Source organism: Mycobacterium sp. E3339 (genome assembly GCF_001666915.1).
Lineage (GTDB): Bacteria > Actinomycetota > Actinomycetes > Mycobacteriales > Mycobacteriaceae > Mycobacterium.
This window is the reverse complement of the sequence record NZ_LZIZ01000060.1, coordinates 1-57671: the sequence shown is the minus strand read 5'-3', so window position 1 is coordinate 57671 and position 57671 is coordinate 1. Positions and strand designations below refer to the sequence as shown.

The 57671-nt window shown below is 69.3% G+C and carries 48 protein-coding genes, 4 tRNA genes and 1 pseudogene (1 of these 53 running past the window's edge); 33 read left to right on the top strand and 20 right to left on the bottom strand.

Annotated features, from left to right (window positions below; all coding sequences use genetic code 11):
• The 3 genes from galT to A5702_RS05365 all read left to right on the top strand — a co-directional run.
• Positions 1-31, top strand: the 3' end of a protein-coding gene (gene galT, locus A5702_RS05380) for a galactose-1-phosphate uridylyltransferase (protein WP_197506504.1). Its footprint begins 1049 nt before the window's first position; the window shows 31 of its 1080 coding nt (coding positions 1050-1080); its start codon lies beyond the left edge, outside the window; its stop codon occupies positions 29-31.
• Entirely contained in the window at positions 28-1116 is a 1089-nt protein-coding gene (locus A5702_RS05375; protein ID WP_055401179.1) for a galactokinase, read from the top strand. The genes galT and A5702_RS05375 overlap by 4 nt, the downstream gene beginning before the upstream one ends.
• 407 nt (positions 1117-1523) lie before the next feature.
• Positions 1524-2198 (top strand): PAS and ANTAR domain-containing protein, encoded by a 675-nt coding sequence (locus A5702_RS05365; RefSeq protein ID WP_055401184.1) that lies wholly within the window; start codon positions 1524-1526, stop codon positions 2196-2198.
• On the opposite strand, the gene A5702_RS05360 is transcribed toward A5702_RS05365, so the two are convergent.
• Together A5702_RS05360 and A5702_RS05355 are read right to left on the bottom strand one after the other, a co-directional pair.
• The gene (locus A5702_RS05360) at positions 2199-2684 is read right to left on the bottom strand and encodes a hypothetical protein (protein WP_055401186.1); all 486 of its coding nucleotides are present in this window, start codon (positions 2682-2684) and stop codon (positions 2199-2201) included.
• A gap of 78 nt (positions 2685-2762) precedes the next feature.
• Positions 2763-3437: an LpqN/LpqT family lipoprotein gene (locus A5702_RS05355; RefSeq protein ID WP_055401188.1), complete on the bottom strand. Its 675-nt coding sequence runs from the start codon at positions 3435-3437 to the stop codon at positions 2763-2765.
• A 184-nt stretch (positions 3438-3621) separates the two neighbouring features.
• Between A5702_RS05355 and A5702_RS05350 the strand changes: the two genes are divergently transcribed.
• Positions 3622-6252: a GH92 family glycosyl hydrolase gene (locus A5702_RS05350; RefSeq protein WP_068218821.1), complete on the top strand. Its 2631-nt coding sequence runs from the start codon at positions 3622-3624 to the stop codon at positions 6250-6252.
• 12 nt (positions 6253-6264) lie between these two features.
• Here A5702_RS05350 and A5702_RS05345 read toward each other — a convergent pair whose 3' ends face one another.
• Positions 6265-8640 (bottom strand): lysylphosphatidylglycerol synthase transmembrane domain-containing protein, encoded by a 2376-nt coding sequence (locus A5702_RS05345; protein ID WP_068218819.1) that lies wholly within the window; start codon positions 8638-8640, stop codon positions 6265-6267.
• 160 nt (positions 8641-8800) lie between these two features.
• Between A5702_RS05345 and A5702_RS05340 the strand changes: the two genes are divergently transcribed.
• Positions 8801-9748: a class I SAM-dependent methyltransferase gene (locus tag A5702_RS05340; protein ID WP_055401261.1), complete on the top strand. Its 948-nt coding sequence runs from the start codon at positions 8801-8803 to the stop codon at positions 9746-9748.
• Here A5702_RS05340 and A5702_RS05335 read toward each other — a convergent pair.
• On the bottom strand, positions 9745-10458 hold the full coding sequence (locus A5702_RS05335) for a TVP38/TMEM64 family protein (protein ID WP_055401194.1): 714 nt from the start codon (positions 10456-10458) through the stop codon (positions 9745-9747). The genes A5702_RS05340 and A5702_RS05335 overlap by 4 nt on opposite strands.
• A 98-nt stretch (positions 10459-10556) precedes the next feature.
• On the opposite strand from A5702_RS05335, the gene A5702_RS05330 reads away from it, so the two are divergent.
• Positions 10557-11102 (top strand): phospholipase D-like domain-containing protein, encoded by a 546-nt coding sequence (locus A5702_RS05330; RefSeq protein ID WP_055401196.1) that lies wholly within the window; start codon positions 10557-10559, stop codon positions 11100-11102.
• A 13-nt stretch (positions 11103-11115) separates the two neighbouring features.
• Here A5702_RS05330 and recD read toward each other — a convergent pair whose 3' ends face one another.
• From recD to A5702_RS05310, 4 genes are read right to left on the bottom strand one after another with little or no spacing between them, the layout of a single operon-like run.
• Complete coding sequence (gene recD, locus A5702_RS05325) at positions 11116-12828, bottom strand: exodeoxyribonuclease V subunit alpha (protein WP_068218816.1); 1713 nt, start codon at positions 12826-12828, stop codon at positions 11116-11118.
• Positions 12825-16130, bottom strand: a complete 3306-nt coding sequence (recB, locus tag A5702_RS05320; RefSeq protein ID WP_068218938.1) for an exodeoxyribonuclease V subunit beta — start codon at positions 16128-16130, stop codon at positions 12825-12827. The genes recD and recB overlap by 4 nt, the downstream gene beginning before the upstream one ends.
• Before the next feature lie 8 nt (positions 16131-16138).
• Complete coding sequence (gene recC / locus A5702_RS05315) at positions 16139-19408, bottom strand: exodeoxyribonuclease V subunit gamma (protein ID WP_068218814.1); 3270 nt, start codon at positions 19406-19408, stop codon at positions 16139-16141.
• 48 nt (positions 19409-19456) lie between these two features.
• Positions 19457-20323 (bottom strand): cyclopropane mycolic acid synthase family methyltransferase, encoded by an 867-nt coding sequence (locus A5702_RS05310; RefSeq protein WP_055401264.1) that lies wholly within the window; start codon positions 20321-20323, stop codon positions 19457-19459.
• Between the two features lie 185 nt (positions 20324-20508).
• Between A5702_RS05310 and A5702_RS05305 the strand changes: the two genes are divergently transcribed.
• From A5702_RS05305 to cynS, 3 genes are read left to right on the top strand one after another with little or no spacing between them, the layout of a single operon-like run.
• A complete protein-coding gene (locus A5702_RS05305; RefSeq protein ID WP_055401202.1) occupies positions 20509-21024 on the top strand; it encodes a nitroreductase family protein in 516 nt (171 codons plus the stop codon).
• 25 nt (positions 21025-21049) lie between these two features.
• The gene (locus A5702_RS05300; protein WP_068218811.1) at positions 21050-21799 is read left to right on the top strand and encodes a class I SAM-dependent methyltransferase; all 750 of its coding nucleotides are present in this window, start codon (positions 21050-21052) and stop codon (positions 21797-21799) included.
• 12 nt (positions 21800-21811) lie between these two features.
• Positions 21812-22276, top strand: coding sequence for a cyanase (cynS, locus tag A5702_RS05295; protein ID WP_055401206.1), 465 nt, complete (start codon positions 21812-21814; stop codon positions 22274-22276).
• Positions 22277-22451: 175 nt separating this feature from the next.
• On the opposite strand, the gene A5702_RS05290 is transcribed toward cynS, so the two are convergent.
• The 4 genes from A5702_RS05290 to A5702_RS05280 form a co-directional block, all read right to left on the bottom strand.
• Positions 22452-23147 (bottom strand): crotonase/enoyl-CoA hydratase family protein, encoded by a 696-nt coding sequence (locus tag A5702_RS05290; protein ID WP_055401208.1) that lies wholly within the window; start codon positions 23145-23147, stop codon positions 22452-22454.
• A gap of 20 nt (positions 23148-23167) precedes the next feature.
• On the bottom strand, positions 23168-23470 hold the full coding sequence (locus A5702_RS26190) for a hypothetical protein (RefSeq protein ID WP_156349472.1): 303 nt from the start codon (positions 23468-23470) through the stop codon (positions 23168-23170).
• A gap of 77 nt (positions 23471-23547) precedes the next feature.
• Positions 23548-23648: transfer RNA gene (locus A5702_RS26185), tRNA-Glu, on the bottom strand.
• A 411-nt stretch (positions 23649-24059) separates the two neighbouring features.
• Complete coding sequence (locus A5702_RS05280; protein WP_068218808.1) at positions 24060-24773, bottom strand: MBL fold metallo-hydrolase; 714 nt, start codon at positions 24771-24773, stop codon at positions 24060-24062.
• A 110-nt stretch (positions 24774-24883) separates the two neighbouring features.
• Here A5702_RS05280 and A5702_RS05275 point away from each other — a divergent pair, with 110 nt between their 5' ends.
• From A5702_RS05275 to rplA, 12 genes are all read left to right on the top strand, one after another.
• Positions 24884-25096 (top strand): type II toxin-antitoxin system VapB family antitoxin, encoded by a 213-nt coding sequence (locus A5702_RS05275; RefSeq protein ID WP_055401212.1) that lies wholly within the window; start codon positions 24884-24886, stop codon positions 25094-25096.
• 73 nt (positions 25097-25169) lie between these two features.
• Positions 25170-25242, top strand: a tRNA-Thr gene (locus tag A5702_RS05270).
• 49 nt (positions 25243-25291) lie between these two features.
• Positions 25292-25365, top strand: a tRNA-Met gene (locus A5702_RS05265).
• 55 nt (positions 25366-25420) lie between these two features.
• Positions 25421-25588, top strand: coding sequence for a 50S ribosomal protein L33 (rpmG, locus tag A5702_RS05260; protein ID WP_007167776.1), 168 nt, complete (start codon positions 25421-25423; stop codon positions 25586-25588).
• A gap of 50 nt (positions 25589-25638) precedes the next feature.
• Positions 25639-26118: a (3R)-hydroxyacyl-ACP dehydratase subunit HadA gene (gene hadA / locus A5702_RS05255; protein ID WP_055401214.1), complete on the top strand. Its 480-nt coding sequence runs from the start codon at positions 25639-25641 to the stop codon at positions 26116-26118.
• On the top strand, positions 26105-26533 hold the full coding sequence (gene hadB / locus A5702_RS05250) for a (3R)-hydroxyacyl-ACP dehydratase subunit HadB (protein ID WP_055401216.1): 429 nt from the start codon (positions 26105-26107) through the stop codon (positions 26531-26533). Before hadA ends, hadB begins: the two co-directional genes overlap by 14 nt.
• A 3-nt stretch (positions 26534-26536) precedes the next feature.
• Entirely contained in the window at positions 26537-27037 is a 501-nt protein-coding gene (hadC, locus tag A5702_RS05245; RefSeq protein ID WP_055401218.1) for a (3R)-hydroxyacyl-ACP dehydratase subunit HadC, read from the top strand.
• Positions 27038-27179: 142 nt separating this feature from the next.
• A tRNA-Trp gene (locus tag A5702_RS05240) sits at positions 27180-27252 on the top strand.
• 93 nt (positions 27253-27345) lie between these two features.
• The gene (secE, locus tag A5702_RS05235) at positions 27346-27801 is read left to right on the top strand and encodes a preprotein translocase subunit SecE (protein WP_055401220.1); all 456 of its coding nucleotides are present in this window, start codon (positions 27346-27348) and stop codon (positions 27799-27801) included.
• A 25-nt stretch (positions 27802-27826) separates the two neighbouring features.
• Positions 27827-28582 (top strand): transcription termination/antitermination protein NusG, encoded by a 756-nt coding sequence (gene nusG, locus A5702_RS05230; protein WP_055401222.1) that lies wholly within the window; start codon positions 27827-27829, stop codon positions 28580-28582.
• Between the two features lie 42 nt (positions 28583-28624).
• Positions 28625-29053, top strand: coding sequence for a 50S ribosomal protein L11 (gene rplK, locus A5702_RS05225; protein WP_055401224.1), 429 nt, complete (start codon positions 28625-28627; stop codon positions 29051-29053).
• Positions 29054-29129: 76 nt separating this feature from the next.
• Positions 29130-29837 carry a 50S ribosomal protein L1 gene (gene rplA, locus A5702_RS05220; RefSeq protein ID WP_007167783.1) on the top strand — a complete coding sequence of 236 codons (708 nt, stop codon included), beginning with the start codon at positions 29130-29132 and terminating at the stop codon, positions 29835-29837.
• 3 nt (positions 29838-29840) lie between these two features.
• Here the strand turns inward: rplA and A5702_RS05215 are convergent, their stop codons facing one another.
• The 7 genes from A5702_RS05215 to A5702_RS05185 form a co-directional block, all read right to left on the bottom strand.
• On the bottom strand, positions 29841-31058 hold the full coding sequence (locus tag A5702_RS05215) for an RNA polymerase sigma factor (protein ID WP_068218805.1): 1218 nt from the start codon (positions 31056-31058) through the stop codon (positions 29841-29843).
• A gap of 9 nt (positions 31059-31067) precedes the next feature.
• Positions 31068-31766: a YciI family protein gene (locus A5702_RS05210; RefSeq protein ID WP_067821839.1), complete on the bottom strand. Its 699-nt coding sequence runs from the start codon at positions 31764-31766 to the stop codon at positions 31068-31070.
• A gap of 94 nt (positions 31767-31860) precedes the next feature.
• The gene (gene mmaA4 / locus A5702_RS05205; RefSeq protein WP_055401268.1) at positions 31861-32757 is read right to left on the bottom strand and encodes a hydroxymycolate synthase MmaA4; all 897 of its coding nucleotides are present in this window, start codon (positions 32755-32757) and stop codon (positions 31861-31863) included.
• Positions 32758-32905: 148 nt separating this feature from the next.
• On the bottom strand, positions 32906-33766 hold the full coding sequence (locus A5702_RS05200; protein WP_067821841.1) for a cyclopropane mycolic acid synthase family methyltransferase: 861 nt from the start codon (positions 33764-33766) through the stop codon (positions 32906-32908).
• Between the two features lie 88 nt (positions 33767-33854).
• Positions 33855-34763 carry an alpha/beta fold hydrolase gene (locus A5702_RS05195; RefSeq protein WP_068218802.1) on the bottom strand — a complete coding sequence of 303 codons (909 nt, stop codon included), beginning with the start codon at positions 34761-34763 and terminating at the stop codon, positions 33855-33857.
• Positions 34763-36109, bottom strand: coding sequence for an AarF/ABC1/UbiB kinase family protein (locus A5702_RS05190; RefSeq protein ID WP_068218801.1), 1347 nt, complete (start codon positions 36107-36109; stop codon positions 34763-34765). Before A5702_RS05190 ends, A5702_RS05195 begins: the two co-directional genes overlap by 1 nt.
• 144 nt (positions 36110-36253) lie before the next feature.
• Positions 36254-36826, bottom strand: coding sequence for a DinB family protein (locus A5702_RS05185; protein ID WP_068218935.1), 573 nt, complete (start codon positions 36824-36826; stop codon positions 36254-36256).
• Between the two features lie 61 nt (positions 36827-36887).
• On the opposite strand from A5702_RS05185, the gene A5702_RS05180 reads away from it, so the two are divergent.
• From A5702_RS05180 to rplL, 5 genes are all read left to right on the top strand, one after another.
• Positions 36888-41042: an NEW3 domain-containing protein gene (locus tag A5702_RS05180; RefSeq protein WP_068218798.1), complete on the top strand. Its 4155-nt coding sequence runs from the start codon at positions 36888-36890 to the stop codon at positions 41040-41042.
• Complete coding sequence (locus A5702_RS05175; RefSeq protein WP_068218795.1) at positions 41039-41650, top strand: malonyl CoA-ACP transacylase; 612 nt, start codon at positions 41039-41041, stop codon at positions 41648-41650. The genes A5702_RS05180 and A5702_RS05175 overlap by 4 nt, the downstream gene beginning before the upstream one ends.
• Before the next feature lie 5 nt (positions 41651-41655).
• Positions 41656-42564, top strand: coding sequence for an ROK family protein (locus A5702_RS05170; protein ID WP_068218792.1), 909 nt, complete (start codon positions 41656-41658; stop codon positions 42562-42564).
• A 259-nt stretch (positions 42565-42823) separates the two neighbouring features.
• Positions 42824-43459 (top strand): 50S ribosomal protein L10, encoded by a 636-nt coding sequence (rplJ, locus tag A5702_RS05165; RefSeq protein ID WP_068218789.1) that lies wholly within the window; start codon positions 42824-42826, stop codon positions 43457-43459.
• 33 nt (positions 43460-43492) lie between these two features.
• Complete coding sequence (gene rplL / locus A5702_RS05160) at positions 43493-43885, top strand: 50S ribosomal protein L7/L12 (RefSeq protein WP_055401244.1); 393 nt, start codon at positions 43493-43495, stop codon at positions 43883-43885.
• A gap of 49 nt (positions 43886-43934) precedes the next feature.
• On the opposite strand, the gene A5702_RS05155 is transcribed toward rplL, so the two are convergent.
• Positions 43935-44609, bottom strand: a complete 675-nt coding sequence (locus tag A5702_RS05155; protein WP_068218932.1) for a TetR/AcrR family transcriptional regulator — start codon at positions 44607-44609, stop codon at positions 43935-43937.
• 71 nt (positions 44610-44680) lie between these two features.
• Here A5702_RS05155 and A5702_RS05150 point away from each other — a divergent pair, with 71 nt between their 5' ends.
• The 7 genes and pseudogenes from A5702_RS05150 to A5702_RS05120 form a co-directional block, all read left to right on the top strand.
• On the top strand, positions 44681-46174 hold the full coding sequence (locus A5702_RS05150; RefSeq protein ID WP_068218787.1) for a carotenoid oxygenase family protein: 1494 nt from the start codon (positions 44681-44683) through the stop codon (positions 46172-46174).
• 169 nt (positions 46175-46343) lie between these two features.
• Entirely contained in the window at positions 46344-47354 is a 1011-nt protein-coding gene (locus A5702_RS05145) for an ABC transporter ATP-binding protein (RefSeq protein WP_055401248.1), read from the top strand.
• Positions 47355-47750: 396 nt separating this feature from the next.
• Positions 47751-51272: a DNA-directed RNA polymerase subunit beta gene (locus A5702_RS05140; RefSeq protein WP_156669496.1), complete on the top strand. Its 3522-nt coding sequence runs from the start codon at positions 47751-47753 to the stop codon at positions 51270-51272.
• Positions 51273-51314: 42 nt separating this feature from the next.
• Entirely contained in the window at positions 51315-55265 is a 3951-nt protein-coding gene (locus tag A5702_RS05135) for a DNA-directed RNA polymerase subunit beta' (RefSeq protein ID WP_055401252.1), read from the top strand.
• Positions 55266-55401: 136 nt separating this feature from the next.
• Positions 55402-56157 carry a deoxyribonuclease IV gene (locus A5702_RS05130; RefSeq protein WP_068218781.1) on the top strand — a complete coding sequence of 252 codons (756 nt, stop codon included), beginning with the start codon at positions 55402-55404 and terminating at the stop codon, positions 56155-56157.
• Between the two features lie 10 nt (positions 56158-56167).
• A complete protein-coding gene (locus A5702_RS05125; protein WP_068218780.1) occupies positions 56168-56998 on the top strand; it encodes a PHB depolymerase family esterase in 831 nt (276 codons plus the stop codon).
• Between the two features lie 51 nt (positions 56999-57049).
• Positions 57050-57671: pseudogene (locus tag A5702_RS05120) on the top strand (DNA alkylation response protein); the annotation flags it as partial.

Genomic DNA, 57671 nt, shown 5'->3' with positions numbered 1-57671 from the left:
CGTGGCCGGGCGACTGCGGGAACTGGGTTGACCGTCTCCTACGCCGCGCCAGGGCGGATCAACCTGATCGGCGAGCACACCGACTACAACCTGGGCTTCGCGCTGCCGATCGCCCTGCCGCAGCGCACGGTGGTGTCGTTCACCCCCGGCGGCGGCGACGCGATCAGCGTGGCCAGCGACCGCGCCGAGGGCCCGGTGCGCATTCCGCTGGACACCGCCCCCGGCGGCGTGACCGGCTGGGCCGCCTACGTGGCCGGGGTGATCTGGGCGCTGCGCGGGGCGGGCCACCCGGTGCCCGGCGGCGCGATGCGGATCACCAGCGACGTGGCCATGGGGTCGGGTTTGTCGTCGTCGGCCGCGCTGGAGTGCGCGGCGCTGGGCGCGCTCGCGGCGGCCGCCGGCGTGCGCATCGAGGCCAAAGACCAGGCGCGCCTGGCCCAGCGCGCCGAGAACGACTACGTCGGCGCCCCCACAGGCCTGCTCGACCAGTTGGCCTCGCTCTTCGCCCGGCCGGCCACCGCGCTGCTGATCGACTTCCGTGACCTCACGGTCGCGCCGGTGGCCTTCGACCCCGACGCCGCGGGCGTCGCGCTCCTGCTGATCGACTCCCGCGCCCGCCACAGCCACGCGGGCGGCGAGTACGCCGCGCGCCGCGCGTCCTGCGAGCGGGCGGCCGCCGATCTCGGGGCGGCCTCGCTGCGGGATGTGCAGGACCGCGGGCCGTCCGCCGTCACCGCGGTGCACGACCCCCTGGACGCCCGCCGCGCCCGCCACGTGCTGAGCGAGAATCAGCGGGTTCTCGATTATGTTGGCGCGCTTCGTGATTCGGACTTCGTCACGGCGGGGCGGATCTTCACCGCCTCGCACGCGTCCATGCGTGACGACTTCGGCATCACCACCGAACACATCGACCTGATCGCGGACACCGCCGTGCGGGCGGGCGCGCTGGGCGCGCGGATGACCGGCGGGGGGTTTGGTGGCTGCGTGATCGCGCTGGTGCCGGCCGAGCGCACCGGCGCGGTCGACGAGGCGGTGCGGCGGGCGGTGGCCGAAGCCGGCCTCGAACAGCCGGTCATCACCCGAACCCGCGCCGCCGCCGGCGCCGGTCCGGCCTGAGGCGCAAATTCCCGCCATAGCTGTAACGCGCTACGCGATAGCTGTAACGTAACGGCTATGCGGGGGATTACGTGCGCAGTGTGTGGCGCGGGCTTCTCGGCCCGGTCCGACGCGGTGTATTGCTCGTCGGCGTGCCGGCAGAAGGCGCATCGCGGTCGATCGGCGCGCCGGACCGCGGCGCTGCGGGAGACCGTTCGGCGAGACGCCGCGAGCCGTCGGGGCCAGACATCCGAGGTCGCCAGGTCGCTGCAACGTTCCGCCGCCAGTTCCATGCAACGTGCGCGACAGCAGGTCGACCGGTCCGTCGAACTGTGTCGCACCTCGGAGCTTCGGCTGCAGGAAAGCGACGCCATCCGGCGAGCGGTCCTTCAGATGTCGCCGTCCAACTCGTCCGCGGAGCGTGCGTTGTGGCCTGGCAACTAGACGGACAGACGCCGGTGGTCGAGCGGGCCCTCGCGGGCGGAACCCCGCAGCGCGCCGGCTGGTTTCGCTTTCACTTCGAAGATCAGCGCTGGGAATGGTCCGAACAAGTGCAGCGGATGCACGGGTACGAACCCGGAACGGTGACGCCGACGACCGAGTTGGTCATCGGCCACAAGCACCCGGACGATCGCAACCAGGTGGCCGCAACCATCAACGACATGATCGAACGACGGGGGCCGTTCAGCACCAGGCATCGCATCGTCGACACCCGCGGTGACACGCACGAAGTGGTCGTGGTGGGTGATCAATTCTGCGACGCCAGCGGCGACGTCATCGGCACCCACGGCTTCTACGTCGACGTCACCCCGTCCGCCGACCGTGAGCGCGAGGAAAACATCAGCGCGCAGGTGGCCGAAATCACCGAGCGCCGCGGCGCCATCGACCGGACCAAAGGGATGCTGATGCTCGTCTACGGCGTCGACGAGGATGCGGCGTTCAACCTGCTCAGATCGCTTTCCCAGGTACGCAACATGAAGCTGGGAGCGCTCGCCGAACAAATCGCGCAGGACTTCTCCGAGCTGGCCAAGGAGGCCATCGCGTCGCGCTCACGGTTCGACCAGCGCCTGCTCACCGCGCACGAACGGGTGTCCGAGGCGTAGTCATTCGGCCGGCGTCAGCCGCACCGCTCCCAGGTGCATCCGGTCGACCGCCTCGGCGAACTCGTCGCGCGTCGGTATGCGTTGATCGCGAAACTTCAGCCCGATCATGCGTTGCGCGCGCTGGACACCGTAGGACTGCGCGCAGCGCAGGTAGAGATCCGAGACGATCTCGCGGTCGCGGATCAGCTCGCCCCGCATCGCGGTCGTCTTGCCGTCGAAGACGACCTGAGCCGGCGCGCCGCCGCGGAAGTTCTGCTTCCAGGGCGCGCCGGTCAGCGCGTAGAGGTCACCGTCGATCACGTGGGCGCTCACCGGGAGTGAGAACGGCCGGCCGGTCTTGCGCCCGGTGAAGCTCAGCACCATCAGCTGTTTGCGGGCTGGCCCGGCGAGCGGAGTGCGCAGCAGGAAACCCAACATCGGGTTGACGATGCGGAGCACGGCCGAGGGCGGGTGCCCGGCGTCTATCGCATACGACTGCTCTGTCATGCGCTTACCGTACGGCCAATCGCGTTCCTCGGGTGTGATGTCGCCGCGGAGCGGGGCCCCGCGGCGCCGTCACGTTCCTCAGGTGGTGATGGTGGTCTGGTCGTCGATGATGTTGGTGGCGTCCATCAACGGTCCCTGATCGGCCTGCGGGCCCTCGGCGTTGAGCTGGAGCACGTAGACCGCGCCCTGGCTGGGGATCACCACGGTTTTCTGCGCGATGACCCGGGTCGCGCCGCCCTTCTGATACGTGCCGGACAGCTGCCAGGCCTGGAAACCGCCGAGCGTGGACGCGACGCCGTCTCCGGAGCCCTGGTAGCCGGGCAGGTTCTGCACCTCTCCCGGGGCGTACTGGATGATCTTCGCCGGGTCGACGTTGCCGGAAAGCCTGGAGAACAGCGCCGAGATGGTCGGCGGGTCGGAGGGGTTGGTGGGCTGGGTCAGCACGATGCCGCCATACGACGTGCCGGCGTTCTGGTTGATCTGCCAACCGTTGGGCACCGGCAGGTCGACGTTCGGCCCGGGATCGCCGTGGTGCACGGGCGTCTCGGCGATGTTGTTGTCCTTGACGTAGTCCGCGATCGTGTACTTGGCTTTCGCGGCCGGGGCCGCGCTGGTCGCCGACGACGTCGCGGATGTCGACGTGGACGTGCTGGTCGAGGTCGACGATTGGCTGCCGGACTTGTGGTCGTTGCCGCAACCGACGAGCGCCAAACTCAGCGCCACGGAAATGGTTGCTGCCGTCAAATGTTTCATCAATCCAATCTCCCGAAAATTGGGGCCGGTACCAGCGCCGGCCACGCCGAAATGACAGTAGCCCAAATGGCGTGCGACTTTGCCGATATTTTTTTGAACTTTTGGGGTGGCCGCCCGGCAAATCGTTATCCAATTCGGCCGGAAAACGCCCACCCAATACCGAGTTGTCCAGTAAGAGACAGGTATGCGGTCACGAAGGGCCCTCGTCGCGCTGCTGGCGGCGTCGGTCGTCTTCATCGCGTTCGTCGCCGCGGCGCCGCCCATCGCGTACGACGGTGACCCCGCATTCGTGACCAATCCGGTCGACCACGTCGCCACGCTCATCGGCACCGGGACGGGCGGCGAGACGGTGGGGGAGATCAACAACTTCCCAGGAGCCACCGTGCCGTTCGGGATGGTGCAGTACTCACCGGACACCGTGGGCAACTACGCCGGCTACAACTACGACAACCCCCGCGCCACCGGCTTCAGCATGACCCATGCATCGGTGGGTTGCGCCGCGTTCGGCGACATCTCAATGTTGCCGACCACCAACGGAATTGGCGTACAGCCCTGGAAGGGCTGGGAACGGATCGCCCACGACGACACCGAACAGGGCGTGCCGGGCTACTACACGGTGCGGTTCCCGCAGACCGGGGTCAAGGCGGAACTCACCGCCACCACCCGCACGGGCGTCGGGCGTTTCAGCTACCCGCGCAACGGCCGCCCCGCGCTGTTGGCGGTGCGCTCCGGCGCGTCGCTGGCGGGCAACTCCCGCGCCACCATCCAAATCGGGGAGGACAACACCACGATCACCGGCTGGGCCACCAGCGGCGGCTTCTGCGGCAAGAACAACACCTACACGGTCTATTTCGCCATGAAGTTCAGCCAGCCCTTCACCAGTTACGGGACGTGGGACGGTTTTTCGGTCTACCCCGGCGCCCGCGGCGCGAATTCCCCATACAGCGGCGGATACGTGCAATTCCCGGCCGGGACGGTGCTCGAGGTGCGGACGGCGATCTCCTACGTCGGGATCGAGGGGGCGCGGGCCAACCTGGCCGCCGAGGGCGCGGGGAGCTTCGACGACGTGCGCGCCGCGGCGTCGCGCGACTGGAACGCCAGCCTGTCGCGCATCTCCGTCGCCGGTCGCAACGCCGACAACCTCAACACCTTCTACACCGCCCTGTACCGATCGCTCTTGCACCCCAACACCTTCAACGACGCGGACGGGCGTTACATCGGATTCGACGGTGCGATTCACACCGTGGCCACGGGTCGCACGCAGTACGCCAACTTCTCCGACTGGGACACCTACCGGTGCCTGGCCGCCCTGCAGGCGCTGCTGTTCCCGGATCGCGCCGCCGACATGGCCCAATCGCTGGTCAACGACGCCGAGCAAAGTGGCGCCCTGCCGCGTTGGGCGTTCGCCAACGCCGCGACCGGCGAGATGAGCGGGGACAACGTGGTACCGCTCATCGTCAACCTGCACGCCTTCGGCGCCACCGACTTCGACACCAAGACGGCGCTGCGCTACATGGTCGACGCGGCCACGAAAGGCGGTGTGGGACTTAACGGTTACGTCGAACGGCCGGGGATCGACACGTACCTGCAATTCGGCTACGCGCCGTATTCGTATCAATTCCGCACCGACGGCTGGATCGCCGCCGCGTCGGTCACCCTCGAATGGTCGGTCGACGACTTCGCCATCGCGCGGTTCGCCGATTCGCTCGGTGACACGGCGACGGCCGCGGAATTCCAGGACCGGTCGCAGTACTGGCAGAACCTGTTCAACCCGACCACCCGCTACATCTCGCCCCGCAACTGGACCAGCTTCTTCCGCGCCGGCCCGGCGTTCGTGGTGTCGCCCTCGGATTTCGGCCAGGTCGGATTCGACGAGGGCAACGCCGCGCAATACGTCTGGTGGGTGCCGCACAACGTCGCGAGCCTGGTGACCGCCCTCGGCGGCCGCGACGCCGTCGCCGCACGGCTCGACAACTTCACCAAGAAGCTCAACGTCGGCCCCAACGAGCCCTACCTGTGGGCCGGTAACGAGCCCGGGTTCGGCGTGCCGTGGTTGTACAACTACGTCGGTCAGCCGTGGAAGACCCAGCGCACGGTCGACCGGGTGCGGGGCCTGTTCGGCCCGACGCCCGACGGCGAGCCGGGCAACGACGACCTGGGGGCGATGGCCAGCTGGTACGTCTGGGCCGCGCTCGGGTTGTACCCCAGCACTCCCGGAACGTCGATCCTCACCCTGAGCGCACCGCTGTTCGATCGCGTGGTGATCTCGCTTCCCGGCGGCAAGACCATTCGGATGTCGGCGCCCGGGGCGTCCGGCCCGCACCCCCTCAAATACATCAGCGGCCTGCGCGTCGACGGCGTGGCCTCCGACCAGACGTCGCTGCCCGAGCCGTTCGTCCGCACCGGCGGCGATCTGGCGTTCTCGCTCGCGGCCTATCCCGACAAGGATTGGGGCACAGGCGAATCGTCCGCACCGCCGTCGTTCGGCGCGGGCGGTTCGGCGGTGACCGTCAACGTGCCCAGCCCCGTCGTGACGATCGCCCCGGGAAGCACGGGCACGGTGAAACTCGACGCCCAACGGATGATCGCCGCCGCCGGCGGCTACACCATCACCGGGTCGGGCTCGGACCCCGGGATCACCGTGGCGCCGGTGGCGGGCCAGTTCTCCGCCGACGGGTCGGCATCCATCGACGTACCCATCACGGTCGCGCGGTCGGTACCCGAGGAGTACTACCTGGCGACGCTGACCACGAAGGTCGGCGAAAGCGCGCGCACGTCAACCATTCTCGTCGTGGTGCAAGCGGGAAGCGAGTAATCGCGCGGGGGGTCAGACCATCTCGTTCTTGGTCAACCACCGCATCACCGGCCAGCCGACGAACACCGGCAACCAGCAGGTGAGCACCCGATACAGCAGAACGGACGGCACGCCCACGGCGGCCGGCACGCCGAAGGCGGCCAACCCACCGATCAGCGCCGCCTCGACGGCCCCGACGCCACCGGGTGTCGGCGCGGCGGAGGCCAGCGTCCCGCCGACCATCGTGACCACGGTGGCGGTCACGAACGTCGTGCCGCCGCCGAAGGCCTCGACGCTGGCCCACAGCGCCAGCGCCGCGCCGAGAGTCGTTCCCGCACAACCGAGCAGGATCAGCGCCAGCCGCCGCGGCTCGCGGGCCAGCTTGACCAGGTCGGTCGTCACCTCGTTGAGCTTCGGGCGCACCTCGGTGGCCAGCCATTTGCGTGACTTCGGCACGAACAGCAACGTGCCGATGATGCCCAGCGCCACGCCCCCGATCAGGTATAGCATCGTGGCGCTCGGCACGAAATGCGACAGATGCATCGAGGCGCCCGCGACCACGCTGAACAGGATCAGCAGCAACAGGTGCACGATCACCTGCACGGCCTGCTGCAGGGCGACCGCCGCCGTGGCTCGCATCGCCGACAGGCCGCTCTTCTGCAGATACCGGGTGGACAGCGCGAGCCCGCCGACGCCGGCGGGCGTGGTGGTCGCGGCAAAGGTGTTGGCCACCTGGACGAATGACAGCCGCCAATAATTCACCGACCCGTCGGTGCACGCCCACAGCGCCGCCGCGGCGCCCAGGTAGGTCAGCGCCGACACCGCCAGCCCGAGCAGCGCGTACCACCAGTTCGCGGTCCGCAGTTGGGAGAAGAAAGTGGGGGCGGTGCTGACGAAGGGGTAGGCGACGTAGACGAGCGCGCCGAAAAGCACCAGCTGGATGATCTGGCCGCGGGTGAACCGGGTGATGGTTTCGGTCTTGATCTGGTCGGCCCCGGTCTGGCGCTTCACCTCCGCGCGGGCGGCCGACAAAACGGCGCCCGGATCCGGGACCGACTTCCGAACGTGGCGCGGCACAGCGACTTTCGTCAACCGGCGCGACGCGCTCAGGATGGTGTCCCGGTCGAACGCGTCGATCGCCGCGGCGACGGCCGATTTGGGGTCGTACAGGGCCGAGGTCGTCACCAACAGCTGGGCGATGTCGGATTGCAGCTGCGCCTCGGTGGCGCCGTATTCGGCGTTGTGGAAGCCGCCGAAGAGCACGGCGCCATCGTCGACGGTGATCTCGTTGCCGCGCAGATCACCGTGCGCGATCTGCTGGTCGTTGAGGGCCCGCAGCGATTGCCACACCCGGTCCACCGGTATGGATTGCGCGCATCGGTCCAGCGGCGAGCCGTCGGGTGGCTTGTGCGAGTAGAGAATCCATCCGCGGTCGAGGGTGGCGACCGCGATTGTGGAGGTGTTGGCCAGGCCCACCTCCCCGACGGCGATCGTCATCAACGCGCGATGCTCCACGGCGCGGCGCATGGACGTCACCAGCGGAGCGGTCTCGGCATCGCGCAGCCGCAGCTTTATCCAGAGTTGGCGCAGCGTGCCGCCGCTGCGCTGATGCGGGCCGTACAACTCGATCACCGCCGCGCGGTCGGACTGCTCGCATCCGGCCGACAGGACGAGCGGGCCGCGACCGGCCGGCCGGATGACGGTGAGCCTCGAGACGGCGAACCCCCGCCGGGCCATCGCGCGCACGGCCGCCTCCAAGGGCACCTCCAGCGCCGGGGTGCCGACCACGAGTACCACCACCGAGCCGACGAGCCAGCCGACCGCCAGGCCCAGCAGGGCGCGGGCCGGCACGATCGCGCTGACCACGAGGTGGATCGGCACGAAGGCCAGCAGCAGCGCCCACCACCAGTGCCGCCACCGCGCGGGCAGCCACGGCCCCGAGACGGTCAGCACCGCCGCCAGCATGGCGATCCAGCGCGGATCGTCGAGGAACTGGCCCAACACGGTCTGCAGGCGTTCGGAGAGGTCGAAGTGCCAGCGCGGCGCCGAGAACCCGTTACCGCCAACCGACAGCGGTAGCGCCGCGAGCAGCGCGGCGGCCGCGTAGGCGCCGAGCAGTTTCCATTGCCGCCCGACGATCAGGCCGATCAAGATCATGAACGGCAGGGCCAGGATGGCCACGCCGTACCCGAGGTAGACCAGATCGGACTGTCGGGGGGAGAGCACCCCGACGATCTGGGAGATGGACTTTTCCAGCGCCTCCCATTGCGGCCGGGTGATCAGCGAGCTGGTGATCACCACCGCGAGGAAGACCACGCTCGCCGCCAGGCGCAGGATGTCGTTGGTGCGCCGGGTCAGCGGCTGCAGCAAGCTGCCGGAAACGCTGATCTCGCGCCCGTCGACTCGCATGTGGTAATGATCCTTCGGATCCGTTCGGCGCCGCTGGCTGACCCCGCTCGCCGGCTCGCCGACAACTTAACGCCGATGCCCGGTTCCGCGACAGCGGCCACCCGCCCGGCGCGCGTAGGGTCGGGTAGGTAGGCGAGCTAGCGAATCGGAGGGCATGAGCGTGGGCAGAACCGATAACGACAGCTGGGAGATCACCGAGAGCGTGGGGGCGACGGCGCTGGGGGTGGCTTCGGCCCGGGCGGCCGAGACGCGAAGCGAGAACCCCTTGATCACCGATCCGTTCGCACAGGTCTTCCTCGACGCCGCCGGCGACGGGGTGTGGAACTGGCACTCGGCCCCGCAGCTGCCGGACGAGCTCGTCGAGGCCGAACCCCAGTTGCCGCTGCAGATGCAGGCGATGGTCGGCTACATGGCTTCGCGCACAGCCTTTTTCGACGAGTTCTTCCTCGCCGCGACGCGGGCGGGCATCCGTCAGGCGGTGATCCTGGCCGCCGGCCTGGACGCGCGGGCGTGGCGGTTGCAGTGGCCGGACGGCACAGCCGTCTACGAGCTGGATCAGCCCCGGGTCTTGGACTTCAAGTTGTCCACGCTGGCCGACCACGGGGCGCAGCCCGCGTGCAACCGGATCGCGGTCCCGGTGGATCTGCGCCACGATTGGCCGACGGCGTTGCGGCAGGCCGGGTTTGAGCCGTCGGCGCCCAGCGTGTGGTCGGCCGAGGGCCTGATGCCATACCTGCCGGCCGCGGCCCAGGAGTTGTTGTTCGACCGCGTGCACGCGCTCACCGCCCCCGGTAGCCGGGTGGCCGTGGAGGCGCTGGGGCCGAAGTTCCTCGACCCGGAGTTCCGCGCCAGGCGCCGCGAGCGGATGGACCGGGTGCGGGCGCTGATGGCGCGGGTGGACCCGGACCGGGAGGTGCCGAGGACCGACGAGCTGTGGTACTTCGAGGAGCGCGAGGACGTCGGCGACTGGTTCCGTCGTCACGGCTGGCGCGTCACGGTCACCCCGTCCGACGAGCTGATGGCCGGCTACGGCCGCGCGGCAGCCGACGAGGTCAAGGACGCGGTGCCGGGGAACCTGTTCGTGGCGGCCGAGCGGCCGGGCGGCTAGCGGGGATCCGCTTCCTCGCGGTGGCCGGCGCGCCAGTGCCGGTATCCGCGCCGCGCCGCGAACGCGCCGACGATGGCGGTGACGCACCAGACGGCGATGGCCGCGTACGCCAACGCCGACGAGCGGTTGCCGATCGAGGCGCCCAGCGCGGTGTAGACGAACGCTCGCGGAACCGACCCGACGAAGGCGCCAACGGCCATCTGCCACAACGGAACTCCGAACGCCCCGAACGCGTACGAGGCGAGCGCGTCGGAGATGCCCGGGACGAAGCGCTGACCGACGACGGCCCACAGCCCGCGACGCTCGATCAGCGCGTCGATGCGGTCGCTCCGGTTGGGCCCCAACAGCGCCCGCGCGCTGTCCCGGCCCGCCCGGCGGCCGATGAGGCTCGCGACGACCGCGGTCCCCACCGTCGCGCCCAGGGTGACGAAGACGCCGAGCAGCGGACCGAACAGCAGGCCGCTGGCCGCGGCCAGCACCGCGCCCGGCACGAACAGGGCGCCCAAGACGGCCGACACCACGACGTAGGTGACCGGCGCCGCCGGGCCCGTCGCCGACACCACGTGCCGCACCTCGTCGACGTTGATCACCCGCGCGACGGCCACCAGATAGAACAGCACGAGCAGGAACACGACGAACACGCCCAACCGCACGACGTGCGTGCGCCGCGACGCCGTGGGCTCCGGTGGGGAATCGTCGCCGTCGTCCATGCTGCAGGCGATTCTCCCGCACCCGCCAAACGCCTGACCGCTCGGGCGCGCTCGCCGTAGAGTTCTTCGGGTGCCGGCCCCGGGAAGGAGCAAACGCCATGGCGCTCAAATCGCTGACCGAGCTCGATCAATTCAAGGCCGCGCCGTTTCCGCCCGGCTATCCCGACACCACCCGAACGTTCTACAGCCCGGTAGACCGGGTGCATGACGCGCTCAAGGCGCTGTTGTCGTCGGCCGCCAAGACCATCGTGGTGGCGATGTACGGTTACGACGACGCGGAACTCAACTCTGTGCTGCAGTCGGCGCTGAACGACGAAAACATCTATGTGCAAATGAGTCTCGACTCCACTCAGGCCGCGGGTAAGTCCGAGCGCGCCCTGCTGGCCCCGTGGCTCAACGACAAGATCGGCAACAGCATCGCCATCGGCCACAGCGAGAAGTCGGCGATCATGCACCTGAAGATGGTGATCATCGACGGCGTCGACGTCATCACCGGTTCGACCAACTGGTCCACCGGCGGGGAATCCAAGCAGGACAACCAACTCACCGTGATCCGCGACCCGTACGTGTGCGCGGAAGCGAGGTCGAGAATCGACATCATCCACGACGCGATGCTCAAGCAGATGGCCGCGAAGGCGCACTAGGTGTAACCCGCGACTAGCCGGACGACTGCAACCGCTGCGCCAGCCCGGTCGCCCGCACCGCCCGGCGCTCGATGGCCGCGCGCACCGAAGCCTCGGAACCGGCCACCCGCACCTTGGCCTTCGCGCGGGTCACCGCCGTGTAGAACAACTCGCGCGTGAGCAGCCGCGAATCCTCCGGCGGCATCAGCACCGTCACCTCGTCGGCCTGGCTGCCCTGGCTCTTGTGGATCGTCATGGCGTGCATGGTTTCGATGTCGGTGAGCCGGCTGGTGGCGAAGCCCATCGTCCCGGTGGCGCCGGCGATGACCGCCCGCAGCCCGTCGTCGCCCATCACCACCACCCCGGTGTCGCCGTTGTAGACCTTGAGCCCATAGTCGTTGGCGGTCACCAACACTGGGCGCCCGGCGTACCAGCCCGACCAGCCCGGCTGCCCGGTCTCCTCGGTGAGCCAGCGCTCGACCTGCCGGTTCCAGTGCGACACCCCGTACGGCCCACGCCGGTGCGCGCACAACAGCCGGTGCTCGTCGAGTGCGGCCAGCGCCTCATCGGTGGCGCCGAGCAGCGCGGCCTGGCGCACCCGCAGCGCGTGCGGAACCAGCACCGCGCGCAGCCGGTCGGCCGGGGCGTCGGTGTCCAGCCACTCGATGTGCTCGCCGCCGGCCCTCAGCAGCCCCAGCACGCGGTCCGCGTCACCGGTGCGGATCGCCTCGGCCAGCGCGCCGATCGACTCGCCGAACCGGTGCGGGGTGCGCAGCGCGGCCACCCGCACGTCGTCGCGGGTGGAGAGCCCGTCCACCAGATCGGCCAGCACCGCGCCGGCTTCCACCGAGGCCAGCTGGTCGGGATCGCCCACCAGGATCAGCCGGGTATCGGGGCGCACCGCCTCCAGCAGGCGGGCCATCATCGTCAGCGACACCATCGACGTCTCGTCCACCACGATGACGTCGTGCGGCAGCCGGTTGCCGCGATTGTGCTTGAACCGCACCGACGTATCCGGCCGGGAACCCAGCAGCCGGTGCAGCGTCGTGGCCGGCAGGCCGGCCAGCCGCGCCCGGTCCGCCGCGTCCAGCCTGCGCACCTCGGCGGCCACCGCCTCGGCGAGCCGCGCGGCCGCCTTGCCGGTCGGTGCGGCCAGCGCGATCCGGGGCCGCGGCCGGCCGCCGAGCTCGGCCTGCGCGGCCAGCAAGGCCAGCAGGCGCGCCACCGTGGTGGTCTTACCGGTTCCGGGTCCGCCGGTCAGCACTGTAACCGCCTGCGACACAGCGATTTCGGCGGCTTCGCGCTGTTCGCCGTAGCCGGGCGGGAACAGTCGCTCGAAGGCGGGCAGCTCGCCGCCCGCCCGCGGAACGGACAGCGCGAGCAGGTCGTTGCACACCTGCTCTTCCTCGAGCCAATACCGGTCCAGGTACAACAGCTCGCCGAACAGCCGCAGCACCGGTGGCGAACCGAGCAACGGACTGGCCCGCACGGCGGCCATCCATTCGTCGGTGCCCGGCCACGGCAGGTCCGCGGCGTCCACCTGCTCCTGCACGGTCCGCAGATCCACGCACACCGAACCGCCCCGCAGCGCGCGCACCAGCAGGGCGACCGCCAGCGCCACCCGCTCGTCGGATTCGCCGGCGAGCGCGGTAAGCCGCTGCGCCACATGGACATCGGCGGCCTCGAAGACTCCGGCATCGGTGTACGTGCGCAGCAAGCCCTCGGCGGTGATCGCCTCGAGCGTCACGCGGCCGCCCTCCCGTCCAGCAGGTCCGACAGCCCTTCGATCAACGGCGGGGGCGGGCGCCAGCTGAACACCCCCGAGGGGTGGCCGGCGACGGCCGGTGTGGCCGCGCCGCACATCCCGCGCAGGAACAGGTAGAGGACACCACCAAGATGGCGGTCCGGGTCGTAGTCGCGCAGCCGCCACCGCAGGAACCGGTGCAGCACAACGCTGTACAGCAGCGCCTGCAGCGGATAATCCGAGTGCAGCATCGCCTCGACCAGTCGCGGCCGGTCGTAATCGGCGGACGTCAACGGGCGGTCGGGGTCGCCGAGCCAGTTGGTCTTGTAATCGACCACCAGATAGCGCTGCCCGGCGCCGTCGGGCACCCGCAACACGGCGTCGACCGATCCGGTGAGGTAGCCGCGCAGCGGCTGGTCGCCGAGCGGGCGACCGATCAACCGCTCGGCGTAGGGCGCCAGCGCGTCATCACCGGGCAGCCGCGCGCGCAGCATGGCCCCCACGTCGGCCAGCCGGATGTCGGGTGCGGCCGTGCGCAGGTCCCCACCGGCCAGCGGGAACTCGAAGTCCAACTCGCGCAGCCGATCGCCGAGACCGATCCGGCGCAGCGTCAGCCCGGCCGCCAACGGGCCCAGGGGCGTGTCGTGCATCGGCACCATGGCCGCGGCGAGCGCGTCGGGGGCCACGTCGACCGGCCACCACACCGAGTGGCTGCGGATGTGCGCCTCAAGCTCGGCGGCCAGATCGGGGGCCAGCGGGTCGGCGGTCTCCAGCACGGCGTGCACCAGCGTGCCGAACTTCGCGCCCACCGGCAGGTCCGCCATCGGCGACGGCACGTCCGGCCCGGACGCCTTCTGGGACAAGGGCACATCGCCGGACTCGTCGTCCAGCTCGCTGACCTCCGGCTCGCTGCTCACGCCGGTGGACCCGATGGTTTCCGTCACCCGGATCAGGCCGGAGTAGGAGGTGCGCCGCCACCCCGTGTCGATGGCGCGGTGGAAGTGTCGGCTGTCGAGGTTGGACGGCACCGGCTCGGACGGGACGGCCGGCGCCGCGGCCACGATCGACGGTTCGATCACCGGACCGCCCGCGGCCTCCCATTCACGCAATCGGGCCAGGGCGTCGTCGTCGGTTATCTTCGCGGGCTCACAGCGGTCGGGCACAAAGGGCTCTCCCGGCCGGCGGCCACGCAGCAGCCGCGACAGCCCGCCGTTGGGCTCGTCGAACGCCGGTGACCACCACGCGACCACCTGCGACTGGGCGCGCGTCAGCGCGACGTAGGTGAGCCGGCTGTCGTCGCTGGCGTCCTCCTTGCGGCCCAATTGCTCGACGGCGTGGAAGTCCGGGGTGTCCTTGCCGCCGATGTGCAGGCAGCGCACGCCGGCGTCGTGGAACAACACCACGTCGCGGTCCTGGGTGTTGCGGTTGAACGCGAACGGCAGGTACACGATCGGGTATTGCAGGCCCTTGCTCACGAACACCGTCATGATCTGCACGGCCGCCGCGTCGCTGTCCAGGCGCCGGTTGCGTTCGGGCGCGCCGGCGCGCTCCTCGCGCTGGCGGCGCAGCCAGTCGCGCAACGCGGGCAGGCTGGAACGGTCTCGGTGCGCCACCTCCTGCAGCAACTGCGCGATGTGCGCCAGGTCGGTCATCTGGCGTTCGCCGCCGTGCGCGGACAGCACGCGATCCGCCATGCCCGAAAGCTGTGCGGCCTCGAAGATGGCGGCGACGCCGCGTTCGCGGGCGTGGCCGGCCCACTCCCGCAACGTTTCCGCGACCCGATCGGTCAGCGCGTCGCCGCCGGCCGCCAGCGATTCGGCGGTCTCGCCGAAGAACATGGTGGCCGCCGCGGCGCGCACCACACCGGGCCGGTGCGGTTGGTCGAACGCCTCCAGCAGGCAGAGCCAGTCTTCGGCGGCGTCCGAGGCGAACACGTCGGTGTCACCGGTGTAGACCGCGGGCACGCCCGCGTCGCACAGCGCCCTGAAGCAGGCGGCGGCGTCCTTGTGCTTCTCCACGATCACGGCGATGTCACGGGCCTGCACCGGCCGGCCGGCGAACGTGGCGCCGCCGGCGAGCAGGGCGCGGATGTCGGCGGCGAGGTCGGCGCCGATGTGGGCCCGCAGGTCGTCGATCGGCAGGTTCTGGATCCCGCTGCGCCCCAGCGTCTCTCGTCGCACCACCCGCAGCCGGAACGGATCATTGTGCGGGGCGCCGGCGAGCCGGTGCCCGCGGTGGTAGGCCTCGACGTCGTCCACCACAATCTCGGGGTCGCCGAGCTGGGCGCCGCGCAGCACCACCTGCAGGCGCTCGATGAGCGCCGCATCGCTGCGCCAATTGGTGGCCAGCGTCTTGCGCTCGCCGGCCGTCTCTGCCGCTCGCAGGTACGTCACGATGTCGCCGCCGCGGAACGCGTAGATGGCCTGCTTGGGGTCCCCGATCAGGATCAGGGTGGAGCGCCCGCTGAAGGCGCGGTCGATCACCTGCCATTGCACCGGATCGGTGTCCTGGAACTCGTCGACCATGACGATCGGCCAGCGGTGGTGCATGCGCACCCGCGCCGGGGAGTCCTCGGTGGCCAATGCATCGGCCAGCCGGCTCAGCAGGTCGTCGTAGTCGAGGACGCCCATTCGCCGCTTGCGGGTATCCAGTTCCGCCAGAACGTCTTTCGCGAAAGCGACGCAGACGGCGGCACGCGAACCCGGTTCGGGGTGAAGTGGGCGCAGCTCGGTCGACGGGTTCCTGACGACCTCGCGCGCCAGGCGCAGCGCCTCGCGGTAGGCCAGCGCCGGGTCGTTGCGCTCGCGCCCGAAGTGGGCGAGGTACTCATCGTCGACGATCTCGACGATCAGCTCGTCGAGGCTCTCGAGCAACGTCACGTTCGCGGCGGTGTCGCCGGCCACGCCCAGCGATTTCAGCACCAGCTGGCAGAACTGGTGCGTGGTGGCGATGGTCGCCGCATCGAAGCCGGCCAGCGCGTCGCGCAGGCGCTGCCTGCGCAGTGCGCGCTCGTCGTCGCCGCCGGCCAGCAGGTAGGCGACCAACTCGTTGTCGCCGCACGCCGACGGATCGTCGAAAGCCATTACAGCTTCCACCATTTGGCCGCGCACGCGCTCGCGCAGCTCCTGGCTGGCGGCCCGGCCGAACGTGATGAGCAGCATCTGGTCCAGCGTCGCCGCGCCCTCGGCGATATAGCGGGTCACCAGGCCGGCCAGCGCGAACGTCTTGCCGGTGCCCGCACTGGCCTGCAACACCGTGGTGGACCGATCGGCGGGCAGCGGGCCGAGCAGATCGAAGCGCGCGATCACCTGGGTCACGGCCTGCCCTCCGCGCGCAGCATCGGCAGCCAGACCCGCGCGGCGTACGCGCCCAGCCGATTGTCTTCGCCGTCGCATTCCTCGCCCGGCCGCACGGGCCGCATCAGGTCGGCCAACCGGGTGTTCTTGCCCCAGGCCCGCAGGTGGGTGGGCTCCTCGCGCTCCCACTTCCACCGATGCTCCGCCTCGCGCAGCGGATCGTCACCGCAGTGCCGCGCGGCCGCCCACGCGTAGGACGTCTTGACGGGCAACGGAATCGGCTCCCGACGCCCGGCGTCGTAGATGGCCACCAGCTCGCGCAGCGCCGCCGCGGCGTCGTCGTGCGGCCGTCCCAGCGCCTCCACCCGCGGGGCGGTGCCCCGCTTGCGGCGGCCGATGCACACCGCCGACCAGTCGCGGCCGGGGTCGTGAGCGGTCAACGCCAGCAACGGAATCCACGACTCGAGCAGGTGCCTGCCGTCCAGCCTGGAGTAGGTCACCGACACCAGCCGCTCCCCGTACACCGGGGACACGGTGCCCGTGAGCCGCCGCCCCCCGCCGAGATCGATGTCGACGTCGTACGCGCGCGCATCGGCCCGGCGGTGCTCCCGCGCGGCGGCCGCCAACAGGGCGGCCTGATCGCGGATCTCGGTCGCCGCGCGCCATCCCAGTTGGCCCGGCGGCAGCGTGCCCCGCCGCCACTCGGCCTGCCGGGCGTCGTCCGGGGCCCAGCCCCGCAGCATGTCGCCCAGCATCCGGTCGCCGACCGTCCACTCCTCGAGCCCGTCGAGGTCGACCGGCATGGCGTCCTGCACGCCGTCTACATCCCGCGGCAGCGTGAACTCCAGGGCGCGAAAGAAACCCTTGACCGGGTCCTTGAAGAAGGCGACGAGGTCGGCGACGATGACGTCGTCCGCGGGTGGGGGCGGCAGCGGCCCGGAAATGAACTTGGGCGCATTCCGACGCTCGCCCGAGGCCACGCGCGCCGCCCGCAGCACCGTCGGGTCGAAGCTGAACGGGACCTCTGGCACCAGCCTGCCCGGGATGACGTTGCGAACGTCGAACGGCTGCAACGGATGCGCGACGACCACGCGGTCGCGCACCTTGCCCATCGTGGTGATGTCCAGGGTGTCCAGCAGCTCGGCCAGCGGCACCGCCGGTGGGCGCGCCTGGCCCGAGTACTCGTTGGCGCCGGTATAGGTGACCACCAGCTTCTCGGTGGCCGCGCCGATGGCGTCGAGCAGCAATTGCCGGTCCTCGGAACGGATGTCGCGATCGCCGGTCATCGGGTCACGGGCCAGCGCGTCGTCGCCGTCGACGACGCCGAGCCGAGGGAACACCCCGTCGTCGAGGCCCACCAGGCACACCACCCGGTGTGGCACCGAGCGCATCGGGACCATGGTGCACACCGTCAGGGTGCCCGTGCGGAAGTTGGCCCGCGTCGGACGCCCGGCGAGGCGGCCGTCCAGGAGGGCCCGGATGTCGGGCAGCCGCAACACCGTATCGGCCCGCGCCCCCGCGTCGGCCAGGGTGGCAGCGAATTCCCGTTGCAGCTGGCCGGCCTGCCACGAATCGGCGTCGTCGACTTGCGTCAACAGGTCGATGCCGCCGGCCAGCGCGGCCAGCCAGTCGCGCAACGGCCGCGCGCCCGTCAGTGAGTCGACCACCCGCTGCAGCCGGGCCACGAATTCGGCGAACTTGCCGGCCAATTGGACGCGGTTGCTGCTGACGTCGTCGAGGGGCAGCGTCGCGTCGATCCAGGCGTGCGAGTCGTCGGACATCGCGACGCCGGCCAGCACCCGGTCGATGCCGAAACGCCAAGTGTTGTGCACGAAGTCGACGTGGTAGGGCCGCCGGTGCTCCTGATCGAATCCCCACCGGATGTTGGCCTGCCGGACCCAGCGGGTGATGGCCTCCAGGTCGTCGTCGGTGAAACCGAACCGGGCGCGCACCGGCGCCGCCTCGGCGAAGTCGAGCACCTCGCTGGCGGTCGCCCGGCTGCCCGCCAGCGCCAGCAACTGCGAGGCGATCCCGAGCAGCGGATTGGTTTGCAGCGGAGAGCGATCCGCGAGCCGCACGCGCAACCGGTGCGCGGGATGCGCGCCGTGCACGACGTCGCCGAGCCCGAAGTCGGCGACGATCAGCGGCGCGTACGTCTCGATGTCCGGACACATCACCAGGATGTCGCGCGGCTCGAGGGTCGGGTCGTCCTGCAGCAGGCCGAGCAGCACCTCGCGCAGCACGTCGACCTGGCGCGCCGGCCCGTGGCAGTTGTGCACCTGCACGGAACGGTCGGTGGCGGCGAGGTTACGGCCTTGGGGCCGAACGGCATTGGCGGCGATGTCGGACTGGAGCCAGCCGAGCAGGGTGTCGGGGCGGTCCGGGCCGGGCAGGTATTCGTCGGTCTGCGGGTCGGCGGGCAGGCCGCGTTGCAGTTCGCGCAGGTCGCGTCCGAGCGTCGCCAGCAGCGGATGATCCACGCCGCGGTGGCTGGTGTCGAGTCGGCGGGGGATCGCGCCGCGGGTGTCGGCCAGCGCGCGCCACAGCTGGTCGCTGGGATGCGGCAGCCACAGGTGCAGGTCGTGCCGGGCGGACACCGCGTCTAGCAGCTCAATGTCGGTGCGCGCCAACCGGGTGTGTCCGAACAGCGACAGCCGCTCGGGAAGGCCGGTGCGGCCCTCGCGCAGCCGGGCCACGGCCGCCTGATGCCGGATGTGCGGGGGATCGGCGGGCACAGCGGCCACCAGGGCCCGCCAGAGCTCCGGCTGCCAGGCCAGGTCGGGGTCGAGGTCACCGGTGTCGCCGGCGAGCCAGTCGGCGAGGAGCCGCGGACGCTGCCTGGCGTACGAGGCGAACAGGCCGGCCAGCCGGCGCGCCACCGCGTAGCGGCGTCCGAGGCGCAGCTCGGCCTCCGTCTCCGTCGGCGCGAAGTGGCCCAAATGTGTTGCCAGGGTGCGACACCACGGCTCGTCCAGCGAGCAGTCGATGGCCCGCAGCAACGGCCAGGCCATCGCGTCGGCCGACCATGGGTCCTCGTCGGCCGTGCCGGTGAGCTCCGCGATCAGGGAGCCGGGGCTGCGGAACGCCACCCCGGCGCACACCCCGTCGTCGCCGCGGCCGCGGCCGAGCACGTGCGACAACCGCTGACTGAGCCAGCGCTCCACGCCGCGCGCCGGCACCAGCACCAGCTCCTCCGCGAACGGGTCGGTCGGCGGGTTGGCCAGCAGGGCGCCCAGGCCGTCGGCAAGGAGGTCGGTGCGCTCGGCACGGTGGAGATGAAGCGACATCGCGGTGCCACGATAGCCCCGGCCACCGACAGGAGTGGCTGGTTGGGCCTACTTGGCCAGCGTGAACTGGTTGACGTCGATGTAGCCGTCGCGGAAGGCGTTGGCGCAACCCGTCAGGTACCGCATGTAGCGCTGGTAGACCTCTTCGGACTGGATCGCGACCGCCTCGCTGTGGTGCGCCTCCAACGCCGCGGCCCAGAGGTCGAGCGTGCGAGCGTAGTGCAGCTGCAGCGACTGCCTGCGGGCCAGGTTGAAACCCATCTTCGACGCGTGGAACTCGACCATCTCGATCGGTGGCAGCTGGCCACCCGGGAAGATTTCGGAGGCGATGAATTCGTTGAAGCTGGTCTGCTCTTCGGTCATCGGCAGGCCCCGTTCGACGATCTGCTCCGGGGGCAGCATGGTGATCGTGTGCAGCAGCATCACCCCGTCGTCGGGCAGGAGGCTGTAGGCCCGCTGGAAGAAATCGTCGTAGCGGTCATAGCCGAAGTGCTCGAACGCGCCGATGGAGACGATCCGGTCGACGGGCTCGTCGAACTGTTCCCAGCCCTGCAGCAGGACCCGCCTGCGGTGCGTGGTGTTCATCGCGTCGAACATCTTCTGCACGTGCGCGGCCTGATGCTGGGACAGCGTCAACCCGACCACGTCCACGTCGAATTTCTCGATCGCGCGCCGCATCGTGCCGCCCCAGCCGCAGCCGACATCCAGCAACGTCATGCCGGGCCGCAGGCCCAGTTTTCCGAGCGACAGGTCCATCTTGCGCAGCTGCGCCTCTTCGAGGGGGATGTCGCGCATCCGGTCGAAGTAGGCGCAGCTGTAGGTCATCGTGGGGTCGAGGAACAGCCGAAAGAAATCGTCGGACAGGTCGTAGTGCGCCTGGACATCCTCGAAATGCGGCGTCAGGTTTTCGGTCATGCCGGCAAATGCGCCTTCCTGAATCGGGGCCATTCAGCTGGTACACGAGTGGGCGGCGCAGCTGGTTCACCATGGCTTCCCGCAACTGCCGGAATGAAAACTCGAGCGGGCACATCCGGGGAATTCGGACGACCATACCCCCGTTGACAGCGAAATTGGCCGAAAAGCTACAGGAGGACGCGCGCATGGAGGCTTGGGACGCGATCCGCGCCCGCCGCAATGTCCGGCAGTACACGCCGGATCCGGTTTCCGAGGACGACCTGAACCGCATCGCCGAGGCCGGCTGGCGCGCGCCGTCGGCGAAGAACCGGCAACCCTGGGACTTCGTGATCGTCACCGACCGCGGCCGGCTGCGGGAGCTGTCGACGGTCTGGCAGGGCGCCGGGCACATCGCCGGCGCGGCGGCCGCGATCGCGATCGTCGTGCCCGTCCCGCCCGACGAGCGCCGGGTGATCACCGACAACTACGACGTTGGGCAAGCCACGATGGCGATGATGATCGCGGCGACGGACCTCGGCATCGGCACCGGGCATTCGTCGGTGGGCGACCAGGCACGGGCGCGGGCCATCCTGGGCGTCCCGGAGGACCGGCTGGTCGCCTTCCTGCTCGGCCTCGGGTACCCGGCCGACCGCCCCCTCGCTCCGATCCGCAAGCCGAACCGGCGGCCCTTCTCCGAGGTCGTGCACCACGGTCGGTGGTGACCGCAGCCGTCGTAAGCTCGTTGCCGTGCACGACCACCGCGGTGACTACGGAATAGACGGGTCGTTTCACACCATTTCGGCGCGCGGGCAGGTGATGGGCATCGCCGTCCAAACCGCCGCCCTGGCCGGGTGGTCCGCGATCAGCTGGGCGCGCGGCAAGCGGGTGACCGCGGCCCTCGCGGCGAGTTCGGCCCTCGGAATCGCTTCGAGCGCAGCCCTTTACGCGTACGCGACGCGGGCGGGCAAGTTTGTGGTCTGGGACCGGATACTCGACGATCTCGGGTTGACCGGCGCCGAAACGGTGCTCGACCTCGGCTGCGGCCGCGGCGCGGTGCTGATCGCGGCGGCCAAGCGGTTGCCGGCGGGCCGCGCTATCGGCGTCGACCTGTGGCGCGCCGACCAGACGGACAACTCCCCCGACGCCACGATGGCCAATGCGGCGCTGGAAAACGTCGCCGACCGCATCGAGGTGCGCACCGGCGACATGACCGCCCTGCCGTTCGCCGACGGCAGTGTCGACGTGATCGTCAGCAACCTGGCCATCCACAACATTCCGACGCGCGCGGGCCGGCGCAAGGCTCTCGACGAAGCGGTGCGGGTGCTGCGCCCGGGCGGCCGGCTGGCCGTCGCGGACCTGTGGGAGACCCGCCGGCACGCCGCGCACCTGCGGGAGCTGGGTTGGCGAAACGTGCGGCGGCGCAACCTTGGGTGGCGGATGTACTACGGCGGTCCGTGGTTTTCCACGCGCCTGGTCACCGCGACGAAGCCCCGGTGAGGCCGCGCGTGCATGCTGGGGTCCATGAACAGACATGAGATCACCGAGCAGATCGTGCTGGCGCGGCTTCGGCTCGGCCTGACCTGGCAGCAGCTGGCGGACGCGATCGGCCGGCCGGTGTTGTGGACCACCTCGGCGCTGCTGGGCCAGCACCCCATCCCGCCTGAGCTGGCAACGATTCTCGTCGAGAAGCTGGGGCTGGACGACTCGGTGGTCGGTGTGCTGGCCGCGCCGCCCCTGCGCGGCGGTTTGCCCACCGCCGTGCCGACGGACCCCACCATCTACCGGTTCTACGAGGCGCTGCAGGTCTACGGCGGCGCCATCAAGGAGCTGATTCACGAGCAGTTCGGCGACGGCATCATGAGCGCCATCAACTTCAGCGTCGACCTGCAGAAGAAATCGCATCCGTCGGGCGATCGCGTGGTGGTGACCCTGGACGGGAAATTCCTTCCCTACCAATGGGTGTCGGCGGAATAGCCGGCGCCCGCCAGCCCAGCTGACCGGTGCAAGGGGTTCCGGGGAGCGGGGTGAAGTGACGGCACGCCGCGCGCGTGTCACACTGGCGACGAGGAGGCGAAGGGAACGCGGTGGCGGCTAGCGGCGGCCACCGCGTTCGCCGTTCTAGTCCACCAATACCTGCGGTGAGAGCTCCCTACAGCCCGAATTCGGCCTCGATGCCGTCGATCCCGGCGCGAATGGCCTTCAGCGCGTCGGCGCGGGCGCGCAATTTCGTTGCGGCGTGGGCATGTTGGTGCAGACCAGCGAATTCGCGCGCGGCCTCCTCGGCGCGGCTCACCACCATCTCCGGCAGCACGATCTCGTCGACGAAGCCGGCGGCCAGCGCGGTCTCACCGAAGAACGTCTTCGCGAGTCCGGCGGCCTGCTGGTACGCCGACTGCGTCAGCCGCAGCTTCATGATCTCCAGCGCCGCGTACGGGATGACCATGCCGATCGCCACCTCGTTGGCCTGAATGTTGTAGGCGTGCGCGGCCACCCGGTGGTCGCCGGACGACAGCAGGAACGCCCCCATCGCGATGGCGTGGCCGGTGCAGGCCATCACCACCGGCTTGGGGTGGGACAACAGCCGGTACGACAGCTCGAAGCCGCCCCGCAGCATGTCGATCGCCGGCTGCGCCTCGCCGGAGGTGAGGATCTTCAGGTCGAACCCGCCGCTGAACACCCGCTCGTTCCCGGTGATCACCAGCGCCCCGGCGTTGTCCGCCTCGGCCCGGTCGATCGCCTCGCCCAGGGCCTGCTGCATCGTGGGTCCCAGGGCGTTGACCTTGCCGTCGTCCATCCGGATGACCGCGATGGAATCCTTGAGGCTGTAGTGGACCGGGCCGCTCATCGGTTGCTGGCTCCTTGCCGTCACGCGTGCTGATTGTGGTGTTTGCCGAGGTCGTCCTCGGCCTCACTCCAGCGCAGGCTGACATCGGTGGGGTCGTCGAGCTGGCGGGTGCGCCACCGGTCCTGCGTTTCCCGCACGGCACCGTTGATCCGTTCGATCTCGCTGCGGAACACCTCGGGACGAGTTTCCTTGCTCGCGTAGTGGAAGTAGGTGAGCAGGCCGCGCAGCAGCTCCAGCTTCTGCTTCTCCCGCTTCGCCAGGTCGTGGGTGGTCAGCAGCTCGATGCGCTGGACGGGGGGCAGCGAGTCCCAGTCCAGCACCACCTCGGTTTCCAGCGGGAGGCGTTCGCGCTCCCAGAACCGCCGACCGCGCTTGGGCTCCGGGGTGTCGAAGTAGCGGATGGTGCCGGTGAAGCGGGACTCGATCCCGCTGCCGATCTCGGCGCGGTCGAGCGCCGAATCCCACACCATGCGCCACTCCTGGCCCGGGGCCAGCACCGGCAACGCGCGGGGGAGCCGCAGCTCGACGACGTCGGCGTAGCCGTCGGTGGCGTTCTCGTATTCGGCGACCGTCGGCGGGTTCATGAAGGAGAACGTGATGTCGTAGGCCGCCCTCTGGCCGAAGTTCCTGACCACCAACTCGATCACGTGCCAGTCGGCGGGATGCGGTTCCATGAACATCGCGACCTGCGGCCGGGTCTGCTCAGCGGCGAGCCGACGATTGCGGGTGATCTGCCGGTTGGTGAAGATCAAGGTGATGGCCGCGAGCGCGATCGCCGCCCACGCCGCCCACGCGATCCAGGTGCTGGACCCGACGTTGGTGATTCCGTGCCAGCTGTCCTGGATCCACCCCATGGAATCCACCCTCCGCTTATATCACAGGCCGGTTGCCGCTTCGATTCGGTCGGCGGCCTCAGCCGCCCATCAACATTCGCCATTGGGCGAGGTCACGGGCCCGATAGACGTAGTTGGAACGCTTGACTTCCGACAGCGCCGCGCTGGGATCCGCCGAGTACCAGTGCCCGGGGAACACGGTCGGGTCGCCGGGCAATGTCGCGAGTTGCTGCAGGCTACGGTACATCTCGTCGGAGTCGCCGCCGGGAAAGTCGGTGCGGCCGCAGCCCTCCAGGAACAACGTGTCGCCGGCGACGAGGCGGCCGTCGAGCAGGAAGCACTGGCTGCCGGGCGTGTGACCCGGGGTGTGCAGCAGCTCGATCTCGATGTCGCCGATGCTGACCTTGTCGTGGTTCTCGTGGGGCGTGAGGTCCCCGAGGCCGATCCCGGTGACGCGCGAGACCCATTGCGCCTCAAGGGCATTGACGTGCACCGGCACAGCTTTGCGCTCCAGTAGATCGGCCAGGCCCTGCAGCGAGAAGCCCATCATCGATCCGCCCACGTGGTCTGGGTGGTGGTGGGTCACCAGCACGCCGGACAGGTGCATGCCGTCGGCCTCGAGCGCGTCGAGGAGATCACCGGCCGCGTACGCGGGGTCGACCACCACGCAGTCGCCCGATTGGCGGTCCCCGATCAGGTAGGCGAAGTTGCGCATCTGGGTCGCGAACATGTCGCCGGCGGCGAAGTCGCGCCCGGAGAGCAGTTGCCGAAAGTACAGCCGGTCTGTTGACACGTGATCAGCCTAGGACCCGCCCTTCGACGGCCCGCAGCGCCGCCGCGAAGTTTGCCGAACACCCCCCGCGAGCAGCGATTGGCCGCCGGTGGCATGGGTATTGTTGGCGCATGAGGAAGAAGGTCGAAATCGAGATCGACGTCGATCTCATTGACGAGGCGATCCGCCGCTTCCATCTGGCCGACGCCCGCGAGGCCGTCAACCTCGGGTTGCGCACGCTGCTCGCCGAAGCCGATGCCGATGAATCGAACGAGGTGTACGACGAATTCAGCGACCTCAGCGCCTGGCAGCTGCGTCGCGGCGGCGGCGGCGACGCTCCCTAAAGCCCGTTTGGTCCGGTTGTGGGCCAGGTTGTACCCTCTTTTAGGCCCGCGGCACTGCCGATTCGGGTGAACGGCCCCCTTAGCTCAGTCGGTAGAGCGTTTCCATGGTAAGGAAAAGGTCAACGGTTCGATTCCGTTAGGGGGCTCGGCGGACGCCGAGCAGGCGTGGCGGCCCCGACCCCTGGGGTGGTCAGAGGCGATGTAGCTCAGTCGGTTAGAGCGAACGACTCATAATCGTTAGGTCGCCGGTTCGAGTCCGGCCATCGCTACAACACAACAACGCGCGGCGAGAGCCCCGCGAGAAGGAACCGAGAGAGAACCGTCATGGCTTCCAGTACCGATGTACGGCCGAAGATCACCTTGGCCTGTGAGGTGTGCAAGCACCGCAACTACATCACCAAGAAGAACCGCCGGAACGACCCGGACCGCATGGAGCTGAAGAAGTTCTGCCCGAACTGCGGCAAGCACCAGGCGCATCGAGAGACGCGCTAGCGGGAACCTGCGACCGATTATTCGTCACTGACTAGGTAGATTTTAGAGCCGTGCCGTTAAGCGAGAGCATCGTCGGGATGCACTACCGCTATCCCGACCACTACGTCGTGGAGCGGGAGAAGATCCGCGAGTACGCGGTCGCCGTGCAGAACGACGACGCCTTTTATCTCGAGGAGAAGGCGGCGGCCGACCTGGGCTACGGGAGCCTGCTCGCGCCGCTGACGTTCATCTGCGTGTTCGGCTACCAGGCGCAGACGGCGTTCTTCGCGCACGCGAACGTCGCCGTCCAGGACGCGAAGATCGTGCAGGTCGACCAGGTGCTGAAGTTCATGGCGCCGATCGTGGCGGGCGACAGGCTGTACTGCGACGTCTACGTCGACTCGATGCGGGTTTCGCACGGCACCCAGATCATCGTGACCAAGAACATCGTCACCAACCAAGCCGGTGACGTCGTGCAGGAGACCTACACGACCCTGGCGGGCCGTGCCGGTGAGGATGGAGAAGAGGGATTTTCTGATGCCACTGCGTGAGTTCAGCTCGGTGAAGGTGGGCGACCAGCTTCCCGAGAAGACCTACCCGCTGACCCGGCAGGACCTGGTGAATTATGCGGGTGTCTCGGGTGACCTGAACCCGATTCACTGGGATGACGAGATGGCCAAGGTCGTCGGGCTGGACACCGCGATCGCGCACGGCATGCTGACCATGGGCATCGGCGGCGGGTACGTCACCTCGTGGATCGGTGACCCCGGCGCGGTCACCGAGTACAACGTGCGGTTCACCGCGGTAGTCCCGGTCCCCAACGACGGCAAGGGCGCCGAGCTGGTCTTCAGCGGCCGGGTGAAGTCCGTCGACCCGGAAACCAAGTCCGTGACCATTGCGCTCACGGCGACCACCGGCGGCAAGAAGATCTTCGGCAGGGCCATCGCGTCCGCGATTCTCGCGTAGCCCATGGCGCTCAAGACCGACATCCGGGGAATGATCTGGCGGTACCCGGACTACTTCGTGGTGGGGCGTGAGCAGCTTCGGCAGTTCGCGCAGGCCATCAAGAACCGCCACCCCGCCCATTTCGACGAAGACGCGGCCGCCGAACTGGGTCACGACGCGATCGTGGCGCCGCTGACCTATGCGACCATCTTCGCCAAGCTGGTCCAGCTGGATTTCTTCCGGCACGTCGACATCGGCATGGAAACCCTGGTGATCGTCCAGGTCGACCAGCGGTTCGTGTTCTCCAAGCCGATCAAGGCCGGCGACAAGCTCTGGGCGCGGATGGACATCCACTCGGTGGACGAGCGGTTCGGCGCCGACATCGTCGTCACCAAGAACACCTGCACGAACGAGCGGGGCGAGGTGGTCTTGCAGTCCTACACCACGCTGATGAGCCAGTACGCCGACCAGTCGGCGAACCTCAAATGGGACCCGGAGTCCGGCCAGGTCATGAGAACGGCGTAATTAGTATCTGACTCGCGCGTCGATGTACACTCGGACCTCGGGGTTTTCCCAGCATTAGCGCGCTTTCCGGGATTCGAGCAATCGGGGAGCGCGCGTCATGTAAGCCCCGGTAGGTAAGCGCAGGTTGGCCTGCCAACCGCGAAGGGGCGTAGCTCAACTGGCAGAGCAGCGGTCTCCAAAACCGCAGGTTGCAGGTTCAAGTCCTGTCGCCCCTGCTGACTTGAAAGTCGTGCCATGGTGGACACTGGAATAGTGGCCTTCACCACCGGGACGGCCCGCGGGACACGAGCAAACTTAAGGAGCATGCGGTGAGCGACGAAGGCGAAGCTGCCAACGACGCCACAAGCGACGGCGCTGACAGGGAGGACGACCGCGCGAGTGGCGGCCGGACCGCTGTGGTGACGCGGCCGCAGCGCCCCAGCGGCAAACGATCCCGGCAGCGGGCGGCCGATGCCGGCGACGACGCCGACGTAGAATCGGCGGGCGAGGTCGAGGCCGCCAAGGAGGACAAGACCGCCAAGGGCGGCAAAGCCAAGAAGGCCAAAAAGCCCAAGAAGCCCGGGGACCGTTCGGCCAACCCGTTCGTGTTCGTCTTCAACTACCTCAAGCAGGTGGTTGCGGAGATGCGGAAGGTCATCTGGCCCAACCGCAAGCAGATGCTCACGTACACGTCGGTGGTGCTGGCGTTCCTGGCCTTCATGGTGGCGCTGGTCGGCCTCGCGGATTTCGGCCTCACCAAGCTTGTGCTGCTGGTGTTCGGCTGAGCGAGAAGATAGAGAGGACTAAACCGTGACTACCTTCGACGGTGACACGTCCGCGGGTGAAGCGGTCGACGTAGAAGAGCGCGCCGAGGACACCGAGGCCCAGGAGACGACCGAAGAAGCCACTTCGGCCGAGGCGCCCGAGGAGTCGGCCGAAGAGGTCGACCCGGCGGCCGCGCTCAAGGCGGAGCTGCGCAGCAAGCCCGGTGACTGGTACGTCATCCACTCCTACGCGGGCTACGAGAACAAGGTGAAAGCCAACCTCGAGACGCGCGTGCAGAACCTGGACGTCGGCGACTACATCTTCCAGGTCGAGGTGCCCACCGAAGAGGTCACCGAGATCAAGAACGGTCAGCGCAAGCAGGTCAACCGCAAGGTGCTGCCCGGCTACATCCTGGTGCGCATGGACCTGACCGACGACTCGTGGGCCGCGGTGCGCAACACGCCGGGCGTCACCGGGTTCGTCGGGGCGACATCGCGACCGTCGGCGCTGACGCTGGACGACGTGGTCAAGTTCCTGCTGCCGCGGGGCGCGGCCAAGAAGGCCGCCAAGGGCGCCGCCACCACCGCGGCCGCCGCCGAGGCCGGCGGGCTGGAGCGCCCGACCGTCGAGGTCGACTACGAGGTCGGCGAATCGGTGACGGTCATGGACGGGCCGTTCGCCACGCTGCCGGCGACCATCAGCGAGGTCAACGGCGAACAGCAGAAGCTCAAGGTGCTGGTGTCGATCTTCGGCCGGGAGACGCCGGTGGAGTTGACGTTCAGCCAAGTCTCCAAGATCTAACCGGGCGATCAAGCCCAGTCACGGAAGGAATACCGAACACTCATGGCCCCGAAGAAGAAAGTCGTTGGGCTGATCAAGCTGCAAATCCAGGCCGGCCAGGCCAACCCCGCGCCGCCGGTCGGACCCGCGCTCGGCCAGCACGGCGTCAACATCATGGAGTTCTGCAAGGCCTACAACGCGGCCACGGAGAACCAGCGCGGTCAGGTCATCCCGGTGGAGATCACGGTCTACGAGGACCGCAGCTTCACCTTCACGCTCAAGACGCCGCCCGCGGCGAAGCTGCTGCTGAAGGCGGCCGGCGTGGGCAAGGGCTCGGCCGAGCCGCACAAGACCAAGGTCGCCAAGGTCACCTGGGACCAGGTCAAGGAGATCGCCGAAACCAAGAAGACCGATCTCAACGCGAACGACATCGACGCGGCCGCCAAGATCATCGCCGGCACCGCCCGGTCGATGGGGATCACCGTCGAATAGGCGGGCATAGTCCGACCCCGTGGGAGGGCCAGCTTCGGCCCGCCGACCACGACCCAATACCAGATTGGATGAATCAATGAGCAAGAACAGCAAGGCATACCGCGCGGCCGCCGAGAAGGTGGACCGCAACAACCTGTACAGCCCGCTGGAGGCGGCCAAGCTCGCCAAGGAGACGGCGTCGGCCAAGCAGGACGCGACGGTCGAGGTGGCGATCCGGCTCGGCGTCGACCCGCGCAAGGCCGACCAGATGGTGCGCGGCACCGTCAACCTGCCGCACGGCACGGGCAAGACGGCCCGCGTCGCGGTGTTCGCGGTGGGCGACAAGGCCGAGCAGGCGCAGGCCGCCGGCGCCGACATCGTCGGCAGCGACGACCTGATCGAGAAGATCCAGGGCGGCTTCCTGGACTTCGACGCCGCGATCGCGACGCCCGACCAGATGGCCAAGGTCGGCCGCATCGCCCGCGTGCTGGGCCCGCGCGGCCTGATGCCCAACCCCAAGACGGGCACCGTGACCCCGGACGTGGCCAAGGCCGTCGCCGACATCAAGGGCGGCAAGATCAACTTCCGCATCGACAAGCAGGCCAACCTGCACTTCGTGATCGGCAAGGCGTCCTTCGACGAGAAGGCCCTCGCCGAGAACTACGGCGCCGCGCTTGATGAGGTGTTGCGGCTCAAGCCGTCCGCCTCGAAGGGCCGCTACCTGAAGAAGATCACCGTGTCGACGACCACGGGCCCGGGCATCCCGGTAGACCCGTCCGTCACGCGCAACTTCGCGGAGGCCTGAGGCCTAGCCGTCGCACTCGGCGATGCGGCGCCGCAGGAACTCGCGGCCCGGCTCGGAGCCGTTGAGCGCCAACGCCTTTCGATACCAGGAGGCGGCGTCGGCCGGCCTGCCCGCGCGCCGCAGTAGGTCGGCGCGCACGGTCGCGTGCAGGTTCGAGTGGCTCAACCGGGGGTCGTGCGCCACCTCGTCGAGGGCGGCCAGCCCCGCGTCGGGGCCGTCGCGAAGGCCGACGGCCAGCGCGCGGTTGGCGCGCACCACCGGCGAGTCGGTGACCCGCAGCAGCCGGTCGTAGGCCGCGCAGATGGTGGCCCAGTCGGTCTGCTCCCAGGACGGCGCCGTCGCGTGCAGCGCGGCGATCACCGCCTGCGGCAGATAGGGGCCCGTCGACCCCTCGGCCCGGCGGAGCCGATCCAGCCCCCGGGCGATGCGGCCGCGGTCCCACCGGCGGCGGTCCTGTTCCTCCAGCGGCACCAGCATCCCGCTGTCGTCGACGCGGGTGGCCCGCCGCGAATCGTGCAGCAGCATCAGGGCGGCCAGCGCGTGCGCCTCGGGCTCCTGCGGCATCAGCGCGCACAGCTCACCGGCCAGCCGGATCCCCTCGTCGCACAGCTCGTCGCGAATCGCCGACGGGCCCGCCGTGGACCAATAGCCCTCGGTGAACACCGAGTAGATGCAGGCCAGCACGTGCGGGGTGCGTTCGGGCAGCAGCTCGGCCGGCGGCACCCGCAGCGGGATGTTGGCGTGCCGAACCTTGTTCTTGGCGCGCGTGATTCGCTGGCCGATCGCCGCCTCGGTCTGCAGCAGCGCGCGGGCGATCTCGGTGACGGTCAGCCCCGACACCAGCCGCAGGGTGAGCGCCAGCTGTGACGGGCGGTCCAGGGCGGGGTGCGCGCAGGTGAACATCATCCGCAGCTCGTCGTCGGGGACGGGGGACGGATCGGTGTGATCGGTGCGGGCCCGAATCTCGTCAACCACGGCCGCCAATTCCTTTCCTGGGCGGGCGGATTCGCGGCGCAGCCGGTCGCGGGCGCGGTTGCGGGCCACGGTCACCAGCCAGCCCCCGGGATTGGCCGGCATGCCGTCGCGGCCCCAGCTGCGCAGCGCCTCGGCGCAGGCCTCCTGGACGGCGTCCTCCGCGATGGTGAGGTCGCCGGACCACCGCGCGAGCGCGGCGACCGCGGGTCCCCACTCCTGCCGAAAGACGCCGTCCAGGTTGGGCATTCGCGACGGTTAGAGCGCGGAGAGGCCGGCCAGTTGCCGCACCTGCACGGTCGAAGCTGGGATCATCGACGCCAGCTTGACGGCCTCGTCGCGATCCGCGGCGCCGAGCAGGTAGACGCCGGTGGCGATCTCGGCGCCCTCCACGTAGGGCCCGTCGGTGATCAGGACCTCGCCGTCGCGCACCCGCACCGTCGTCGCGGTGGTCCGGTCGTGCAACGCGGCGCCGCCCAGGATGTGGTCGCCCGCGGCCGCGTGAAGTTCGGCGTGGCGGGCCGCCACGGCCTCCCATTCCGGGGTGCCGGGCGTGTGGGCCGACGCGGGGGGTTCCAGCAGCAGCGCCAGCCAGTCGTTTCCGGTGAGCCGGCGGGTCGGCTCGATCGCGTGGACCACCGGCCACAACTCGACGGCCCCGACCTGGGCCAGCGGGACGTCGCGCGCCAGCGCGATCGCCTCGTCCAGGTTTTCGGCCTCGAATACGTAGTAGCCGCAAGCCACCTCGGCGGATTCGGCGAACGGGCCGTCGGTGACCGTCGGCGCGTCCGGGCCGCCGGTGATGACCGCCGCGGCGGCGGCCGGCGCCAGCGCGTCGCCCGCCTTGATCGCCGACCCGGCGTTGGCGTGGAAGTTCTGCCACGCCGCCATCGTGGCGGCCGGGTCGTCGGGCGTGCGGTCTTGCTCCCTGCTGATCAATAAGGCGAAGTACTGCATGGTGTCGTCACCTCCGGGTAGTGAGCGAAGCCCCGTGCTCCACTCTCTACCTATCCGACGAACGACGCAGCCCCAATCCGACAGGCGCGGACTTCTAGGCGGCGGCCCCCGGCTTGAGGTAGGTCACCAGGCTGACGTCAAGCGCCTCGTCGGTGAAGTAGTGCTCGCACCCGCGCAGGTACTTGATATAGCGGTTGTAGACCTCTTCGGAGGTGACCTCGATGGCCTTGTCCTTGTTGGCCTCGAGGTTGTCGCCCCAGATGTGCAGCGTCTTGATGTAATGCGGCCGCAGTGAAAGCGGTTCGGGCACAACGAAACCCGCCTTCTCGCCATGGTCGACCATCATCTGGGTGGACGGCAGCCGGCCGCCCGGGAAGATCTCGGTGATGATGAACTTGATGAACCGGGCCGTCTCGAAGGTCAGCTTCTTGCCGCGGGCGGCCAGGTCATACGGGTGGTAGCTGACGCTGCTCTGCACGGTCATCCGGCCGTCTTCGGGCATGATGTCGAACGTCCGCTTGAAGAAGTCGTCGTAGTTCTCGTGCCCGAAGTGCTCGAAGGCCTCGATCGACACGATCCGGTCGACCGGCTCGTTGAAGTCCTCCCAGTTCTGCAGGCGGACCTCCCGCGAACGGTCGGTGTCGATCGACGCCAGCAGCTGCTCGCAGCGGGCGTGCTGGTTCTTCGACAGGGTCAGGCCGATCACGTTGACGTCGAACCGCTCGACGGCGCGCTTCATGGTGGTGCCCCAGCCGCAGCCGATGTCCAGCAGGGTCATGCCCGGCTTGAGGTCCAGCTTGTCCAGGTTCAGGTCGATCTTGGCGTACTGCGCCTCTTCCAGCGTCATGTCATCGCGCTCGAAGTAGGCGCAGCTGTAGATCCTGGTCGGGTCCTGGAACAAGGCGAAGAAGTCGTCGGAGACGTCGTAGTGCGCCTGAATGTCTTCGGGAGCCGTCCGTATCTTCGTGGGGCTAGCCGGTTGATCAGCCATTTTCGTCTTGTTCTCCTGGATGAAGTTCACTGCTTACTGCCCACGCACGTGCTCGGGGTGTGACGTGCAACGATACCGAAGTCTACGTTTGCAGCGTGAATCGCCTGGCCGTCGGCGCGGGGCGTGGCGAACCCGGGCCGGCTGGGAGCTACTTGGTGAGCGTGTACTGGGCGACGTTAGAGATGCCCTTGCGGAAGAGCTCGGCGCACCCCGTCAGATAACGCATGAAGCGGTTGTAGACCTCTTCGGACTGAATGGCGATCGCGCGTTCCCGATTGGCCTCCAGATTGGCCGCCCACGTGTCCAGGGTCCGCGCGTAATGCGGCCGCAGGTATTCGATCTGCTCGATCGCGAAACCGCTGGCTTGCGCGTAATCGACGATATCGGTCTCGCCGCACATCTGGCCGCCGGGAAAGATTTCCTTCCCGAGGAAATGGAAGAAACGCAGATCCGACATGGTGATCGGGATGCCGCGCTCTTTCCACTGCGACTGCGGGTAGGTGAAGATGCTGTGCATCATCATCCGGCTGTCGTCGGGCAGCGTCTTGTAGGCCCAATCCCAAAACGCGGGCCAGCGTTCCTTTTTGAACGCGTCGAAGGCCTCGAAGCTCATGATCCGGTCGACCTGCTCGTCGAACTCCTCCCAGCCCTGCAGCCGGGCCTCGACGCGGCGCGTCGTTCCGATGGCCTCCAGCCGTGCCTTGGTGCGCGCGTAGTGGTTTCGGCTGAGCGTGATTCCGATGACGTTCACGTCGTACTTCTCGACCGCTCGGACCACGGCCCCGCCCCAGCCGCACCCGACGTCGAGCAACGTCATGCCCGGCTCGAGCTTCAGCTTCTCCAGCCCCAGATCCAGCTTGGCCAGCTGCGCCTCTTCCAGCGTCATGTCGTCGTTCTTGAAATAGGCGCAGGTGTAGACCATGTTGGGGTCGAGGAACAGCGCGAAGAAGTCGTCTGAAATGTCGTAGGTCGCCTGCGACTCTTCGTAATACGGCTTCAGCTTTGCCATCGGGTAGACCCACCTCCTTGGACAACCGTACAACTTGGCGACGCGGACTGAGATGGCAGGGGAAGCGTTTCGTCCGAGTGATTTTGGTTCAGCTCGCGTTGGCGAAGTTGCTCGTCAGTACGCCGATGACCGGATCCCACAACTGCTGGGGCAGATCATGTCCCATCCCGTCGAATAACACCAATCGAGCGCCGTCGATGGCCCTGGCCACCGCGCGGCCGCCGAACGGCCGCATCAGCTTGTCGGCCCGACCGTGGATCACGACGGTCGGGGCGGCGATTCGCCGGTTGTAGCGTTTGAGGCTGCCGCTGCCCAGCACTGCGTCGAAATGCCGGGCGACGCCCCAGGGGTAATAGCTGCGTTCGTAGCTTTCGATGGCCTCGGCGCGCAGCTGCTCCTCGGGCGCCAAATACCGCTGGCTGCCGATGATCTTGCTGACCCGGACCGCGTTGTCGACGATCACGTCTCGCGGCGAGCTCGGCGCCGGCCCCTTGATCAGCGCCAGCAATTGGCGAGGGCCGGGCGGCGGCAGGAACGCCGAATTGTTGCTGGAGAAGATGATTGCCAGGGTTTTCGTCCGCTCGCGGAACCGCGCGGCGAAGATCTGGGCGATCATGCCGCCCATCGACGCGCCCACGATGTGCGCGCGCTCGATGCCCAGGTGATCGAGCACGGCCGCGGCGTCGTCGGCCATGTCCTCGAGCTTGTATCCCGCCTGGCTGGGCAGGCCCACCCAGGAGCGGGCCAACCGCGTCAGCAGCGGCTGGCCCGCGCCGCGATGCCGGGTCTTGGTCGACAGGCCGACGTCGCGGTTGTCGTACCGGATGACGCGCAGCCCGTGGTCGACCAGCCGCTCGCAGAAGCCGGTTCGCCACAGCAGCAGCTGCGCGCCCAGCCCCATGATCAGCAGCACCGGCGGGGCGTCGACGTCGCCCATGTCCTCGTAATACAGCTTCACCTCGCCGCCCGAGGTGGCGTTCCCGGCGCGGATCTCCATCAGACCTCGACGTCCGACTGGTGCTCGCGGCTCACCTCAACCATGAAGTTGGCGAAGTAACCGGTCAGCTGCGGGTCGGACATCATCTGCCATTTGGGCGCGAGCAATTTCATGTACCGCTCGACGTAGAGGAACTGCTTGCCGATCAAGACCAGTTCGCGGGGCAGCTTGACATCGTAGGCGTCGGCCAGCGTCGACAGCTGCCGCCCGATGTCGGCGTAGGACATGTCGCCCAGCGTCGACATGGTCAGCGGGGTGGCGAACTTCTCGAGGTCCTTGGCCGCCTGGGCCTCGGGCTTCACGGTGCCGACGGCGCCCATCAGCACCACGATCTTGCCGGCCGCGGCGTGGTCCTTCTTGACCAGCAGCGCGTACACCAGCTCGCGCAGCAGCCACCGGGTGCGGGGGTCGATGCGACCCATGATCCCGAAGTCGAAGAACACGATGCGGCCCTGATCGTCGACGTAGAGGTTGCCCGCGTGCAGGTCGCCGTGGAACAGCCCGTGCCGCAGCCCGCCCTCGAAAAGCGAGAACAGCAGCGCCTTCACCAGCTCGACCCCGTCGAACCCGGCCTTGCGGATGGCGGCCACGTCGTCGATGCGGATGCCGTGCACCCGCTCCATGGTCAGCACCCGCTCGGAGGTGAAGTCCCAGTGCACCTGCGGCACCCGGATGTTGCGGCCCAGCGGCGAGGCGTGCAGGTGCGAGACCCACGCGTCCATCGACTGCGCCTCCAGCCGGAAGTTCAGCTCCTCGGCCAGGTTGTCGGAGAAGTCGGCGACCACGTCCTGCGCCGAAAGCCGGCGACCCAGCTTGGCCAGCTCGACGGCCTGGGCGAAGCGCTTGAGGATCTGCAGGTCGGCCGCGACGCGGCGGCGGATCCCCGGGCGCTGAATCTTGACGACGACCTCTTCGCCGGTGTGCAGGGTCGCGTAGTGCACCTGCGCGATCGACGCCGACGCGAACGGCTCCTCTTCCCACTTGGCGAACAGCTCCGCGGGGTCGCCGCCGAGCTCCTCGACGAGCAGCTTGTGCACCTCGTCGGTGTCGGCGGGGGGCACCCGGTCGAGCAGGCCGCGGAACTCGCGGGACAGCGATTCGCCGAACGCCCCCGGGCTGGACGCGATGATCTGCCCGAACTTGACGTACGTCGGGCCGAGGTCGGCGAAGGTCTGCGGGAGCTGCTTGATCACCTTCTGCTGCCATGGACCCCTGCCTGGCAGCTTGCTGACGACGCGGGCGGCGGTGCGAGTGACCTGCCATCCGGTGACGGCCACCCGGGCCGCTTCGACCGGCAGCGGCACCCGGTCGAGCCTGGCCACCTCGCGATGCTTGGTAGAACTCATTCCAGCAGTCTGCCAAATCGGCGGTGTCAAGCTCCAATTCGCTGTGACCGCGCTCACTCCACGCTCGGGCCGCCGAGCGTGCACTCACGGCGACGTTCGGGGCCGAATTCCGCCCTGATTACACGTTCGGTGACGGCCGGGCGCTCACGGCTTCCGCCAGGGCGTGACCCACCCGCTGATCGCCCAGCCCTCCAGCCCCGCGATCAGCTCGTACATGGTGGCGCCGTCGATGGTTTCGCGGATGATGTCGGCGTGCCCGGCGTGCCGGGCCAGCTCGTTGATCACATGCAGGATCACCCAGCGCACCGACCAGGCCTCCTGATTCTTCGGAAACCAGGGGATGTCCTTGGGAACCGGTACGGCCGCGTCGAGGTCGGCGGTCTCGACCAGCCGCAGCGATTCGGCGTTCTGGGCTTCGAACGCCCGCAGCAGCCCGTCTAGCGTCTCGTCGGGCCGCATCACGTGCTGGTCGGCGAACTCTTGCGAAATCTGCTCGAACGGGCGGGTGTCTTTCGGGGGCGCGTCGGGCGCGGCGGCGACCCGGCTCATCCAGCTGCGCTGCATCCCGGTGGCGTGCTTGATCAGCCCGCCGATCGACAGCGCGCTCACCGAGGGCGTGGACCGGGCCTGTTCGTCGGTGAGGCCGTAGCTGATCGCGAAATACGCGCTCTGGTGAAACGCCAGGTATTCGCGCAGGGCGCTGCGTTCGTCGGCCACGGGCGGGGCAAGGGCGGGCATTAGCAGATCGTAGATCGCCGGCGCGCCGTAAAGTGCGGGGATGCAGGTGGTTTCGGCGCGCTCGACCGAGCTTTTCGTCGGGCCGCCGGACGCGCCGTCGCAGCTGGTCCGCGTCACGCTCCGCGGCCCCGCCGCGTCGACGCGGGTCCGCGTGGACGGCGACGGCCTGGCCGGCGAGGCGGTGGCCGCGGGCGAGCTGGTCGAGGTGCCGGTCGCGGTGCGCAACCCCGTGGTCGGCGAGCGGCGGGCGGCACGGGTGCACGCGGGCGACTTCATCGAGCCCTTCGAATTCGTCGTCGGCGAGCCCGGCTGGACCATGTTCATGGTCAGCCATTTCCACTACGACCCGGTCTGGTGGAACACCCAGGGCGCGTACACGAGCGAGTGGGCCGAGGACCCGCCGGGGCGCGCGCGGCAGACCAACGGCTTCGAGCTGGTGCACGCGCACCTGGAGATGGCCCGACGGGAGCCCGAGTACAAGTTCGTGCTGGCCGAGGTGGACTACCTCAAGCCGTACTGGGACACCCGGCCCGAGGACCGCGCCGACCTGCGCCGGTTCATCGCGCAGGGCCGCGTCGAGGTGATGGGCGGCACGTACAACGAACCCAACACCAACCTCACCGGCCCGGAGACCACGATCCGGAATTTGGTGCACGGCATCGGGTTCCAGCGCGACGTGCTGGGCGCCCACCCGCAGACCGCCTGGCAGCTGGACGTGTTCGGCCACGACCCGCAATTCCCCGGGATGGCCGCCGACGCCGGGCTGACGTCGAGCTCGTGGGCCCGCGGCCCGCACCACCAATGGGGCCCGGCGTTGGGCGACGGCGACGTGAACCGCATGCAGTTCAGCAGCGAGTTCGAGTGGATTTCACCGTCGGGACGCGGGCTGCTCACCCACTACATGCCCGCCCATTATTCGGCGGGCTGGTGGATGGACTCGTCGACCTCGCTGGCCGAGGCCGAGGAGGCCACCCTCGAGCAGTTCGAGCTGCTGAAGCAGGTGGCGCTGACGCGCAACGTGTTGCTGCCCGTCGGCACCGACTACACGCCGCCGAACAAATGGGTCACCGCGATCCACCGCGACTGGGCCGAGCGCTACACCTGGCCGCGGTTCGTCTGCGCGCTGCCGCGGGAGTTCTTCGCCGCCGTGCGCGCCGAGCTGGCCGAGCGCGGCCGCGCCCCGTCACCGCAGACCCGCGACATGAACCCGATCTACACCGGCAAGGACGTGTCGTACATCGACACCAAACAGGCCAACCGGGCCGCCGAGCACGCCGTGCTGGAGGCCGAGCGCTTCGCGGTGTTCGCCGGGCTGCTGGGTGGCGCCGAGTATCCGCAGGCGGCGCTGGCCAAGGCGTGGGTGCAGCTGGCCTACGGCGCCCACCACGACGCCATCACCGGCTCGGAATCCGACCAGGTCTACCTCGACCTGCTGACCGGCTGGCGGGACGCCTGGGAGCTGGGCCGCGCCGCCCGCGACGCGTCGCTGGCGGTGCTGTCGGAAACCGTCGGCGGCGACGTCGTCGTCTGGAATCCGCTGGCGCAGCCGCGCACCGACGTCGTCACCGCGCGGCTCGACCCGCCGCTGGCCGCGGGGGCCCGGGTGCTGGACGCCGACGGCGCCGAGCTGCCCGCGCACGTCGGCCAGGGCGGCCGGACGGTGACCTGGCTGGCGCGTGACGTGCCGTCGCTGGGGTGGCGGGCCTACCGGCTGGTTCCCGGCGGCGAGCCCACCGGCTGGGAGCCGGTGCCCGGCCCGGTGATCGCCAACGAGCATTTGCGCGTCGCGGTCGATCCGGCGCGCGGCGGGGGAGTCGCGTCGCTGGTTCGCGACGGCCGCGAACTGCTCGCCGCCGACCGGGTGGGCAACGAGCTGGCCGTCTACGAGGAGTACGCGTCGCACCCGACGCAGGGCGAGGGCCCGTGGCACCTGCTGCCCAAGGGGCCGGTGGTGTGCTCGTCGGAGTCGCCGGCCGCCGCGCAGGCCTACCACGGCCCGCTGGGGCAGCGGCTCGTCGTCACCGGGCGGATCGGCGCCCTGCTGCGCTACACCCAGACCCTGACGCTGTGGCGCGGCGTGCCGCGGCTGGACTGCCGCACCACCATCGACGGGTTCACCGGCGCCGACCGCCTGGTGCGGCTGCGCTGGCCCTGCCCGGTGCCGGGCGCCATGCCGGTCAGCGAGGTCGGCGACGCCGTCGTCGGGCGCGGGTTCGCCCTGCTGCACGACGGCCCGCGCTCGGTGGACACCGCGCGGCACCCGTGGACGCTGGACAACCCGGCCCACGGCTGGTTCGGCCTGTCCTCGGCCGCGCGGGTCCGGGTCGGCGACAGCGTGCGGGCGATCTCGGTGGCCGAGGTGGTGACGCCGGACGAGGCGGTGTCGGGACCGCTCGCGCGCGAGCTGATGGTCGCGCTGGTCCGCGCCGGGGTGACGGCCACCTGCAGCGGCGCCGCCAAGCAGCGCTACGGCCACCTCGACGTCGATTCGAACCTGCCCGACGTGCGCATCGCGCTGGGCGGACCGGCCCGCAACGCCTTCGCCGACGCGGCGCTGGGGCCGTACCGCGAGGAGCTCGACCGCCAGCTGGCGGCGACGGGCCGGGCGCGGGTGTGGGTGCCGGCCGCGAGGCCGCTCGCGGCGGTGTGGACGCCCGGCGCCGACCTGCGCGCGCCGTCGGCGCTGCCGGTGCTGGTGATCGCCGGCCGCGACGACGACAGCCTGGCCGCCGCGATCGCCGCGTTGGTCGAGGACCTCGCCGACGCGGAAATCTCAGTCAGCCAGCGGGCGCCTGCCGTCGGCGGCGAGTTCGAGGACCGCACCGTCGCCCTGCTCAACCGGGGCGTGCCCAGCTTCGCCGTCGACACCGACGGGACCATGCACACCGCGCTGATGCGCTCCTGCACCGGCTGGCCCTCGGGCACCTGGATCGACGAACCGCGCCGCACCGCCCCGGACGGCTCGAACTTCCAACTCCAGCACTGGACGCACGATTTCGACTACGCGCTGGTCTGCGGCGACGGCGACTGGCGGCGCGCCCGGGTCCCCGCCCGCAGCGCGGAGTTCTCCCACCCGCTGCTCGCCGTCGCCACCGGCCGGGCGCCGGGCCCGTTGCCCGCGGCCGGCTCCCTGTTGACCGTCGAGCCCGCCGGCGCGGTGCAGCTGGCGGCCCTCAAGGCGGCCGGCAACCCGCTGGCGGCGGGCCGCGCCCGACCGGTCGACCCGCGCGAGGTGGCGCTGCGCCTGGTGGAGACGACGGGGTCGGGGACCGGCGTGACGCTCGGCTCGGACGTCGGCGCCATCGGCGACCCACGCGGCGCCGACCTCCTCGAAGCCGACCTGGAAACCCCGGGCGCGGGCCGGCGCCCGCTCGAGCTGCACGGCTGCCAGGTGGCCACCGTGCTGGCCCGATTCGACGCTCCCCACGCCCCCGCGCGATCCCGAGCGCTGGCCCCCGATGCCGAGGCCGCCCAGCCGTTGTACGCGCGCTACTGGCTGCACAACCGGGGCCCGGCGCCGCTCGGCGGGCTGCCGGCGGTCGCTCACCTGCATCCCGCGCGGGTGCAAGCCGAGCCGGGCGACGAGGTCGTGCTGCGCCTCACCGCGGCCAGCGACTGCAGCGACGCCACCGTGACCGGGACGGTCACCCTGGTGTGTCCGGAGGGCTGGTCGGCCAAGCCCGACGAGCTGCCCCTCACCCTGCGCGGCGGCGAGCACCGCGAGGCCGACGTGGCCGTGTCGGTGCCGGCCGGCGTCGAGCCGGGGCGCTACCCCGTGCGGGCGCAGCTCCGCCTCGGCGGCGACCAGATCCCGGAGGCGTGGCGCCAGACCGTCGAGGACGTGTGCCTGGTCGAGGTCGGCGCCCGCGACGAGGCCGAGCTGATCTACCTCGCCGAGGGGCCGGCCGGCGTGGAGTTGGCCGCCGGCGGCACGGCGGCGCTGACCGTCACGGTCGGCAGCCGCGCCGGGGCGGACCTGGCGCTCGAGGCCCACCTGATCAGCCCGTGGGGCACCTGGGAGTGGCTGGGGCCCGCCGCGGTGGGCGCGGTGCTGCCCGCCCGCGACACCGTTGGCCTCCGCTTCTCGGTGACCCCGCCGCCCGGGCTGGAGCCCGGCCGGTGGTGGGCCCTGGTCCGGGTCGGCTGCGCCGGCCGGCTGCTCTACACCCCGGCGGTGGAGGTGCGCGTGACATGAGCGTGGTGGCGACGGTGGCCGGCGCCCCGGTGTTGGTCGACGAGGTCGATGCGGCCGAGGCGCGGCTGCGCGGCGGACCCGGCGCGGCCGCCCTGCCGGCCGGCGGCACCGGGGAGGGGCGGCAACTGCGGCGCTGGCTGACCCAGCTGATCGTGACCGAGCGGGTGGTCGCGGCCGAGGCCGAAGCGCGCGGCCTCAGCGGGCGCGCCGCGCCGAGCGAGGCGCAGCTGTTGCCCGACGCGACGGCCCGGCTGGAAATCGGCAGCGTGGCCGCGGCCGCGCTGGCGGACCCCCGCGCGCGGGCCCTGTTCGCCGATGTCACCGCCGCGGTGCGCGTAACGGATGAGGAGGTGGCCGCGTACCACGCCCGCAACCCGCTGCGGTTCGCCGAGCCGAGCCGCCGGCCGCACGGCTGGCGCTCCCCGTCGCCGGTCTCCCCGCCGCTGGCCGACGTGCGGCCATTGATCGCCGCGCATCTGCTGGGCGCCGCGCGGCGGCGCGCGTTCCGCGTGTGGCTGGACGCGCGACGGGCCGAGCTGGTGCGGCTGTCTCCCGGCTACGAGCATCCCGGCGACCCCCGCCAACCCGACAACGTCCACCGGCACTGATCGCGATGCTCACCCTCTGCCTGGACATCGGCGGCACCAAGATCGCCGCCGGCCTCGCCGACCCCGCGGGCGCGCTGGTGCACACGGTCATCCGGCCCACGCCGGGCGGCGGCGCGGCCGAACAGGTGTGGGCCGCGGTCGACGCGGCGATCGCGGACGCGCTGCGCGCGGCCGACGGCGGCGTGGCCGCGGTGGGCATCGGCTCGGCCGGGCCCATCGACCTGTCCGCCGGCACCGTCAGCCCGGTCAATATCAAAGGGTGGCAACGGTTCCCGCTGCGCGACCGCGTCGCGGCCGCGGTGCCGGGGGTGCCCGTGCGGCTCGGCGGCGACGGGCTGTGCATGGCGCTGGGCGAGCACTGGCGCGGCGCGGGTCGCGACGCCGGCTTCATGCTGGGCATGGTGGTGTCCACCGGCGTGGGCGGCGGGCTCGTGCTCGGCGGGATCCCGTACACCGGCCGCACCGGTAACGCCGGTCACGTCGGGCACGTGGTGGTGGAGGACGCCGGGCCGCCCTGCGTCTGCGGCGGCCGCGGCTGCGTCGAAGCCATCGCGTCCGGGCCGTCGATGGTGCGCTGGGCGCGGGCCAACGGCTGGTCCGCGCCGCCGACGGCGGGCGCGCGGGAGCTGGCCGCCGCGGCGGCGGCCGGGGACGCGTTGGCGGGCCGGGCGTTTCGCCGGGGCGCCACCGCGTTGGCGGCGATGATCGCCTCGGTAGGCGCCGTCTGCGACCTGGACCTCGTCGTCATCGGGGGCGGGGTCGCCAACTCCGGCGGCCTGCTCTTCGACCCGTTACGGGAGAAGCTGGCCGAATACGCCCGCCTGGACTTCGTGGCCGGGCTGCGGGTGGTGCCCGCCGAACTCGGCGGCCAGGCCGGCCTGGTCGGCGCGGCCCGGCTGGCCGGTCTGGGCTGAGCGGCCGCCGAACGCCGCCGTTTTGGCTGACGGGGGACGGCCAGGCTATCCTGGTTGCCGATCCACCGAAGACCGTCGGTCACCGAGCAATCGGTTGAAGGTCCGGGAGCATCCCGGCGGCCCACGCAGGAGGACGAGGCAGCAGCGCCGGCACGCGCCGGCGTTTTTCACGCCCCGGCCGCATCCTGCGCCGGGGCGTTCGTCGTTTTCGGGTGATCACAGACGACACGTCGCATGGCTTTCATTTCAGGAGGTACGCATGGCCAAGGCTGACAAAGCCACCGCCGTCGCCGACATCGCCGAGCAGTTCAGGGAGGCGACCGCCACCCTGATCACCGAGTATCGCGGTCTGACCGTGGCCAACCTGGCCGAGCTGCGCCGCTCGCTGAGCGGGTCGGCCACGTACTCGGTCGCCAAGAACACGCTGATCAAGCGGGCGGCGTCGGAGGCCGGCGTCGAGGGTCTCGACGAATTGTTCGCCGGGCCGACCGCCATCGCGTTCGTCACCGGCGAGCCCGTCGACGCCGCCAAGGCCATCAAGACCTTCGCCAAGGACAACAAGGCGCTGGTCATCAAGGGTGGCTACATGGACGGTCGCGCGTTGACCGTCGCCGAGGTCGAGCGCATCGCCGACCTGGAGTCGCGCGAGGTGCTGCTGGCCAAGCTGGCCGGCGCCATGAAGGGCAACCTCGCCAAGGCGGCCGGCCTGTTCAACGCCCCGGCCTCGCAGGTCGCCCGCCTGGCGGCCGCGCTGCAGGAAAAGAAGGCCGCTGAAGCCCCGGCAGCCCCGGCAGCCCCGGCAGCGCCTGCGGCCCCCGAGGCGGCGGAGCCCGGCCCGGAACCAGCTTCGGAAACGCCCACGGAATCTTCTGAAACCCCGGCCGAAGCCGAATAACCCCAAACCCAAACCAGGAAGGACCCACACACCATGGCGAAAATGTCTACCGACGACCTGCTCGACGCCTTCAAGGAAATGACCCTGTTGGAGCTCTCCGACTTCGTCAAGAAGTTCGAGGAGACCTTCGAGGTCACCGCGGCCGCTCCGGTCGCCGTCGCCGCGGCCGGTCCGGCCGCCGGTGGCGCGCCCGCCGAGGCCGCCGAGGAGCAGTCCGAGTTCGACGTCATCCTCGAGGCCGCCGGCGACAAGAAGATCGGCGTCATCAAGGTGGTCCGCGAGATCGTCTCCGGCCTGGGCCTCAAGGAGGCCAAGGACCTGGTCGACGGCGCGCCCAAGCCGCTGCTGGAGAAGGTGGCCAAGGAGGCCGCCGACGAGGCCAAGACCAAGCTCGAGGCCGCCGGCGCCACCGTCACCGTCAAGTAGCCCGACGTCACGAAACCCCCGGAAGCGACCTTCCGGGGGTTTCGTGCGCTCAGCCCAGCCGCAGGGACCGTTTCGCGCGTTCTGGTGAATCGCCCAGGGCGACAAGCAGATTCGACTTCATCGAGCCGAGCACCGAGCCGACCGCCGCGCCGTCGTCGCCGTAGAAGCCGGCGAGCTCGAGCATGACGAACCCGTGCACCAGCGCCCAGAACTGGGCCGCCGTGCTGACCACCGCGAGGTCGTCGTCGGCGGTGCCGACGGTGATCCGGCCCGCCCGCATCGATCGCTGCACCGCCCGCACGACGTGGGCGAAGCTGGGGATGTCCCGCTCGATCTCGGCGACCGTCAGCGCCAACACGTTGCCCGCCGGCGCGTTGATGCCGTGCGCGCTGGTGCTGCCGAACATCAGCCGATACATGTGCGGGTGCTCGATCGCGTAGCGCCGGTAGGCCGCGCCGGTGGCGAACAGGTCCGCGACGGGGTCGGCGGTCTGCGGCACCGTCAGCGCGGCGTCGAACTGGCGCAGGCCTTCCTCGGCCACCTCGGCGATCAGCCCGCGCATCCCGCCGAAATGGGTGTACAGCGCCATCGTCGAGGTTCCCGCCGCGCCGGCGATCTTGCGGGTCTGCAACGCGTCCGGGCCGTGTTCGTGCAGCAGGTCGACCGCGACGGCCAGCATCTCGTCGCGCACGTTGCGCTGCGGCTGTGCAACCTCTGCGGTCATCGTTGCCATCTTCCCATCGGCGGCGTACGGTTCCTATAACAACGTCATATCAATGTTATAGGAGCTCGGAGATGACGTCCACGCAAACCGCCGAAGCCCGGAACCCCTATCTCGAGGGCCTGCTGGCGCCGGTGGCCGCCGAGGTCACCGCGACCGACCTGCCGGTCACCGGGCGCATCCCGGAACACCTCGACGGGCGCTACCTGCGCAACGGACCCAACCCCGCCGAAGAGGTGGACCCCGCCACGTATCACTGGTTCAGCGGCGACGGGATGGTGCACGGCGTCGCGCTGAGCGACGGCAAGGCCCGCTGGTACCGCAACCGCTGGGTGCGCAGCCTGTCGCTGTGCGCCGCCCTGGGCGAGCGGGCGCCGGGCCGGCTCGACCCCCGCGCGGGCATGCTCTCGCTGGGCGCCAACACCAACGTCCTCACCCACGCCGGGCGGACCCTGGCGCTGGTCGAGGGCGGGGTGGCCAACTACGAGCTCACCGATGAGCTGGACACCGTCGGGACGTGCGACTTCGACGGCACCCTGGCCGGCGGCTACACCGCCCACCCGCATCGCGACCCGCGCACCGGCGAATTGCACGCTGTCTCTTACTCATTCGCGCGCGGGCGGACCGTGCAGTATTCGGTGATCGACACCCGGGGGCGGGCCCGTCGCACCGTCGACATCGAGGTGTCGGGCTCGCCGATGATGCACGACTTCTCGCTGACCGACAAATACGTCGTGATCTACGACCTGCCGGTGACCTTCGACCCGATCCAGGTGTTGCCGGTGCACATGCCGCGCTGGCTGAGCGCGCCGGCCCGGCTGGCCATGCAGTCGCTGATCGGACGCGTGCGGCTGCCGAGCCCGGTCACGGTGGCGACCAACCGCAGCCCCAAGCACTCCGACCGGATGCCGTATGCCTGGAACCCGAATTACCCGGCGCGCATCGGGGTGATGCCACGCGAGGGCGCCAACAAGGACATTCGCTGGTTCGACATCGAACCGTGCTACGTCTACCACCCGCTCAACGCCTACTCCGAGATGCGGGGCGGGGCCGAGGTTTTGGTGCTCGACGTGGTGCGCTATGAGCGGATGTTCGACCGCGACCGGCGCGGTCCCGGCGAGGCCCCGCCCACGCTGGACCGCTGGAACATCAACCTGGCGACCGGGGCCGTGGCCACCGAATGCCGCGACGACCAGCCGCAGGAGTTTCCCCGCATCAACGAGGACCTGCTGGGCGCGCCGCACCGGTTCGGCTACACCGTCGGTGCGTACTTCGCCGGTGGCGCGTCCGCGCTGTACAAGCACGACTACGCGACCGGGGCCCGCGAGGTCGCGCCGCTGGATCCCGACCTTTTGCTCGGCGAGATGTCCTTTGTGCCCAACCCCGGCGCCGCCGAAAAAGAAGCAGCCGAGGACGACGGCATTCTGATGGGCTACGGGTATCACCGCGGCCGCGACGAGGGTCAGCTGGTGTTGCTGGACGCGGGGACGCTCGAGGCCGTGGCCACGGTGCATCTGCCGCAGCGGGTGCCGATGGGGTTCCACGGCAACTGGGCGCCCACTGGCTAACGCGCGTCGAATAGTCCGTCGGCCGTCGGAGACGGCCGGATCTCAGGTCAGCCAATTTTTCCCGGCTGTGCCACGCAACCCTGATGCCGCGTAGCAAGCGTGCGCTACAGTGACTCATGCCACACAAAAGGGCAGGTGGCGGGCATGAGCGTCGACGGAAGGATCTCCCATGGGTGTCGCTATTGAGGTGAACGGCCTCACCAAGTCCTTCGGATCGTCGAGAATTTGGGAAGACGTGACCCTGGAGATCCCCGCCGGGGAGGTCAGCGTCCTGCTGGGGCCGTCGGGTACCGGCAAATCGGTGTTCCTGAAGTCCCTGATCGGTCTGCTGCGTCCCGAGCGCGGCTCGGTCGTCATCGACGGCACCGACATCCTGCAGTGTTCGGCCAAGGAGCTCTACGAGATCCGCACGCTCTTCGGCGTCATGTTCCAGGACGGTGCCCTGTTCGGTTCGATGAACCTGTTCGACAACGCCGCCTTCCCGCTGCGCGAGCACACCAAGAAGAAGGAAGGCGAAATCCGTGACATCGTCATGGAGAAGCTGCAGATGGTGGGCCTCGGCGGCGACGAGAAGAAGTTCCCCGGTGAGATCTCCGGCGGTATGCGCAAGCGCGCCAGCCTGGCCCGTGCCCTGGTGATGGACCCGCAGATCATCCTCTGCGACGAGCCCGACTCCGGTCTGGACCCGGTCCGCACCGCCTACCTGAGCCAGCTGATCCTCGACATCAACGCCCAGATCGACGCCACCGTCCTGATCGTCACGCACAACATCAACATCGCCCGGACCGTGCCGGACAACATGGGCATGCTGTTCCGGCGCAAGCTGGTCATGTTCGGCCCCCGCGAGGTGCTGCTGACCAGCGACGAGCCGGTCGTGCGGCAGTTCCTCAACGGCCGCCGCATCGGCCCGATCGGCATGTCCGAGGAGAAGGACGAGGCCACCATGGCCGAGGAGCAGGCCGCCCTCGAGGCCGGTCAGCACGCCGGCGGTGTGGAGGAGATCGAGGGCGTGCCGCCGCAGATCGTCGCGTCGCCCGGAATGCCGGAGCGCAAGGCGGTCGGCCGCCGCCAGGCGCGGGTGCGCGAGATCCTGCACACCCTGCCGCAGAAGGCCCAGGCCGCGATCATCGACGACATGGAGGGCACCCACAAGTACCGGGCGCACGAGGTCGGCGACTAGCGCGCCCGGCCCGAGTTTTCGCGCAAACTCCGCGTTAACTCGGCGGCCCGCCCTCTTGACGACGGGCCGTAAACGGGCCAGTCTGTTGGGCAGCATGTATCCAGCGGAAAGTCGAGATGCCAGCCAGCGCCGATGTCCCTGGATGTGTTGTGCTGGACAGTTGAGGAATGCGCCGCCCTGCGCTATTGTTGGACGTTGCGCTGGCTACCTCCTGCCCACCTCACCCGCCACCTGACACCGTGGTCTAAGCCTGAGCCCCTCCTAGCGGCTTAGTTCTTTAATCGTGCGCGTGAGATACGGACAGTTCGTTCGCCGGCCTAACCGACACAATTCGCGGCGAACGCCACCGGTGGTTCCGGTATTCGTGAGTCGCACGAGGTGCTGGAAGGATGCATCTTGGCTGATTCCCGCCAGAGCAAAACGGATCGCCCAACAAGTTCCTCTAATGGAAGTTCCCTAAACGGCTCCGTGCCCGGAGCGCCCAACCGAGTTTCCTTCGCCAAGCTCCGCGAACCGCTCGAGGTTCCCGGCCTGCTCGACGTGCAGATCGACTCATTCGAGTGGTTGATCGGCTCGCCGCGCTGGCGCCAGGCCGCCACCGATCGTGGCGAGCCCAGCCCGGTGGGCGGCCTCGAAGAGGTGCTCTACGAGCTCTCGCCGATCGAGGACTTCTCCGGCTCGATGTCGCTGTCGTTCTCCGACCCGCGTTTCGACGATGTCAAGGCGCCGGTCGACGAGTGCAAAGACAAGGACATGACGTACGCGGCCCCGCTGTTCGTCACGGCCGAGTTCATCAACAACAACACCGGCGAGATCAAGAGCCAGACGGTGTTCATGGGTGACTTCCCGATGATGACCGAAAAGGGCACCTTCATCATCAACGGGACCGAGCGCGTGGTCGTCAGCCAGCTGGTGCGTTCGCCCGGCGTGTACTTCGACGAGACCATCGACAAGTCCACCGAGAAGCTGCTGCACAGCGTCAAGGTGATCCCCAGCCGCGGCGCGTGGCTGGAGTTCGACGTCGACAAGCGCGACACCGTCGGCGTGCGCATCGACCGCAAGCGCCGCCAGCCCGTCACCGTGCTGCTCAAGGCGCTGGGCTGGACCAACGAGCAGATCCACGAGCGGTTCGGCTTCTCCGAGATCATGATGGGCACGCTGGAGAAGGACAACACCGCCGGCACCGACGAGGCGCTGCTGGACATCTACCGCAAGCTGCGCCCGGGCGAACCGCCGACCAAGGAGTCGGCGCAGACCCTGCTGGAGAACCTGTTCTTCAAGGAGAAGCGCTACGACCTGGCCCGCGTCGGCCGCTACAAGGTCAACAAGAAGCTCGGCCTGCACGCCGGCGAGCCGATCACCAGCTCGACGCTGACCGAGGAAGACGTGGTCGCCACCATCGAGTACCTGGTGCGCCTGCACCACGCCCGTACCGATGGCCAGCCCGCGGTCATGACCGTCCCCGGCGGCATCGAGGTGCCGGTGGAGACCGACGACATCGACCACTTCGGCAACCGGCGGCTGCGCACGGTCGGCGAGTTGATCCAGAACCAGATCCGGGTCGGCATGTCCCGGATGGAGCGCGTCGTCCGCGAGCGGATGACGACCCAGGACGTCGAGGCGATCACGCCGCAGACGCTGATCAACATCCGGCCGGTGGTCGCCGCGATCAAGGAGTTCTTCGGCACCAGCCAGCTCTCCCAGTTCATGGACCAGAACAACCCGCTGTCGGGTCTGACCCACAAGCGCCGCCTGTCGGCGCTGGGCCCCGGCGGTCTGTCCCGTGAGCGGGCCGGGCTGGAGGTCCGCGACGTGCACCCGTCGCACTACGGCCGGATGTGCCCGATCGAGACCCCGGAGGGTCCGAACATCGGTCTGATCGGTTCGCTGTCGGTGTACGCCCGGGTCAACCCGTTCGGGTTCATCGAGACGCCGTACCGCAAGGTGGTCGACGGTGTGGTCACCGACGAGATCCACTACCTGACGGCCGACGAGGAGGACCGCCACGTGGTGGCGCAGGCCAACTCGCCGATCGACGCGAAGGGCCGGTTCGAGGAGTCGCGCGTCCTGGTCCGCCGGAAGGCGGGCGAGGTCGAGTACGTGCCGTCGTCCGAGGTGGACTACATGGACGTGTCGCCGCGCCAGATGGTGTCGGTGGCCACGGCCATGATCCCGTTCCTCGAGCACGACGACGCCAACCGTGCCCTGATGGGCGCCAACATGCAGCGCCAGGCGGTTCCGCTGGTGCGCAGCGAGGCGCCGCTGGTGGGCACCGGGATGGAGCTGCGCGCCGCGATCGACGCCGGCGACGTCGTCGTCGCGGACAAGGCCGGGGTGATCGAGGAGGTCTCCGCCGACTACATCACCGTGATGGCCGACGACGGCACCCGGCACACCTACCGGATGCGTAAGTTCGAGCGCTCCAACCACGGCACCTGCGCCAACCAGTCGCCGATCGTGGACGCCGGGGACCGGGTCGAGGCCGGCCAGGTCATCGCCGACGGCCCGTGCACCGAGAACGGTGAGATGGCGCTGGGCAAGAACCTGCTGGTGGCGATCATGCCGTGGGAGGGCCACAACTACGAGGACGCGATCATCCTGTCCAACCGCCTGGTTGAAGAGGACGTGCTCACCTCGATCCACATCGAGGAGCACGAGATCGACGCGCGCGACACCAAGCTGGGCGCCGAGGAGATCACCCGGGACATCCCGAACGTCTCCGACGAGGTGCTCGCCGACCTCGACGAGCGCGGCATCGTCCGCATCGGCGCCGAGGTGCGCGACGGCGACATCCTGGTCGGCAAGGTCACCCCGAAGGGGGAGACCGAGCTGACCCCGGAGGAGCGGCTGCTGCGGGCGATCTTCGGTGAGAAGGCCCGCGAGGTCCGCGACACCTCGTTGAAGGTGCCGCACGGCGAGTCCGGCAAGGTCATCGGCATCCGGGTGTTCTCCCGCGAGGACGACGACGAGCTGCCGGCCGGTGTCAACGAGCTGGTCCGCGTCTACGTGGCCCAGAAGCGCAAGATCTCCGACGGTGACAAACTCGCCGGCCGGCACGGCAACAAGGGCGTGATCGGCAAGATCCTGCCCGTCGAGGACATGCCGTTCCTGCCGGACGGCACCCCGGTGGACATCATCCTGAACACGCACGGTGTGCCGCGACGGATGAACATCGGCCAGATCCTGGAGACCCACCTCGGGTGGGTGGCCAAGTCCGGCTGGAACATTCAGGGTTCGCCCGACTGGGCCGCCAACCTGCCCAAGGAGCTGCAGAGCGCGGAGCCGAACGCGATCGTCTCGACGCCGGTGTTCGACGGCGCCCGGGAGGCGGAGCTGCAGGGGCTGCTGTCCTGCACGCTGCCGAACCGGGACAACGAGGTGATGGTCGACGGCGACGGTAAGGCGGTGCTCTTCGACGGCCGCAGCGGTGAGCCGTTCCCGTACCCGGTGACGGTTGGCTTCATGTACATCATGAAGCTGCACCACCTGGTGGACGACAAGATCCACGCCCGCTCCACCGGCCCGTACTCGATGATCACCCAGCAGCCGCTGGGTGGTAAGGCGCAGTTCGGTGGCCAGCGGTTCGGTGAGATGGAGTGCTGGGCCATGCAGGCCTACGGCGCGGCGTACACGCTGCAGGAGCTGTTGACCATCAAGTCCGACGACACGGTCGGCCGGGTCAAGGTGTACGAGGCGATCGTCAAGGGCGAGAACATCCCCGAGCCGGGCATCCCCGAGTCGTTCAAGGTGTTGCTCAAGGAGCTGCAGTCGCTCTGCCTGAACGTCGAGGTGCTCTCGTCGGACGGCGCGGCGATCGAACTGCGCGAAGGCGAGGACGAGGATCTCGAGCGGGCCGCGGCCAACTTGGGAATCAACCTGTCCCGCAACGAATCCGCGTCCGTCGAGGACCTGGCTTAATCACTTTTAGGTATCTAAACCCGCAAGGGGAAAGGGAGTTACGTGCTCGACGTCAACTTCTTCGATGAACTCCGTATCGGCCTGGCCACCGCGGAGGACATCAGGCAATGGTCTTACGGCGAGGTCAAGAAGCCGGAGACGATCAACTACCGCACGCTCAAGCCCGAGAAGGACGGCCTGTTCTGCGAGAAGATCTTCGGACCGACTCGCGACTGGGAGTGCTACTGCGGCAAGTACAAGCGCGTCCGCTTCAAGGGCATCATCTGTGAGCGCTGCGGCGTCGAGGTGACCCGCGCCAAGGTGCGCCGCGAGCGGATGGGCCACATCGAACTGGCCGCGCCCGTCACGCACATCTGGTACTTCAAGGGTGTGCCGAGCCGGCTCGGTTACCTGCTCGACCTCGCCCCGAAGGATCTCGAGAAGATCATCTACTTCGCGGCGTACGTGATCACGTCGGTCGACGACGAGATGCGGCACAACGAGCTGTCCACGCTCGAGGCCGAAATGATGGTGGAGCGCAAGGCCGTTGAGGATCAGCGCGACGCCGACCTGGAGGCCCGCGCGCAGAAGCTGGAGGCCGACCTGGCCGAGCTGGAGGCCGAGGGCGCCAAGGCCGACGCGCGGCGCAAGGTGCGTGACGGCGGCGAGCGCGAGATGCGCCAGCTCCGCGACCGTGCCCAGCGCGAGCTGGACCGGCTGGAGGACATCTGGAGCACCTTCACCAAGCTGGCCCCCAAGCAGCTGATCGTCGACGAGAACCTCTACCGCGAGCTCGTCGACCGCTACGGCGAGTACTTCACCGGCGCCATGGGTGCGGAGTCGATCCAGAAGCTGATCGAGAACTTCGACATCGACGCCGAGGCCGACTCGCTGCGGGACGTCATCCGAAACGGCAAGGGGCAGAAGAAGCTTCGCGCCCTCAAGCGCCTCAAGGTGGTCGCCGCCTTCCAGCAGTCGGGCAACTCGCCGATGGGCATGGTGCTAGACGCCGTCCCGGTGATCCCGCCGGAGCTGCGCCCGATGGTGCAGCTGGACGGTGGCCGGTTCGCCACCAGCGACCTGAACGACCTGTACCGCCGGGTCATCAACCGCAACAACCGCCTCAAGAGGCTGATCGACCTCGGCGCGCCCGAGATCATCGTCAACAACGAGAAGCGGATGCTGCAGGAGTCGGTGGACGCGCTGTTCGACAACGGCCGCCGCGGCCGCCCGGTCACCGGGCCGGGCAACCGCCCGCTGAAGTCGCTGTCGGACCTGTTGAAGGGCAAGCAGGGCCGGTTCCGTCAGAACCTGCTCGGTAAGCGCGTCGACTACTCGGGCCGTTCGGTCATCGTGGTCGGCCCGCAGCTCAAGCTGCACCAGTGCGGCCTGCCCAAGCTGATGGCCCTCGAGCTGTTCAAGCCGTTCGTGATGAAGCGGCTGGTCGACCTCAACCACGCGCAGAACATCAAGAGCGCCAAGCGCATGGTGGAGCGGCAGCGCCCCCAGGTGTGGGACGTCCTCGAAGAGGTCATCGCCGAGCACCCGGTGTTGCTGAACCGCGCACCCACCCTGCACCGGCTGGGCATCCAGGCCTTCGAGCCGATGCTGGTGGAGGGCAAGGCGATTCAGCTGCACCCGCTGGTGTGTGAGGCGTTCAACGCCGACTTCGACGGTGACCAGATGGCCGTGCACCTGCCGCTGAGCGCGGAGGCGCAGGCCGAGGCCCGCATCCTGATGCTGTCCTCGAACAACATCCTGTCGCCGGCCTCCGGCCGGCCGCTGGCCATGCCGCGTCTGGACATGGTGACCGGCCTGTACTACCTGACCACCGAGGTCGACGGTGACAAGGGTGAATTCCAGGCCGCCGCAAAGGATTCCCCGGAGGTGGGCGTGTACTCCTCGCCGGCCGAGGCGATCATGGCCGCCGACCGCGGCGTGCTGTCGGTGCGGGCGAAGATCAAGGTGCGGCTGACGCAGTTGCGTCCGCCCACCGAGATCGAGGCCGAGCTGTTCGGTGCCAACGGCTGGCAGCCGGGCGACGCCTGGATGGCCGAGACCACGCTGGGCCGGGTGCTGTTCAACGAGCTGCTGCCGGTGGGCTACCCGTTCGTGAACAAGCAGATGCACAAGAAGGTGCAGGCCGCGATCATCAACGACCTGGCCGAGCGCTACCCGATGATCGTCGTCGCGCAGACCGTCGACAAGCTCAAGGACGCCGGCTTCTACTGGGCCACCCGCAGCGGTGTCACCGTGTCGATGGCCGACGTGCTGGTCCCGCCGCGCAAGAAGGAGATCCTCGACCAGTACGAGGAGCGGGCCGAGAAGGTCGAAAAGCAGTTCCAGCGAGGCGCTTTGAACCACGACGAGCGCAACGAGGCACTGGTGGAGATCTGGAAGGAAGCCACCGACGAGGTCGGTCAGGCGCTGCGGGAGCACTACCCCAGCGACAACCCGATCATCACGATCGTCGACTCGGGTGCCACGGGTAACTTCACCCAGACCCGAACGCTGGCCGGCATGAAGGGCCTGGTGACCAACCCGAAGGGTGAGTTCATCCCGCGTCCGGTCAAGTCGTCGTTCCGCGAGGGCCTGACCGTGCTGGAGTACTTCATCAACACGCACGGCGCCCGAAAGGGCCTGGCGGACACCGCGTTGCGCACCGCCGACTCGGGTTACCTGACCCGTCGTCTGGTGGACGTGAGCCAGGACGTCATCGTCCGCGAGCACGACTGCGAGACCGAGCGCGGCATCATCGTCGAGCTCGCCGAGCGTCAGGCCGACGGCACCCTGATTCGCGACCCGTACATCGAAACCTCGGCGTACGCGCGGACTTTGGGCACCGACGCGGTCGACGAGGCCGGCAACGTCGTCGTCGCGCGCGGCGAGGACCTGGGCGACCCGGAGATCGACGCCCTGCTGGCGGCCGGCATCACGCAGGTCAAGGTGCGCTCGGTGCTGACGTGCACCACGGGCACCGGCGTGTGCGCGACCTGTTACGGCCGCTCGATGGCGACCGGCAAGCTGGTCGACATCGGCGAGGCGGTCGGTATCGTCGCGGCCCAGTCCATCGGTGAGCCCGGCACGCAGCTGACCATGCGTACCTTCCACCAGGGTGGTGTCGGTGAGGACATCACCGGCGGTCTGCCCCGGGTCCAGGAGCTGTTCGAGGCCCGCGTCCCGCGCGGCAAGGCGCCGATCGCCGACGTCACCGGGCGGGTGCAGCTGGAGGAGGGTGAGCGCTTCTACAAGATCACCATCGTTCCCGACGACGGGAGCGAGGAGGTCGTGTACGACAAGCTCTCCAAGCGCCAGCGGCTGCGGGTGTTCAAGCACGACGACGGCTCGGAGCGGGTGCTGTCCGACGGCGACCACGTCGAGGTGGGCCAGCAGCTGATGGAGGGCTCGGCCGACCCGCACGAGGTGCTGCGCGTGCAGGGCCCCCGCGAGGTGCAGATCCACCTGGTCCGCGAGGTCCAGGAGGTCTACCGCGCCCAGGGTGTGTCGATCCACGACAAGCACATCGAGGTGATCGTCCGCCAGATGCTGCGCCGCGTCACCATCATCGACTCGGGCTCGACGGAGTTCCTGCCCGGCTCGCTGATCGACCGTGCGGAGTTCGAGGCGGAGAACCGTCGGGTGGTGGCCGAGGGCGGCGAGCCCGCGGCGGGCCGCCCGGTGCTGATGGGTATCACGAAGGCGTCGCTGGCCACGGACTCGTGGCTGAGTGCGGCGTCGTTCCAGGAGACCACGCGAGTGCTGACCGATGCGGCGATCAACTGCCGCAGCGACAAGCTCAACGGTCTGAAGGAGAACGTGATCATCGGAAAGCTGATCCCGGCGGGCACCGGTATCAACCGCTACCGCAACATCCAGGTGCAGCCGACCGAGGAGGCCCGGGCCGCCGCGTACACGATCCCGTCCTACGAGGATCAGTACTACAGCCCGGACTTCGGCCAGGCCACCGGTGCCGCGGTGCCGCTGGACGATTACGGGTACAGCGACTACCGCTAGTCGAGTCAACAACGAAAAGGCCCCGGGTTCGCCCGGGGCTTTTTCGTGCGCCGGGTGTCACGCCAGCGTGGCGATCGCGACCCAACGTTGCGCTGGTGTGACGCTCGCGTCGGTGACACGGCACTAGACTGGCCGCGTGCTCATCGGTTCACACGTTCACAACGACGACCCGCTGGCCGCCGCGCAGGCGGACGGCGCCGACGTGGTGCAGTTCTTCCTCGGCAACCCGCAGAGCTGGAAGAAGCCGAAGCCCCGCGACGACGCCGGCACGCTCAAGGCGTCGGCCGTTCCGCTCTACGTCCACGCGCCGTACCTCATCAACGTGGCATCGGCGAACAACCGCATCCGCATCCCGTCGCGCAAGATCCTGCAGGACACCTGCGACGCGGCCGCGGAGATCAACGCGACGGCCGTCATCGTGCACGGCGGCCACGCCGACGACGACGACATGCAGGCCGGCTTCGAGCGGTGGGTCAAGGCGCTGGACTACCTCGAAACCGACGTGCCGGTGTACCTGGAGAACACCGCCGGGGGCGACCACGCGATGGCGCGCTATTTCGACACCATCGGCAAGCTGTGGGATCACATCGGCGACAAGGGGATTGGCTTCTGCCTGGACACCTGCCACGCGTGGGCCGCGGGTGAGGCGCTGATCGACGCGGTCGACCGGATCAGGGCGCTGACCGGACGCATCGACCTGGTGCACTGCAACGACTCGAGGGATGCGGCGGGCTCGGGCGCCGACCGGCACGCCAACTTCGGCACCGGCCAGATCGACCCCGAGCTGCTCGTCGCGGTGGTCAAGGCCGCCGACGCGCCGGTGATCTGCGAGACCGCCGACGAGGGCCGCAAGGACGACATCGCATTCCTGCGGGAAAAAACCAGCGGCTGAGTCGCGACCCGTGTTCGGCAGGCTCGCAACCCTTCTCGGGGTGGTCCTTCTGATCGCGGGTTGTTCGGCGGCGCCGCCCTCGGGCTTCGTCCAGGGCACCAGCCTGCACCACATCAACGCGGGCGGGCACGACCGCAGCTACCGGCTCTACGAGCCCGCCGGGGCGCCGGCGTCCGCTGCGCTCGTCGTCGTGCTGCACGGCTACTCCGGGAGCGCTCGGCAGGTCGAAAGGGATTACGGCTGGGACGAATTGGCCGATGCGGCCAAGTTCGTGGTCGCCTACCCGGATGGGCTCGAACGGGCCTGGAACGTCGACGGGGAGGGCTGCTGTGGGCGGCCGGGGCGCGAGGGCGTCGACGACGTCGCCTTCATCCGCGCGGCCGTCGCCGACATCGCCAAGAACGTCGGCACCGATCCGGCCCGGGTCTACGTCACCGGCATGAGCAACGGGGGCATCATGTCCTACACGCTGGCGTGCGCCACCGACATCTTCGCCGCGATCGGTCCGGTCGCGGGCACCCAGCTGACCGGCTGCCCGAGCCCGCGCCCGGCGTCGATCATGCACATCCACGGCACGGCGGATCGGCTGGTGCCCTACGCGGGCGGGCAGGGCTTCAGCGTCATCAACGGCCCGTCGGTGCCCAGCGTGAACACGTTCTGGCGCAACGTGGATCAATGTGGCAGCCCCGCCACCACCACCGACGGCCCGATCACCACGCTGACGGCAGGATGCTCGGGCAACCGCGGCGTCACGCTGATCACGATCGATCAGGGCGGCCACGAATGGCCCCCGTTCGCCACCCGGACACTGTGGGACTTCTTCAGCGCACACCCGCGGTGACGTTCTGTTACACCTCTTGTGCGACTGTCGCAAAAATGTAACATGAGGGGCATGTCGGATACGCATGTCGTCACCAACCAGGTCCCACCGCTGGAGAACTACAACCCCGCGACCTCGGCGGTCCTCGCCGACGCCCTGATCCGCGAGGGTGGGGAGTGGGGTCTGGAGGAGGTGAACCAGGTCGGCGCGATCGCCGGCGGCCGCGAAGCCCAGCGGTGGGGCGAGCTCGCCGACCGCAACAGGCCCGTCCTGCACACCCACGACAAATACGGTCACCGGGTCGACGAGGTGGAATACGACCCGGCCTATCACGAGCTGATGCGCACGGCGATCGCCAACGGCATCCACGCCGCGCCGTGGGCCGACGAGCGACCGGGTGCGCATGTGGTGCGGGCCGCCAAAATGTCGGTCTGGAATGTCGAGCCCGGCCACACCTGCCCGATCTCGATGACCTACGCCGTCGTCCCCGCCCTGCGCTACAACCCCGAACTCGCGGCGATCTACGAGCCGCTGCTGACCAGCCGCGAATACGATCCCGAGCTCAAGCCGGCGCCCACCAAGCGCGGCATCACGGCCGGCATGTCGATGACCGAGAAGCAGGGCGGCTCCGACGTGCGGGCCGGAACCACACAGGCGACCCCCAACGGTGATGGCAGCTACAGCCTGACGGGCC

Coding starts and splice junctions, on each gene's coding strand:
- A5702_RS05360 (WP_055401186.1), bottom strand. CDS start 2,684: ATGACAGAGCAGTCGTATGCGATAGACGCCGGGCACCCGCCCTCGGCC.
- A5702_RS05355 (WP_055401188.1), bottom strand. CDS start 3,437: ATGAAACATTTGACGGCAGCAACCATTTCCGTGGCGCTGAGTTTGGCG.
- A5702_RS05350 (WP_068218821.1), top strand. CDS start 3,622: ATGCGGTCACGAAGGGCCCTCGTCGCGCTGCTGGCGGCGTCGGTCGTC.
- A5702_RS05345 (WP_068218819.1), bottom strand. CDS start 8,640: ATGCGAGTCGACGGGCGCGAGATCAGCGTTTCCGGCAGCTTGCTGCAG.
- A5702_RS05335 (WP_055401194.1), bottom strand. CDS start 10,458: ATGGACGACGGCGACGATTCCCCACCGGAGCCCACGGCGTCGCGGCGC.
- A5702_RS05330 (WP_055401196.1), top strand. CDS start 10,557: ATGGCGCTCAAATCGCTGACCGAGCTCGATCAATTCAAGGCCGCGCCG.
- recC (WP_068218814.1), bottom strand. CDS start 19,408: ATGTCGCTTCATCTCCACCGTGCCGAGCGCACCGACCTCCTTGCCGAC.
- A5702_RS05310 (WP_055401264.1), bottom strand. CDS start 20,323: ATGACCGAAAACCTGACGCCGCATTTCGAGGATGTCCAGGCGCACTAC.
- A5702_RS05305 (WP_055401202.1), top strand. CDS start 20,509: ATGGAGGCTTGGGACGCGATCCGCGCCCGCCGCAATGTCCGGCAGTAC.
- cynS (WP_055401206.1), top strand. CDS start 21,812: ATGCTGGGGTCCATGAACAGACATGAGATCACCGAGCAGATCGTGCTG.
- A5702_RS05290 (WP_055401208.1), bottom strand. CDS start 23,147: ATGAGCGGCCCGGTCCACTACAGCCTCAAGGATTCCATCGCGGTCATC.
- A5702_RS05275 (WP_055401212.1), top strand. CDS start 24,884: ATGAGGAAGAAGGTCGAAATCGAGATCGACGTCGATCTCATTGACGAG.
- rpmG (WP_007167776.1), top strand. CDS start 25,421: ATGGCTTCCAGTACCGATGTACGGCCGAAGATCACCTTGGCCTGTGAG.
- hadB (WP_055401216.1), top strand. CDS start 26,105: ATGCCACTGCGTGAGTTCAGCTCGGTGAAGGTGGGCGACCAGCTTCCC.
- hadC (WP_055401218.1), top strand. CDS start 26,537: ATGGCGCTCAAGACCGACATCCGGGGAATGATCTGGCGGTACCCGGAC.
- rplK (WP_055401224.1), top strand. CDS start 28,625: ATGGCCCCGAAGAAGAAAGTCGTTGGGCTGATCAAGCTGCAAATCCAG.
- rplA (WP_007167783.1), top strand. CDS start 29,130: ATGAGCAAGAACAGCAAGGCATACCGCGCGGCCGCCGAGAAGGTGGAC.
- A5702_RS05215 (WP_068218805.1), bottom strand. CDS start 31,058: ATGCCCAACCTGGACGGCGTCTTTCGGCAGGAGTGGGGACCCGCGGTC.
- A5702_RS05210 (WP_067821839.1), bottom strand. CDS start 31,766: ATGCAGTACTTCGCCTTATTGATCAGCAGGGAGCAAGACCGCACGCCC.
- mmaA4 (WP_055401268.1), bottom strand. CDS start 32,757: ATGGCTGATCAACCGGCTAGCCCCACGAAGATACGGACGGCTCCCGAA.
- A5702_RS05200 (WP_067821841.1), bottom strand. CDS start 33,766: ATGGCAAAGCTGAAGCCGTATTACGAAGAGTCGCAGGCGACCTACGAC.
- A5702_RS05195 (WP_068218802.1), bottom strand. CDS start 34,763: ATGGAGATCCGCGCCGGGAACGCCACCTCGGGCGGCGAGGTGAAGCTG.
- A5702_RS05190 (WP_068218801.1), bottom strand. CDS start 36,109: ATGAGTTCTACCAAGCATCGCGAGGTGGCCAGGCTCGACCGGGTGCCG.
- A5702_RS05180 (WP_068218798.1), top strand. CDS start 36,888: ATGCAGGTGGTTTCGGCGCGCTCGACCGAGCTTTTCGTCGGGCCGCCG.
- A5702_RS05175 (WP_068218795.1), top strand. CDS start 41,039: ATGAGCGTGGTGGCGACGGTGGCCGGCGCCCCGGTGTTGGTCGACGAG.
- A5702_RS05170 (WP_068218792.1), top strand. CDS start 41,656: ATGCTCACCCTCTGCCTGGACATCGGCGGCACCAAGATCGCCGCCGGC.
- rplJ (WP_068218789.1), top strand. CDS start 42,824: ATGGCCAAGGCTGACAAAGCCACCGCCGTCGCCGACATCGCCGAGCAG.
- rplL (WP_055401244.1), top strand. CDS start 43,493: ATGGCGAAAATGTCTACCGACGACCTGCTCGACGCCTTCAAGGAAATG.
- A5702_RS05155 (WP_068218932.1), bottom strand. CDS start 44,609: ATGACCGCAGAGGTTGCACAGCCGCAGCGCAACGTGCGCGACGAGATG.
- A5702_RS05150 (WP_068218787.1), top strand. CDS start 44,681: ATGACGTCCACGCAAACCGCCGAAGCCCGGAACCCCTATCTCGAGGGC.
- A5702_RS05145 (WP_055401248.1), top strand. CDS start 46,344: ATGGGTGTCGCTATTGAGGTGAACGGCCTCACCAAGTCCTTCGGATCG.